Raw genomic sequence first — 57,671 nt, 5'->3', positions numbered from 1 at the left:
GGTAAGCGCCGAAAAAGTTGCGGAAACGTATAAAGGCGACGGCGCGGCCAACGGCGGCACGGCCGGAACGGGAAGCAATGACACCGCGAACTATGCCGAGACAAACGGCGGTTCAAACAGCGGGGACTACGAAAAAAGCAGCAATAAAATCAACTATGAAGTCAACCGCATTCATAAAGAAATCGCTGAAAGCCCGTATAAAGTGCGTGATTTAGGCATTCAGGTCATGGTGGAGCCGCCTAATCCGAAAAATGCCGCTTCCTTATCAGCACAGAGACAGGCTGATATACAGAAGATTTTAGGAACGGTCGTCAGAACGTCTCTTGATAAAAACGAAACGCAAAATCAAAACCTGACAGACAATGATATCAATAATAAAATCGTTGTATCCGTTCAGCCGTTTGACGGAAAAACAAGCCTGAACACAGATTCGGCACAATCTTCAGGTCTTCCGATCTGGGTATACATTACAGGCGGCGTACTGCTTGCGGCCATTATTCTGCTTATTATTCTCCTCATCAGAAAGAAACGCTCACAAGAGGATGAATACGAAGAATATGAATATGAAACACCACTGGAGCCGGTTCGATTGCCTGATATCAACGAAGAGAAAATTGAAACGGAAGAAACAGTCAGACGAAAACAGCTTGAAAAAATGGCTAAAGAAAAACCGGAAGACTTTGCCAAATTGCTTCGAAGCTGGCTGGACGAGGATTAGGGGGAGTGGAAAATGGCGAAACGTGATCAGAACAAGCTTACAGGAAAACAAAAAGCAGCCATCCTCATGATTTCCTTAGGCCTTGATGTATCAGCTTCTGTGTACAAGCATTTGTCTGAAGAAGAAATTGAAAGATTGACACTCGAGATTTCGGGGGTCAGAAGCGTCGATCATCAAAGAAAAGATGAAATCATTGAAGAATTTCATAATATCGCAATCGCTCAGGACTATATTTCACAAGGCGGTTTAAATTACGCCCGCCAAGTGCTTGAAAAAGCGCTCGGAGAAGACAAAGCGGTAAGCATTTTAAACAGGCTCACCTCTTCTTTGCAGGTAAAGCCGTTTGATTTCGCGAGAAAAGCGGAGCCCGAACAGATTTTAAATTTCATTCAGCAGGAACATCCGCAAACGATGGCGCTGATTTTATCCTACCTTGACCCGGTGCAGGCCGGACAGATTTTGTCTGAGCTGAACCCGGACGTTCAGGCTGAGGTGGCAAGAAGGATTGCGGTTATGGACAGAACGTCTCCTGAAATCATAAATGAAGTGGAGCGGGTCCTTGAACAAAAGCTGTCCTCCTCCTTTACGCAGGATTATACGCAGACCGGCGGCATAGAAGCCGTTGTTGAAGTGTTAAACGGCGTAGACAGAGGAACGGAAAAAACGATCCTTGATTCATTGGAAATCCAAGATCCTGAATTGGCGGATGAAATCAAAAAACGGATGTTTGTCTTTGAAGATATTGTCACCCTTGATAACCGTGCGATTCAGCGCGTGATCAGAGATGTTGAAAACGACGACCTCCTGCTTTCATTGAAGGTTGCGAGCGAGGAAGTCAAAGAGATCGTCTTCAGCAATATGTCACAGCGTATGGTTGAAACGTTTAAAGAGGAAATGGAAATTATGGGGCCTGTGCGTTTGCGTGATGTAGAAGAGGCGCAATCAAGAATCGTGGGCGTCGTCCGCAAGCTGGAAGAAGCCGGAGAAATTGTAATCGCGCGAGGCGGAGGAGATGATATTATTGTCTAATATCATTAAACAGCAATCACCATTTTCTCCTGAACAAAAACGGCGCAAGCTTTCCTTGCAGGAAGTCAGGAAATCACATTCCCATCCAGACCGGGAGGAACCCGAAAATCCGGAGGCTCTCATGGCCTTTGCCAAGGCCGAAGCCGACAGGGTGTCTGAAGAAGCGAAAAATCAATTAGAGCACACTCTTCTGCAGATTGAAGAAGAGAAAAACCGCTGGGCGGAAGAAAAACAAAGATTGATAGAAGAAGCAAAGGCAGAAGGATATAAAGAAGGCATGGCATTGGGAAAAGCCGAGGCTCAAGCTGAATACGCCAATCTCATCAGCCGGGCCAATGCCGTTATGGAAATGGCGAGACAGTCAGTCGAGGAAAAACTGGAAAGCGCTGAGGAAGAGATTATTGAGCTTTCCGTTGCGCTCGCTAAAAAAGTATGGCGGCAAAAAAGTGATGATAAAGAGGCTTTCCTTCTGCTGGTCAAACAGGTAGTAGCCGAAGTAAAAGATTATGATGACATCTCCATCTATGTGGACCCTGAATATTATGAGACGGTTCATCAGCATATGGACGAAATTCAGCAGCTGTTATACAAAGAATGCAGATTAAGCTTATATGCCGATGAAAAAGCCGCGAAGGGAACGTGCTCGATAGAAACTCCGTTCGGACGTGTTGATGCAGGCATAGACACCCAGCTGATGCAATTAAAGCAAAAGCTTTTAACGGCGCTTGAGGCGGGAGCGGAGCAATGAAGACACAGTATTTAATAGACTCAATTGAAACAGCGGATCCGTACAAACGCTACGGCAAGGTTAAACGGGTCATCGGGCTGATGATTGAATCAAAAGGGCCCGAAAGCTCAATCGGAGATGTTTGTCTCATTTATCCGAAAGGCCATGCGAAAAAAGCGATTAAAGCTGAGGTTGTAGGCTTCCAGGATGAAAACATTCTGCTAATGCCTTATCTGGAAGCGGCCAGCATCGCGCCGGGCAGCATTGTGGAGGCCACTGGCGAGTCGCTCCGCATCAAAGTAGGCGCGGGTTTAATCGGACAAGTTGTCGACGCGTTCGGCGAACCTCTTGACGGCCGGGCGCTTCCGAAAGGTTTGTCCCCCGTTTCGACGGAACAGCCGCCGCCAAACCCGATGAAACGCCCGCCGATACGGGAAAAGATGGGTGTCGGCGTCAGATCGATTGACAGTCTGCTGACGGTAGGAAAAGGGCAGAGAATCGGGATTTTTGCCGGAAGCGGAGTCGGAAAAAGCACCCTGATGGGAATGATCGCGAAGCAGACTGAAGCTGATTTAAACATTATCGCACTCGTCGGTGAACGGGGGCGCGAGGTGCGTGAATTCATCGAGAAGGATTTAGGCGAAGAAGGCCTGAAACGCTCGATAGTCGTAGTCGCGACCTCTGATCAGCCTGCCTTAATGCGTTTGAAAGCGGCGTATACGGCCACCGCCATTGCGGAGTACTTCCGCGATAAAGGCCGGAATGTGATGTTCATGATGGACTCCGTCACGAGGGTCGCGATGGCTCAGCGGGAAATCGGCCTGGCAGCGGGAGAACCGCCGACAACAAAAGGATATACACCTTCTGTGTTCGCTATTTTGCCCCGTTTGCTGGAAAGAACGGGCGCGAATGAACAAGGAACGATAACCGCTTTTTATACGGTTCTCGTAGACGGAGATGACATGAACGAACCGATTGCCGATACGGTGCGCGGAATATTAGACGGGCATATCGTTCTCGATCGGGCGCTTGCCAACAAAGGGCAGTTCCCGGCCGTGAACATCCTGAAAAGCATCAGCAGGGTCATGTCTAATATTTCAGACACAGCGCATATAGAGGCGGCCAACAAATTCCGCGATCTTCTGTCAACTTATCAAAACTCTGAAGATCTCATTAATATCGGAGCTTACAAAAGAGGGTCATCTAGAGAAATTGATGAAGCGATTCAGTTTTATCCGCAGCTTATTCAATTTTTAAAACAAGGAACGGAAGAACCTGCTCAATTGGAAGACAGCATTGCGGCATTGACGAGTCTGACAGGAAAAGAGGAATAAACATCGTGGCATACCAATTCAGATTTCAAAAGCTGCTGGAATTAAAAGAAAATGAAAAAGACCAAACATTGACTGAATACAGACAATCGGTTTCTGAATTTGAGACAGTGGCTGAAAAACTATATGAAAATATGAGCAAAAAAGAATTGCTCGAAAAAGACAAAGAATCAAAGCTGAAATGCGGGATGAGCGTTCAGGAAATGAGACATTATCAGCAATTCGTTTCCAATCTTGAGAACACCATCTATCATTATCAAAAGCTTGTCATCATGAAACGAAATGAAATGAATGAGAAGCAGGAACAGCTCACCGAAAAAAACATTGAAGTAAAGAAATTTGAAAAAATGCGGGAAAAACAATTTAATATGTTCGCACTTGAAGACAAAGCTGCAGAGATGAGGGAAATGGACGACATTTCAATCAAGCAGTTTATGATTCAGGGGCATTAGGAGCGAATGAAATGGCCGATAAAGAAAAGAGATCTGGAAAGTTCGGTTCAATCCTGCTTTTTATCATGATCCCGCTGATTTTTCTGATCATCGTCGCAAGCATCATCCTTTGGGCTGCCGGCGTTGATGTGATGAAGCCGATTCAGGAAACAGCCGCTAAAACGCCTGTTTTAAAAGAATTGGTTCCCGAAACGAAAGAAATGAAAAGCGCGGCGGAAAAGCAGAAGGAAGACAGAACGGCTTCTCTTGAAAAGACCATAAAGGAACAAAAAAGTGAAATTAACATTTTGAATAAAGATTTAGACACAAGCAAGTCCGAAATCGATAATCTGAATCAGAAAATCCGTTCACTGAAACAGGAAGCTGAACAGCAGCAGAAAACGAAGACGGATGAAACGAAAAAAGACGCTGCGGATTCAGCCGGAAAAGATAAAATGATCAACATCTATAAAAGTATGGACAGCGGTAAAGCGGCAAGCATTATCGTAAAGCTGAAAGAAAAAGAAGCCCTCGATATTTTAAACGGATTAAGTAAAAAGCAGCTTGCTGAAATCTTGACGAAAATGACTCCTGAACAAGCGGCTAAATATACAGAAAAACTATCCGCTGACGGAAATAAGGAGTGATGTAAGTTGAAGCTGCTTGAATTAACGGGTAATCGTACGCAGACTGTGCAAAACAGCAATGTGAAGATGAATGTAAACAGCTTAGGTCTATTTCAGAACTGGCTCCTGTCGGAAATCACTTCTCCCCGGCAGCCCGGAGATGAAACAAAAACAAGTGACGCAGAGCTGAATGATGCCCTATCGAAAATCGGTGATTGGCTGAAAGCCGGCCCGGAAGATAAAGAATTGCAGCTAAAACAGCTGCTTGAGGCGGTAAAAGCTCTTGAAGGAAAGCAGACGGCTGAAACAGCTCTTCCTTTATTGAAACAGCTTGCCGAATCTGTTGAAGACATGTTAGCGGGGAAAAAGCATGGGGCGAAGCCTGAAACGGATGAGCCGGATTCTTTCGCAAAAGACGGGGATTCCGTCAAGGATGCGCTTGAGAAGGGTCTGCTTTTCATTCAAGAAGCCGTATCCCAGCTCTTCACATCTCAGCAGGAACTGCCGGACAGCGCGCAGGCAAAGGCGGTTTACCAGGAAGGCGCCCGTTTATTAGAGGCATTGAAAAAACAAGGTGTCCCAGACCGCGTGATTCAAGACCTGCGGCAGACATTTTTTCCGAAAAACGAATCTGCATCTAAACTTTACTCCATGACAGCCGCTGAGCTGAAGAGCTTTCAAAGCGTCGCGGAGCAGCTTGCGGGCCTTTCTCAAAAGGGAACAAAGGAATGGGATATGGCTGAAACTGAGCTGAAAGCTTTTGTGTTATCTCAATCATCTGAATCATCCCAAGAGTCAGCCGGAAAAACAGAACAGCAAAACGGCGGCACGGTTTCTCACGCAAAGGCGCCTGACAGCAAATTGTCTGCACATATACTGTTTTCGGGAACGAGAAGCCTTGCCGGCATTCAGCAAACGTCCGCAGGAGCTGAACAGCAGCCGGCAGAAAATAAACCGTTAACGGATCAGGTCATCAGCGGCTGGAAACAGATGAAATACACGCCTTTCGGGAAAACAACCGGAAGCTTTACGATTCGTCTTAATCCCGAGAACCTCGGATTTGTCACAATTAAGGTGACAAACGAAAACGGGATGTTTCAAAGCAAAATAATCGCATCCAGCCAGTCCGCGAAAGAGCTGCTGGAACAGCATCTTCCTCAGCTGAAACAGTCGCTTCCGAATATGTCGGTCCAGGTCGACCGTTTTACAGTCCCGCTTCAAAGCGGGGATCAGCAGCCTGTTTACGGGCAGACGGCCGATCACAATAAACAGCAGCATCAGGGACAGAGAGAGCAGAAGAACCAGCAGCAGTCAGGCGATTTCGGAGATATGCTGGAGGAGCTTTCTCTCAATGAAATGGAGGAAGAATAGTTGACATCAGTAAACTCAGATTATGCCGCGGCGGGCGCTTCAACCACTTCAAGCGCGAAGAGCACCTCCGCAGTAAACAGCAGCACGAATTTAGGGAAAGACGAATTTCTGAAGATCTTAATGACGCAGGTTCAAAACCAGGACCCGCTCAATCCGGTTGATGACAAAGAATTTATCAGCCAGATGGCGACATTTTCTTCATTGGAGCAAATGATGAATATGAATACGACGATGACTAAATTTGTAGAAAATCAAGATCCGTTTACGATGTATGTGAACTGGATCGGCAAAAATGTCACATTCAGCGACAGCGACGGGAAGGATCAGACAAGCCCAGTCAATTCAGTCAAGCATTCAAACGGCAATTACGTGCTCGTGCTTGAAAATGGCAAAGAGGTCAGTCCGTGGAATGTCACGGCCGTCAGCGAAACATCTAAATAATAAGAAACTCAGGGGGAATTTAACATGTTACGTTCATTATATTCCGGTATCAGCGGCATGAAAAACTTTCAGACAAAACTAGATGTAATCGGCAATAACATCGCCAACGTCAACACAGTGGGATTTAAGAAAAGCCGCGTTACATTTAAAGATATGATCAGCCAGACAGTCGCCGGCGGTTCAAACGTGACCAATTCAAAACAAATCGGCTTAGGTGCCGCGACTTCTTCCATTGATGTCGTTCATTCAACCGGCGCCCCGCAGGCTACACAGAATAAAACCGACCTAGCCATTGACGGAGACGGCTACTTTCAGATTAATACAGGTGCGGGAATTGTTTACACACGTGCGGGGAATTTCGGAAAGGACAATCAAGGGAACCTTGTTACGACTGACGGATACTATCTTGAAAAAATCGGCGGCGGCAAAATCAATATTCCGACTGATGCGAAAGATTACAGCATCGGTGCAGACGGAACCGTTACATACACTGATGCAGGGGATGAGGTTCATGATGCCGGACAAATCGGTCTGGTCACGTTCCCTAACAGCGCCGGTCTGGAAAAAATCGGAGGAAACCTTTACAGAGAATCATTAAGTTCAGGAGCTGCAAGCGCAGTCACCACTCCGGGCGAAAACGGAACGGGTAAGCTTTTGGCAGGCTATCTTGAAATGTCAAATGTAGATCTGACAGATGAATTTACCGAAATGATCGTTGCTCAGCGCGGTTTCCAATCAAACTCAAAAATCATTACGACTTCAGATGAAATCCTTCAGGAGCTGGTTAATCTGAAACGGTAAGGAGGGAGGAGAGGCGGTTAGGCCGCTTCTCCGGATTGCATGATTCAAGTCACCCGTTTAAACGGCCAGCCTTTTACGCTGAACGCGCTGTTTATCGAACAGATTGAGTGCTTCCCCGACACGACGATTACACTGTCCAACGGCAAAAAGTTCGTAGTGAAAGAACCGGAAGAAGCAGTTCTCAAAAAAGTCATATCGTTTTACCATAGCATACAAATATTTTCACTGGATCAGGGAATAGAGGAAGAAGAATGAAGAAAAAATTAGTCATCATTTTGCTGATTATTTTAATTGTCATCGCCGGCCTCGGAACGGCAGCATATTTTGTCGTCAGCGGACATTCCGGCAAAGACAAAAAGCCGACAATTGACGAAGTCGTTGCAGCCACTGTGTCTGTCGACGATATTACGACAAACTTAAAGTCTGACAGCATCATCCGTATCGGCATCAAGCTTGAAACCGACTCGGCTAAAGCGAAGGAAGAACTTGAAAAACGCGATTTTCAGGTGAAAGACAACATCATTTCCATTTTAGCCGGCACAAGCGCCGGAGAGATTGAGGGAGATAAAGGAAGAGAAGCGTTTAAACAATCATTAAAAGAGAAAGTAAACAGCTATCTCCAGGAAGGAAAAGTTCAGAAAGTGTACATTACCTCCTTTAATCTGCAATAAAAACAAATTTGACAGAATACGGAGGTGAAGAAAATGTCAGGAGAAGTTCTCTCCCAAAATGAAATAGACGCACTGCTTTCCGCCATTTCCACGGGTGAGGCGGATGCGGAAGAGCTGAAAAAGGAAGTTAAAGAGAAAAAAGTAAAGGTATATGATTTTAAACGGGCTCTCAGATTCTCGAAAGATCAGATACGCAGTTTAACCCGGATACATGATAACTTTGCGAGGCTTCTCACAACACACTTTTCCGCCAAGCTCAGAACGTATATTCATATATCCGTCAGCTCAGTTGACCAGGTGCCGTATGAAGAATTTATCCGTTCCATACCGAACATGACGATTTTAAATTTATTCGATGTTCATCCGATGGAAGGCAGAATCATGATGGAGGTTAATCCCACCATCGCATACGCAATGCTTGACCGCGTCATGGGAGGCATCGGCATCACTCATAACAAAGCTGACAGCCTTACGGAAATTGAAACGAATATTATTTCTAACTTATTTGAAAATGCACTGGGCAACTACAAAGAAGCGTGGCAATCGATTGCTGATATTGACCCTGAAATGACTGAATTTGAAGTGAATCCTCAGTTTGTACAGATGGTTTCCCCAAATGAAACAGTCGTTGTCATTTCTCTCAATACGCAGATAGGTGAAATCAGCGGTGTCATTAATCTTTGTATTCCCCATGTCGTACTTGAGCCGATTATCCCTAAGCTTTCCGTACATTATTGGATGCAATCAGACCGGAATGAAGCGAAGCCCGAAGAAACGAAGTTGCTTGAAAAGCGCATCATGACGGCTCAAATTCCCGTTGTGGCTCTCTTGGGCGCTTCTGAACTGACAATAGAAGAATTTTTAAGTTTGGAAGTCGGGGACTGTATAACTCTGGACAAATCAGTGACTGATCCTCTTACTGTATTGGTCGGAAACAAACCGAAGTTTTTAGGGCAGGCCGGCCGGGTGAATCGAAGACAGGCAGTGCAAATTTTAGATCACGACATAAGAGGTGAACAAGATGAACAATAGATTATCTCAAGATGAAATCGATGCTCTTCTTAACGGCACAAACAGTCAATCAGAGGATACAGAACAGCCTCAAGGGGCGAACTTGTCTGAACTTGAGCGCGATGCCATCGGAGAAATCGGGAATATTTCGTTCGGCAGCTCGGCTACGGCGCTGTCCACTCTTTTAAATCAAAAAGTGGACATTACGACGCCGAGTGTGACCGTCATTTCAAAAAGCAAAATCAGTGATGAATTTCCTCATCCGTATGTGGCCATTGAAGTGAACTACACAGAAGGCTTTGACGGCAGCAATTTGCTCGTCGTCGAACAAAGCGACGCGGCTATCATCGCGGATTTGATGATCGGCGGGGACGGCCGGGGCGCCGATCCGTCACTCGGTGAAATCCACCTGAGCGCCGTGCAGGAAGCAATGAATCAAATGATGGGCTCGGCTGCTACGTCAATGTCGACCGTGTTCAGTAAAAAGATTGACATTTCTCCGCCAAGGGTTGAACTTCTGGATGTGACGGAAGAAAAAGGGACCGACAGAATACCTGAGGATGACCTGCTCGTAAAAGTGTCATTCCGTCTGAAAGTCGGCGAATTAATCGATTCGAGCATCATGCAGCTTTATCCGATTACGTTTGCGAAAGATCTGATCGCAGACCTGATGACTGCAGACCAGCATGAGTCAGAGGCCGCAGAAACCGTATCAGAACCACAGGAAACATACGAAACGCCGCAGCCGGAACCTGCCATGCAGCCGGAGCCGCAGGCAAAACCCGAGCTTCCGAAGAGACAGGGAACCGCAAAAAAAGCTGCTCCTGTTCAAGTCGCTCCGGTAGAATTCCAGGCATTTGATCATAACGAAGCGGCGCAAGGATCAAGGAATAACCTTGATATGCTGATGGATATTCCGCTTTCCGTTACGGTTGAGCTCGGCAGAACGAAGAGAAGCGTCAAAGAAATCCTTGAACTTTCTGCGGGAAGCATTATTGAGCTTGACAAGCTGGCTGGTGAACCTGTTGACATTCTGGTCAACCAGCGGATCGTGGCAAAGGGCGAGGTCGTTGTCATAGAAGAAAACTTCGGCGTGAGAGTCACTGATATTTTAAGTCAGGCAGACCGCCTTAACAATTTAAAATAAGCGAACATAGAGGAGAGAAACAGATTATGGCACACAGAATTTTAATTGTAGACGATGCAGCATTTATGAGAATGATGATCAAAGATATTTTAGTGAAGAACGGTTTTGACGTTGTAGCTGAAGCTTCAGACGGAGCGCAGGCAGTCGAAAAATTCAAAGAGCATTCCCCCGACCTTGTGACAATGGATATTACAATGCCTGAAATGGACGGGATTACAGCTTTAAAGGAAATTAAACAAATCGATCCGCAGGCGAAAATCATCATGTGTTCGGCTATGGGCCAGCAGTCAATGGTTATTGACGCGATTCAAGCTGGCGCAAAAGACTTTATCGTGAAACCGTTCCAAGCGGACCGCGTGCTTGAAGCTATTAATAAAACATTAAGCTAAAGGGTGTACGACTGTTGAAAAAGAGTCATGGTTTACTAGCTTTGATTTGTTGTTTCGTTTTACTCAATGTACATCCGTTCCCTGCTTTTGCGGCGGAGTCTGACAATTCCACCGTCAACGAATGGTTTGACAAACAATCAACAAACAAAACAGAGAAAAAAAGCGATACATCGAAACAAACGGCTGATCAAGAGATAGGGGATGCTTCTGCATCTTCTGTCTCCGCTTTTGATTTTGTAAAGATGATTGGGGCGTTATTATTCGTCATTCTGCTGATCTATGGATTTGTCAAACTGATGAATAGAAGAAACCGTCTGCTGAAGCCGTTTCAATATGTAGAAAATATCGGCGGAACGTCAGTCGGCCAAAACCGTTCCGTGCAGCTGATTAAAGTGGGAAACAGCGTTCTCGTAGTCGGTGTGGGCGAAACGATACAGCTTTTAAAAGAAATTGAAGATGAAAAAGAGCGCGAGGCGATTCTGAGCCAATACGAAGAGTCGATGTCTTCAAAAGTGGAATGGACCAAGCTCGTAAATCCGCGTAAGGATGGAGAAAAAAAGCCGCAAACGATGCTTCCGTCGTTTTCAAAAGCGCTGAAAGAACAGCTGAACGAGCTGAAACAAAGCCGTTCTGAAGGAAAGAAGAAAGGCCCTTATCATCATGAATGAATTTATTAATCTTTTTAATTCAAGCAGTCCGACCGAAGTCAGCTCCACTGTTAAATTACTGCTGCTTTTGACTGTCTTTTCAGTAGCGCCGGGGATTCTGATTTTGATGACCTGCTTTACGAGAATCGTCATCGTCCTGTCTTTTGTAAGAACCTCACTGGCGACGCAGAACATGCCTCCCAACCAGGTTTTAATCGGCCTTGCGCTGTTTTTGACGTTTTTTATTATGGCGCCGACTTTTTCAGAGATTAATAAGGAAGCCTTAACGCCGCTGATGGACAATAAAATCAGTCTCGATGAAGCATATACAAAAGCCGAGAAGCCGATTAAAGAGTATATGAGCAAGCATACAAGGCAGAAGGATCTGGCGCTGTTTATGAACTATGCCAAAATGAAAAAACCTGAATCGATTCAGGATATTCCTTTGACGACGATGGTGCCCGCTTATGCGATATCAGAACTCAAAACCGCTTTTCAAATGGGCTTTATGATTTTTATTCCGTTTTTAATTATCGATATGGTCGTGGCGAGCGTCTTAATGTCAATGGGAATGATGATGCTACCGCCGGTTATGATCTCTCTGCCCTTTAAAATATTGCTTTTCGTTTTGGTCGATGGATGGTATTTAATCGTGAAATCTTTGCTTGACAGCTTTTAGGGTAGGTGCTAATTGTGAGTTCAGAATTTGTAATTTCCATGGCGGAAAAAGCCGTATATGTAACACTAATGATCAGCGGGCCGCTGCTTGCGATCGCGCTGATTGTCGGTTTGCTCGTCAGTATCTTTCAAGCGACAACTCAAATCCAGGAACAGACGCTTGCGTTCATTCCGAAAATCGTGGCAGTGATGCTTGGACTGATCTTTTTCGGTCCTTGGATGCTGTCGACGATTCTTTCGTTCACAACTGATCTGTTTTCTCATCTGAACCGATTTGCAGGGTAGAATCAAATGAATTCCATCATTGATTTATTTCCCGCTTTTTTATTGGTCTTTATCAGAATCTCTGCTTTTTTTGTAACGGTGCCGGTGTTCGGACATCGGAATCTGCCGGCGGTTCACCGAATCGGCTTTGCTTTTTTTCTTTCGGTGATCTGCTTCAGCACGCTGAAACATGCGCCGGAAATAGAAATAGGGGAACAGTATATGCTGCTTGTCATAAAAGAGGCCGTTGTGGGCTTGAGCCTCGGGCTGATCGCTTTCATGATGATGACAGCCATTCAGATAGCAGGTTCCTTTATTGATTTTCAGATGGGCTTTTCCATCGCCAATGTCATTGATCCGCAATCAGGAACGCAAAGCCCGCTGATCGGACAATTCGTTTATACGCTGGCGCTGTTATTTATGCTCAGCGTAAACGCCCATTATCTTTTATTGGACGGGATTTATTACAGCTTTCAGTATATCCCGCTTGATCAGGCATTTCCGTCGTTTGGAAATGATCACTTTGGACTTTTTATCGCAAAAAGCTTCAATGCCATGTTTATTATCGCTTTTCAAATGTCTGCGCCGGTTGTGGCCAGTCTGTTTTTAGTTGATTTGGCGCTCGGTATCGTGGCGAGAACGGTGCCGCAGCTGAATGTTTTCGTTGTCGGGCTTCCTCTGAAAATAGCCGTGAGCTTTATTATGCTGATCGTTTGTATGGCGGTGATGTTTGTCGTTGTCCGCAACATCTTCAGCCTTACCGTTGAAACCATGCGGAATCTATTGGCATTGGTCGGTGTGACATGATGAGGCTCAGACTGAATCTGCAATTCTTTGCCGGTGAAAAAACGGAGAAAGCCACGCCGAAAAAACGGAAGGATACAAGAAAGAAAGGACAGGTCGCGAAAAGTACGGATGTGAATACAGCCGTTTCTTTACTGATTATCTTTCTTTCGCTGATCGCGCTCGGTCCTTATATGCGGGACAGGCTGCTGTCCTTTATTAAAACGTTTTATACGAAATCGATATCTTTACATCTGTCAGCATCTGCCGTGCATGAACTGTTCGTGGATACGGTGAAAGATATCAGCCTCATTCTCGCGCCGATTATGCTGGTCGCGCTTGTGGCAGGTGTCGTGAGCAATTACATGCAGGTGGGTTTTCTGTTTTCTGCGGAAGTCCTCAAGCCTGACTTGAATAAGCTCAGCCCGCTGAAAGGATTTAAGCGGATTTACAGCATGAGGGCCATTGTTGAACTGGTCAAATCCATTTTGAAGATTACTGTGGTCGGTTTTGCCGCCTTTATGGTGCTCTGGCTGCATTATGGCGATATTCTCCGCCTTCCGCTTTTAACGCCTGCGGAAGTGCTCACTTTCGTTTCCAAGCTCACTCTTTGGATGGGGCTTGCGGGATCAGGGGCTTTAATGCTGCTGGCCGGGCTTGATTACTTATATCAGCGTTTTGATTATGAGAAAAATATCAGAATGTCAAAGCAGGATATAAAAGATGAATACAAAAAATCGGAGGGTGATCCGATAATCAAGTCCAAAATTAAGCAGAAGCAGCGGGAAATGGCGATGAGGCGGATGATGCAGGAAGTGCCGAAAGCGGATGTCATCATTACCAACCCGACCCATTATGCGATAGCTTTAAAATATGATGAAAAGAAAATGGACGCCCCTTACATTGTTGCCAAAGGGGTGGACCATCTCGCATTAAAAATCAGGCAGATCGCCAAAGAACACGATGTCATGACGATTGAAAACAGGCCGCTCGCGCGTGCGTTATATGATCAGGTTGACATTGACCAGGCCGTGCCGGAAGAGTTTTTCAAAGTCATTGCGGAAATTTTGGCTTATGTATATAAAACGAAACAAAAAGTATAGTGAATTTCAGATTCAAAAGGAGAGAAAAACAGCATGTCAACAAGAGATTTATCGGTTTTAATAAGTGTTGTCCTCATTGTGGCAATGCTGGTGATTCCATTCCCTCCATGGTTGTTAAGTATTTTGATCATCATTAATATCTCTCTTGCGTTGATCGTGCTTCTCACCACAATGAATATGCAAGAACCGCTGCAATTCTCGATATTCCCGTCATTGCTGCTGTTATTGACGCTGTTTCGGCTTTCGCTCAATGTGTCGACGACACGTTCGATTCTTTCTCACGGAGAAGGGGGAAAGGTTGTTGAGACATTCGGGAATTTCGTTGTCGGCGGAAATGTGCTGGTAGGGCTTGTTGTCTTCATTATCTTGATTATTATTCAGTTTATCGTCATTACAAAAGGCGCCGAGCGGGTATCGGAAGTGGCGGCGAGATTTACGCTCGATGCGATGCCCGGAAAGCAAATGAGTATTGACGCGGATTTAAATGCCGGCATGATTACGGAGCAGGATGCAAAGCACAGACGTGAAAAAGTCGCCCGGGAAGCGGATTTTTACGGCGCCATGGACGGTGCGAGCAAATTCGTCAAAGGGGATGCCATCGCGGGTATCATCATCGTGATGATCAATATTATTTTCGGAATCGTAATCGGCATGCTGCAGCAGGGGATGAGCATACAAGAAGCTGCGTCTCACTTTACAATGCTGACGGTCGGTGACGGTATCGTTTCTCAAATGCCGGCCTTACTCATTTCAACGGCTACGGGGATTGTCGTGACGAGAGCGGCATCTGAAGGAAACCTCGGTCATGATATTACAGGCCAGCTGTTTGCTTATCCGAAGCTCTTGTATGTAGCCGCGGGAACTGTACTCTTGCTCGGTCTTCTTACACCGATCGGCATTCTGCTGACGGGGCCGATCGCCGGTCTGCTTGCATTCGGCGCTTACATGCTGTCCAAAGCGGATAAGCCGAGCGAAGAAGAGGAAGAAATTCTTGAAGAAGAGGCTCAGGCGGATGAACTGAAAAGCCCGGAAAGCGTTGTGCAGCTTTTACATATTGATCCGATTGAATTTGAGTTCGGATACGGACTCGTGCCGCTTGCAGACGCGGGGCAGGGCGGTGATCTTCTTGACCGCATCGTCATGATCAGACGTCAGCTTGCGCTTGAATTGGGACTTGTTATTCCGGTTGTGCGCATCAGAGATAACATCGCGCTCCAGCCGAATGAATACAGATTGAAAATTAAAGGCAATGAAGTCGCTAAAGGAGAGCTCCTGCTGGATCATTACTTAGCGATGTCACCGACGCCTGAAGATGACGTCATTGAAGGAATTGAAACGATAGAGCCGTCGTTCGGACTTCCCGCAAAATGGATCAGCGAAGCTGCAAAAGATGAAGCGGACATGCTGGGGTATACAGTTGTTGATCCGGCGTCAGTCGTATCTACGCATATTACAGAAAAAATTAAGCAGCATGCCCATGAACTGGTCGGCAGACAGGAAACCAAGCAGCTGATCGATCATCTGAAGGAAAATTATCCTGTGCTTGTTGAGGAAGTCACGCCAAACCCTCTTTCTGTCGGCGATATTCAAAAGGTGCTTGCCAAATTGCTGAGAGAAAAAGTTTCAATCAGAAACTTGGTGACCATTTTTGAAACTCTTGCCGATTACGGAAGATTAACGACAGATTCAGACCTTTTGACAGAATACGCGAGACAGTCGCTTGCCAAACAAATCACGGCACAATATGCGAGAGAGCATGAAACGCTGAAGGTCATCACATGCTCAGGCCGGGTGGAAAAAGCGATTGCAGACGGGGTACAGCAGACTGAACAGGGCAATTACCTGTCACTCGACCCTGAGGTTTCAGACAGCATCATCCGTTCTGTCGCTAAAGAGGCCGAGCAGCTTTCCATCCGCCAGGAGTCGGCGATTCTTCTTTGTTCGCCTGCTGTCAGAATGTATGTAAAACAGCTGTTAGAACGGTATTTCCCTGATCTTCCGGTTCTTTCTTATAATGAGCTGGAAGCAAATGTTGAAGTACAGAGCATTGGAGTGGTGGATATTTAATGAAAATAAAAAAATTTACAGCCGCTTCAATGCAGGATGCCGCGAAGCAAATCAAAAAGGAACTCGGCAATGATGCCGTTATTTTACATTCCAAACAAGTAAAGAAACGAAAATGGCTGGGGCTGCGGTCGCAGCAGGCCGTCGAAGTGATAGCGGTTTTAGATCGTGACGTCAGGGAAGCGAGAAAAACGCCGCCGGCTGCCGCTGAAGAAATGAAAAAGACGAAAACGGCGGAGAAAGCTGAGCCTGTTCAGCCGCCGCGCCTTCCGGATCAAAGTATTTCCGGCGAACTGGCGCATTTTAAAGAAGTGTTCCCTGAACCATTAAAAAAAGCCGAGAGACTATTGAAGCAAGCCGGGCTTCCTGATCATACGCAAAACGCCGTACTCAGTGAATTGCTCCGTTCTTCAATTGTTTCCGGAGATTTAACTGAAGATAATGTCAGCTCCAAACTGCAGGATTTGTTAGTGAAAAAACTCCCTTCGGCAGACAGGTGGCAGGAAGGGATTCAATCAAAATACGTCGTGCTTTTCGGTTCAACCGGGGCCGGCAAAACGACTACACTTGCGAAACTCGCGGCCTCATCAATGCTGACAGAGCATAAAAAAATTGCCTTTATGACGACGGATACTTACCGGATTGCCGCAGTCGAGCAGCTGAAGACATATGCGGAGCTGCTTCAGGCTCCTCTTGAAGTATGCTATTCAAAGGAAGAATGTCTGAAGGCACTGGAAAAATTCGCTGAATATGACCATGTTTTCATTGATACAGCCGGTAGAAACTTTAAAGAAGAGCAGTATATTACGGAATTACAAGAGATGATTCCGTTTGAATCAGGCTTACAATCCTTTCTCGTATTATCGGCATCTGCAAAATATGACGATATGAAACAGGTGCTGAAACAGTTTTCAGGTGTGCCGGTCAATCAATTCATTTTCACGAAAACGGATGAAACCGCCTCACTCGGCTCCGTGTTTCAAGTGCTGTCGGAATCAAGAATCGGCGCCGCCTATTTGACAAATGGACAGGATGTGCCTGAAGACATCCTATCGGCTTCACCAAAAGAGTTTGTAAGGATGCTTTTGACATGAAACCCGATCAGGCAGAGTCATTAAGAAGGAAAATGAGAGAGCGGCAAATGATCAAGCCGGAGCTTTATGAGAAAAAAGCGAAGACATTAGCCGTCATCAGCGGTAAAGGCGGCGTCGGAAAATCTAATTTAACATTAAACATGGCAGTTGCCCTGCAGGAAAAAGGAAAAAAAGCACTCATCATTGATCTTGACATCGGAATGGGCAACATTGATGTGCTGATCGGCGCTGCTTCTTCCCGCACCATTATTGATGTGATGGAGAATCGGCACGCGTTGGCTCAATCACTTTCCTCCGGTCCGAAAGGCCTTCGCTACATATCCGGAGGAACGGGGCTTGAGGCGATCTATCAAGCAGATGGAGAGAAGTGGTCGGCTTTTATGAATGGTCTTTCCGCTGTATTAGGCGATTTTGATTACGTTCTGTTTGATATGGGAGCGGGACTTTCAAAAGAACAGCTGCCGTTTATTTTATCGGCGGAAGACATTCTCGCCGTGACAACGCCTGAGCCGACGGCCATTATGGATGCCTACAGCGCGATCAAACATCTCTTGCTCGCGGATGAACGGCTGACCGTAAACATTGCCGTCAATCGCGCCCGCGCCCAAAAACAGGCGCTGGACACGTACAACCGCCTTTCTCATGCGATTCACACGTTTTTAGGCGCGGAGGTGCGTTTCGCCGGCTCCATACCCGATGACCCGTTAGTAAGTCAAGCCGTCATTGACCAGGTGCCTTTTTTAATAAAAAGTCCTCAAGCAAAAGCCAGCAGGTCCGTCCGTCTTCTGACGGATGTCTTGTTTCAAACGGAAGAAAACAAACCAAGAGAAGAGAAACCGGCATTTATTGAGAGATTATCTTCTTTTTTATTGAGGAGGACTTTACAGTGATTCGTGTGCTTGTCGTTGATGACTCAGCTTTTATGAGAAAGATGATTACCGATTTTCTGGCTGCGGAAGTGCAGATAGAAGTCATCGGGACAGCCAGAAACGGGGAAGAGGCGCTGAAGAAAATAGAGCTTCTCAAACCGGATGTTGTCACGCTTGATATTGAAATGCCGGTCATGAACGGAACGGATACATTGCGGAAGATCATCAGCATATATAAACTTCCCGTCATCATGGTATCGAGCCAGACACAGCAAGGGAAGGACCGAACGATCAACTGCCTGGAAATGGGCGCTTTTGATTTTATCACCAAGCCTTCCGGAGCGATTTCACTTGATCTTTATAAAATTAAAGAGCAGCTGATTGAGAGGGTGATTGCAGCCGGGCTGTCCCGCGCACAAAAACCTGAGGCGGCAGTGAAAGAGTCTTCTATCCCGGAACGTCCGGCTTTGGCGGGATTTGAAAGACCGAAAGCAAAATCCGCCAAGCAGGCCGTATTCATCGCGACCTCTACAGGCGGACCGCGGGCTCTGCAAAAGGTGATTCCGAAACTGCCGAAGGATTTAAAGGCGCCTGTATTTGTCGTTCAGCACATGCCTGAAGGCTTCACCGCTTCACTTGCAGACAGACTCAACCATTTGTCAGATATTCAGGTCAAAGAAGCGGAAAACGGTGAAGAAGCGAAAGACGGATGGGTGTACATCGCGCCCGGCGGAAAAAATATGACGGTTGCAGAGGAAGGCGGAAGGCTCCGCATCATTCTTGACGTTCATGATACGGAAAGCCGGCATAAACCCTCGGCCGATTATTTGTTTCGGTCGGCAAGCCGCTTATCCGATTACGAAAAGGTAGCCGTCATTATGACCGGCATGGGCAGCGACGGAACCGAGGGCGTAAAAGAAATGCTCAGAACAGGCGGCGTTAAAACGATTGCGGAATCGGACGAATCCTGTGTTGTGTTCGGAATGCCGAAGTCAGCGATAAAGGCGGGCCTCATTCATGAGATTAAACATGTGGAAGATATCGCGGCATCCATCACCGGATGTGTGAAAAAAGAGAGGGTGTGAATCAATTGGATATGAATCAATATTTAGATGTCTTTATTGATGAAAGTAAAGAGCACTTACAGACATGTAACGAAAAGCTGCTGCTGTTGGAAAAAGATCCGGCAGACCTTCAGCTTGTGCATGACATCTTCAGAGCTGCCCATACGCTGAAAGGCATGAGCGCAACGATGGGATATACAGATCTGGCGCATTTAACCCACCTGATGGAAAATGTGCTGGACGCCATCCGCAACGGAGAAATGCCCGTTACATCAGATTGGCTGGATGTGCTGTTTGAAGCGCTTGATCATCTTGAAGAGATGGTGCAGTCCATTATTGACGGAGGAGACGGCAAACGTGATATTTCTGAAGTGAGTGCGAAGCTCGACGTAAATGCGGTGCATGAGACTGCGGCTTCAGCCGAAACAGCAGAACCGCCGGCTTCAAAACAACAGGCTTCAACTGAATGGAATTATGATGAGTTCGAACGGACTGTTATTGAAGAGGCGGAAGAGCAAGGATTCAGCCGCTATGAAATAACGGTTTCCCTGAATGAAAGCTGCATGCTCAAAGCCGTGCGCGTGTACATGATATTTGAAAAGCTGAATGAAGCCGGGGAAGTCGCAAAAACAATACCCGCCGCGGAAGTGCTTGAGACGGAAGATTTCGGAACGGATTTTCAGGTGTGTTTCTTGACAAAGCAGCCTGCTGAAGAAATTAAAGAACTCATCAGCGGCATTTCAGAAGTGGAGAATGTCGAAATTTCTGCCGGTGCGCCGTTAAAAACGGCCGAAAAACCGCAAGCGGCTGAACCGGTGAAGGAAGCTCCGGTTAAAAAGGCTGAGAAACAGCCTAAGCCGCAAGCGAAAACGGAAGAACAGCCGAAGCATCACAGCGGCTCGAAAACGATTCGCGTCAACATTGAAAGACTGGATTCTTCAATGAACCTTTTTGAAGAACTTGTCATTGACCGCGGACGTCTTGAGCAGATCGCCAAAGAGCTTGACCACAATGAGCTGACTGAAACTGTTGAACGCCTGACCAGAATCTCGGGCGACCTTCAGTCTATTATTCTTAATATGCGGATGGTGCCGGTAGAAACCGTCTTTAACCGTTTCCCGAGAATGATCCGCCAGCTTCAAAAGGAATTAAACAAGAAAATCGAATTGTCCATCATCGGAGCTGAAACGGAGCTGGACCGCACGGTGATTGATGAAATCGGCGATCCGCTTGTCCATTTAATCAGAAACAGCATCGATCACGGCATTGAATCGCCTGAAGTGCGGGTGAATAAAGGAAAACCGGAATCAGGTCATGTCGTGCTTAAGGCATATCACAGCGGCAACCACGTCTTTATTGAGGTTGAAGATGACGGGGCCGGCCTGAACAGAAAGAAAATTCTTGAAAAAGCGCTCGAGCGGAGTGTAATCACCGAACGTGATGCTGAAACGCTTGAAGATAATGAGATTTACGAGCTTATTTTTGCTCCGGGCTTCTCGACTGCCGATCAAATTTCTGACATTTCAGGGCGGGGCGTCGGCCTGGATGTCGTAAAAAATAAACTCGAATCACTCGGCGGCTCTGTCAGTGTCAAATCCGCGGAAGGTCAAGGTTCTCTTTTCAGTATCCAGCTTCCGCTGACACTTTCAATTATATCCGTTCTTCTCATTAAACTGGAAGAAGAGACGTTTGCGATACCGATTTCTTCTATTATAGAGACGGCTGTTATTGATAAGAAAGATATCCTGCAGACGCATGACAGAGAAGTGATTGATTTCAGAGGCCAAATCGTTCCGATCGTCTATCTGAAAAAAGAATTCGGCATTACGGATTCAAAACAGGATGCCGATCAGTTCCATGTAATCGTCGTGAAAAAGGGCGATAAATCCACTGCTTTTGTCGTGGACTCTTTTATCGGACAGCAGGAAGTCGTACTGAAATCACTCGGCGACTATTTGACGAACGTCTTTGCGATTTCCGGCGCTACGATTCTCGGAAACGGAGAAGTGGCGCTGATTATTGATTGCAATGCGCTGATCTACTAAAACGACACGAGGAGGTGCCCGAATGACTGCTGAAATCAAGACAGGTGAAAAAATGATTGTGTTTATGATAAACGGGAAAGAATACGCTATCTCAGTTTCCCAGGTGAAATCAATTGAAAAGTGGCAAAAACCGACGAGGGTCCCGGGTGTGGAATCTTATATCCGCGGCGTTATCAATCTGCGCGGAGTGATTACCCCGGTTCTTGATTTAAGAAAACGTCTGAATCAGCCTGAACAGGACATCACAGAAGAGACTCGGATTATCATCATTTCTTATCGTGACGCCGATGTCGGATGGGTCGTGGATGAGGCCAATGACGTCATCACCGTACATGAAAATGAAATCGAATCCGCGCCTGAAAGCCAGACAAAGGAAACGGATGTGTGGATTAAACAGATCGTCAAGCAAGATAACAGGCTCCTCAATATTATCGATGCGCATGCGGTGCTGGATAAAGGTGCTTCGGCATCTGCGTCCGGAGAGCCTAATGCTTAAAGGGGAAAAGACAACATGAGTAAGTTTGAAGCGATCAAAGAAGAGCAGATGGATATTTTGCGGGAAGTCGGAAATATCGGGGCGGGTCACTCGGCTTCTGCAATGGCTCAGCTGCTGAACAGAAAGATAGACATGGAAGTGCCGTTTGCGACTTTATTGACATTTGATGAGCTCGCTGATTTTTTCGGCGGGGCTGAAACGCCGGTCGCCAGTATCTTTTTAAGAATGGAAGGCGACATGACCGGCTCTATCTTTCTCATCATGCCTTTTCATCAGGCGGAACAGTTTATCAGAGAGCTGATCGGAAATCCGGATTTTGATATTGACCAGTTGGGCGAAGATCATTTGAGTTCTTCTGCTTTACATGAGTTCGGCAATATTTTAGCAGGTTCCTATTTAACGGCATTGGCTGATTTGACAAAGCTTGAGATTTACCCGAGCGTGCCGGAAATCTCACTTGATATGTTCGGCGCGGTTATCAGTGAAGGGCTGATGGAACTCAGCCAAGTCGGAGAGCATGCCATTGTCGTGGATACTTCTATTTTTGACCAGGGCAGCCGGCAGGAGCTCAAAGCCCACATGTTTATGCTCCCGGACTATGATTCTTTTGAAAAGCTCTTCGTCTCATTGGGTGCGGCTTTATGAGCCGTGCGGAAGCCGCAGTCGTTAAAGTGGGGATTGCGGATGTTCAAGTCGCGCGTTACCCGGATAAAATCCGGACCTCGGGACTCGGTTCATGCGTAGGGCTGGTTTTATACGATAAAGACAAACAAACGGCAGGACTCGTTCACGTCATGCTGCCGGACTCCGGTTTATCAAAAACGGCGGAGCTCAACCGTGCAAAATACGCGGACACCGCCGTTAAGATGACGATTGATATGCTTTTGAAAGCCGGCTGCCGCAAGTTTGCCCTGAAGGCAAAACTCGCCGGGGGAGCGGAGATGTTTAAGTTTAAAATGACGAACGACCTGATGAAAATCGGTCCGAGGAATGTAGCGGCCATCAAAGAGCAGCTTTCATTGTATAACATTCCGGTCATCAGTGAAGATACGGGCGGCTCAAGCGGCCGGACGATTGAATTTGAGCCAAAGTCCTGCATGCTGCACATTCGAACTGTTAAACAAGGTGAAACAACGATTTAATAAAGGTATGAGGTAGGGGGATAACAATGCAATCCTTGAATTATGAAGATCAGGTGCTTTGGTCGCGCTGGAAAGAGTGGAAAGATCCTAAAGCCGGTGATGATTTAATGCGCCGTTACATGCCGCTGGTCACATATCATGTCGGCAGAATTTCCGTCGGACTGCCGAAATCGGTGCATAAAGACGATCTAATGAGCCTTGGTATGCTTGGTTTATATGATGCCCTGGAAAAATTTGACCCCGGCCGGGATTTAAAATTTGATACCTATGCCTCGTTTAGAATTCGCGGTGCAATCATCGACGGGCTGCGTAAAGAAGATTGGCTGCCCAGAACTTCACGGGAGAAGACAAAAAAAGTCGAAGCGGCGATCGAAAAACTTGAACAGCGCTACCTTCGGAATGTGACGCTTTCAGAGATCGCAGAAGAGCTGGGGATGACGGAGCAGGACGTAGTATCAACGATGAATGAAGGGTTTTTTGCCAATCTCTTATCAATTGATGAAAAGCTTCACGACCAGGATGACGGTGAGAATATTCAAGTGATGATCAGAGATGACAAAAATGTGCCGCCGGAAGAAAAAATCATGAAGGACGAGCTGATCGCTCAGCTTGCGGGCAAAATTCACGAGCTCTCTGAAAAAGAGCAGCTTGTCGTCAGTTTATTCTATAAAGAAGAACTGACTTTGACCGAGATCGGACAAGTCCTGAACCTTTCGACGTCGCGGATTTCACAGATTCATTCAAAGGCGCTGTTTAAATTAAAGCATCTGCTTGAAAAAGTAATTCAATAATGAACTCATGGTTAGCGAGTGAAAAACATGTCAACACTATTATGGCTTTTAAGCTTTGTGCTTCACGGCGTACTGCTTTATGCCGTCATTATTCTGTACACGAGGTTTTCAGCCCTCAAGGAGACGGAGCGCCAGCAGAAGAAGATTCTTGAAGAGACGGAAAACACCCTTGCAGCGTTTCTGCTTGAGCTGAAAGAAGAAAATGAAAGACTCGAAGACGCAAAAAGCCGGAATGATCAAGCGCCTGACGCAGAAGACGCCGAACCCCGGCCGGAACCGAAAAAAGAGCCTGATATTCCTGACCACATGGAAAAGCTCATCAGTGCAACGGAACGGGCTGAAAGTGATGAAAACAACGGCGCGCATTCGTTTGAAGAACGTGTTTCAGAATTATATGAACAAGGGCTCACCCCCGCGGAAATCGCCAAACGGATGCAGAGCGGAAAGACAGAAATCGAGCTGTTTTTAAAATTTCGCGGCAAAGCTGTAAAGGATTCTTGATTGTCGCATAAAGCTGTGTTATATTATGTCTTGGTGTTAAATACACACGCTTAACGATTTATGCAGAGGGTGCTGCAAACGGCAGTTCTGCACAAAAATGACCTAAGCGGAGGAAAAAAACCATTTTATTAGGAGGAAATCACATGTCAGTTATTTCTATGAAACAATTGCTTGAAGCTGGTGTTCACTTCGGCCACCAAACACGCCGCTGGAACCCAAAAATGAAGCGTTACATTTTCACGGAGCGTAACGGAATCTACATCATTGACCTTCAAAAAACAGTGAAAAAAGTAGAGGAAGCTTACAACTTCACGAAAAACCTTGCTGCTGAAGGCGGAAAAATCCTTTTCGTCGGCACAAAAAAACAAGCCCAGGATTCTGTTAAAGAAGAAGCTGTACGCTCTGGCATGTACTATGTCAACCAACGCTGGTTGGGCGGTACACTGACAAACTTCGAAACAATCCAAAAACGCATTAAGCGTCTGAAAGACATCGAGAAAATGCAAGAAAACGGTACATTTGAAGTACTTCCGAAAAAAGAAGTTGTTCAATTGAAAAAAGAATTAGAGCGTCTTGAAAAATTCCTCGGCGGAATTAAAGACATGAAGGATCTTCCTGATGCATTATTCATCATCGATCCTCGCAAAGAGCGCATCGCTGTTGCGGAAGCTCGCAAATTGAACATTCCTATCATCGGAATCGTAGATACAAACTGTGATCCTGATGAAATTGATGTCGTAATCCCTGCAAACGATGACGCAATCCGCGCTGTCAAACTTCTTACTTCTAAAATGGCAGATGCTATCTTAGAAGCGAAGCAAGGCGAAGAAGAAGCGGAAGCTGCTGAAGAGACTGCACCTGAAACAGAAACGACAACTGCGTAACCTAATCAAAAGGTGATAAGAGGGACTGCCTTTTATCACCTTTTTTCAAGAAAAATGTATCTATACATATCTTGTTTACACATATAAGGAGGAATTCAAATGGCTATTACTGCACAGCAGGTAAAAGAACTGCGTCAAAAAACAGGCGCTGGTATGATGGACTGTAAAAAAGCATTGACTGAAACTGACGGAGATATGGACAAAGCAATCGACCTTCTGAGAGAAAAAGGAATTGCGAAAGCAGCTAAAAAAGCTGACCGTATCGCTGCTGAAGGTTCTACTCTTATTAAAACTGACGGCAACAAAGGCGTTATCTTAGAAGTAAACTCTGAAACTGATTTCGTTGCGAAAAACGAAGGCTTCAAAGAGCTTCTGAACACGCTTGCTGACCACCTTCTTGCAAACGCTCCTGCTGATCTTGAAGAAGCAATGGGTCAAAAGATGGAAAACGGTTCTACTGTTGAAGAATACATCACAAGCAACGTTGCTAAAATCGGAGAGAAAATCACTCTTCGCCGTTTTGCTGTTATTACAAAAGAAGACAGCGAAGCGTTCGGTGCTTACCTTCACATGGGAGGCCGCATCGGCGTATTATCCGTTCTTAGCGGAACAACTGACGAAGATCTTGCAAAAGACATCGCGATGCATGTTGCAGCGGTAAATCCTCGTTACATTTCCCGCGACCAAGTGTCTGAAGAAGAAGCGAACCATGAGCGTCAGATTCTGACTCAGCAAGCTCTTCAAGAAGGCAAACCGGAAAACATCGTAGCTAAAATGGTTGAAGGCCGTCTGAACAAATTCTTCGAAGAAATTTGCTTATTAGACCAAGCTTTCGTTAAAAACCCAGACGAAAAAGTGAAACAAGTTGTGGCTGCGAAAAACGCATCTGTTAAAACTTACGTCCGCTACGAAGTTGGAGAAGGTATTGAAAAACGCCAAGAAAACTTTGCTGAAGAAGTTATGAACCAAGTGAAAAAATAATGGCGGAAAGCCTTGGCGAATCTTTCGCGGCTTTTCAGGCAGTATAGGGGACACTACTTGTGTTCCCTATTTTTAAAACTATATTTACAAACCTTTTTTTCTCTTGCATAATAGGAAACGGCAATGTTTACACTTGGAGGTTATTATGGAAAAACCAAAATACAATCGTATCGTTTTAAAGCTTAGCGGAGAAGCATTGGCAGGAGAGCAGGGAAACGGCATTAATCCGACTGTCATCCAATCCATCGCTAAACAGGTAAAAGAAATCGCTGAGCTTGACGTCGAAGTGGCCGTAGTCGTAGGCGGCGGCAACTTATGGCGCGGAAAAACGGGCAGTGACTTAGGAATGGACCGTGCGACGGCCGATTATATGGGCATGCTTGCTACTGTCATGAACTCACTTGCCCTGCAGGACAGCCTGGAAACGCTCGGAATTCAGTCCAGAGTGCAGACATCAATTGAAATGCGTCAGGTCGCTGAGCCTTACATCAGAAGAAAAGCCATCCGCCACCTGGAGAAAAAACGCGTTGTTATTTTTGCCGCGGGAACAGGAAACCCTTATTTCTCTACGGACACAACCGCAGCGCTGCGTGCCGCTGAAATCGAAGCGGACGTGATCTTAATGGCGAAAAATAATGTCGACGGTGTGTATAATGCTGATCCGAGAAAAGATGAGTCAGCCGTTAAATACGAAAAATTATCTTATCTCGATGTGTTAAAAGACGGGCTGGAAGTCATGGATTCTACGGCTTCTTCACTATGTATGGATAATGATATTCCGCTGATCGTCTTTTCTATTATGGAAGAAGGAAATATTAAGCGTGCCGTAATCGGCGAATCAATCGGAACGATCGTAAGGGGGAAATAACGTTGTCAAACGAAGTATTAACACAAACAAAAGAACGCATGGAAAAAGCGGTTGCCGCTTATTCACGTGAATTGGCGTCAGTCCGCGCAGGACGTGCCAACCCATCTCTATTGGATAAAGTGACAGTAGAATACTACGGTGCCCAAACACCTTTAAACCAGCTGTCTTCCATCAATGTGCCTGAGGCGCGTATGCTTGTTGTCACACCGTATGACAAAACGGCAATCGGCGATATTGAAAAAGCGATTTTGAAAGCTGATCTTGGCGTAACGCCGACAAGTGACGGCACAATTATCCGCATCGCGATCCCGGCTCTGACGGAAGAAAGACGTAAAGAACTTGTCAAAGTCGTGAAAAAATACGCGGAAGAAGCGAAAGTAGCAGTCCGTAATGTCCGCCGTGACAGCAACGATGACCTCAAAAAACTTGAGAAAAACGGAGACATTACAGAAGACGAGCTTCGTGCTTCCAGTGAAGACGTTCAAAAGCTGACAGATGAATATGTGTCAAAAATTGACAGTGTCACGAAGGACAAAGAAAAAGAAATCATGGAAGTTTAATGAAAAACTATGTACAATAGATAATGTGAAAAGACCCTCTCATGTTTACAGGGGGTTTTTTTGTTAATACTGTTGATTACATTGATCATCAGCAACGCAACCTTTTTGGGTGACGGAGGAATCTCATGCTCAACATACTCAAAAATTGGAAGAATCAGCAGAATGCGGCTTCCAACTTAGAACGGTATACAAAAGAAGACATACTGAAGGGTGAAATTCCCGCACACATTGCCATTATTATGGACGGAAACGGACGCTGGGCGAAGAAGCGCTCACTCCCTCGGATTGCAGGACATCATGAAGGAATGAAAGTGGTAAAAAGGGTGACAAAGCTCGCAAGTCAGCTCGGCGTTAAAGTTCTGACTCTTTATGCGTTTTCAACGGAGAACTGGAAGCGCCCGAAGATGGAAGTCGACTTTTTGATGAAGCTTCCGGAAGAGTTCCTGAATACGTATCTTCCTGAATTAATAGAGGAAAATGTACAGGTGAAAATTATCGGAGATGAATCCGCGCTCCCTTCTCATACGTACAGGGCGATTGAGAAGGCCGTAAAAGATACAGAACAAAATGACGGGCTGATTCTCAATTTCGCTTTGAACTACGGCGGACGCACGGAAATCGTCAATGCGGCAAAAGCACTGGCTGAACAGGTGAAAAGCGGCACGCTGAATATCGAAGACATTGATGAAGCGCTCTTTTCCGGGCATTTAATGACAGAATCACTCCAGGACCCGGAGCTGCTCATCAGAACGAGCGGAGAAATCAGATTGAGCAACTTTATGCTTTGGCAGGTGGCTTACAGTGAATTTGTTTTTACAGATGTCCTGTGGCCCGATTTTAAAGAAGATCACTTTCTGCAGGCAGTGGGAGAATTTCAGCAGCGGGGCCGGAGGTTTGGCGGAATTTAGAGGATGGTGGAAATGAAACAAAGATTGTTAACAGGTGTTCTGGCAGCGGCATTATTTTTATTTTTGGTTATTTTCGGAGGATTGCCGTTCACCGTATTTGTTTACGTGATGGGAAGTATAGCGCTTTTTGAGCTTTTGCGGATGAAAAAGCTCAGATTTTTTTCTTTTCCGGGTCTGATCAGCCTCTTGTTGTTATGGCTGTATATGATGCCGGACAAGTATCATTTTTTCGATGCGAAAATGGAAGTAACGATTTTCGCCGTATTGATTCTGCTCAGCTATACGGTGCTCGTGAAAAACACCTTTACGTTTGACGAAGTCGGGTTTATCGTTCTCGCGACGGTATATATCGGACTGTGTTTTCATTATTTTATTGAAATCAGAAACATTGAAACAAACGGGCTTTTGTATATCTTTTATGCCTGCGTTGTCATATGGTCAACGGACTCAGGCGCATATTTCGTCGGAAAGTCGCTCGGGAAGCGGAAGCTGTGGCCCGAAATCAGTCCCAACAAAACGGTGGAAGGGTTTCTCGGCGGTATTGTCATCGCCCTTATTTTTACGGCTGTTTTTCAGCTGTTTGCGCACCTTCCGATTTCATACCCGGTTCTTTTGGTCATCACGCTTGTTTTGTCTGTGTTCGGACAGATCGGGGATTTGGTTGAATCAGCGCTTAAGCGACACTATGATGTGAAGGATTCGGGAAAAATCCTTCCCGGGCACGGCGGCATTTTAGATCGATTTGACAGCTTTTTGTTTGTCATGCCGTTCTTATACTTTCTGCTTGCGCTTTTTTCATGAGAAAGGCTAATATGAAAATAAGACCGATCTGGACGCATAGAATGGGAGTGGCATTTTGAAGAATATTTGTCTTTTAGGAGCAACAGGATCAATAGGGGAGCAGACGTTAGACGTATTGCGCATGCATCAAGATCAGTTCCGTCTCGTCTCGATGACTTTCGGTAAAAACGCCGAGAAAGCGATCCCGTTGATCAGAACGTTTCAGCCGAAATATGTAGCAGTCGGCGACATGGATACATATCAAAAAGTGAAAGAAGCGTCTTTTTCTCATGAATGTCAAATCGGCATCGGAGAAGAAGGCCTGATTGAAGCGGCAGTCATGGACGAAGTCGATATCGTGGTCAATGCGCTGCTTGGAAGCGTCGGTTTAATCCCGACTTTGAAAGCGATTGAACAGAAAAAAACAATTGCGCTTGCAAATAAGGAAACTCTCGTCACTGCCGGGCATATAGTGAAAGGACACGCAAAACGATACGGTGTTCCTCTTCTTCCGGTCGACAGCGAACATTCCGCTATTTTCCAGGCGCTGCAAGGCGAACAGAGCAAAAATATCGAGCGCCTGGTCATTACGGCATCCGGCGGCAGTTTCAGAGATAAAACGCGGCAGGAGCTTGAGTCTGTAACGATTGCCGACGCCCTTAACCACCCGAACTGGTCGATGGGCGCAAAAATTACGATTGACTCGGCTACAATGATGAATAAAGGACTTGAAGTCATTGAGGCGCATTGGCTGTTTGACATTCCGTATGAACAGATTGACGTTGTATTACATAAGGAGAGCATCATTCATTCGATGGTTGAATTTCACGACAGAAGCGTCATCGCCCAGCTCGGAAATCCGGACATGAGGGTGCCGATTCAATATGCGCTGACATATCCGGACCGGCTGCCTCTGCCTGAAACAAAAAGGCTTGAATTATGGGAGATCGGAAGCCTCCATTTTGCGAAAGCTGACTTTGAAAGGTTCCGCTGCTTACAATTTGCCTTTGAATCAGGTAAAATAGGGGGAACGATGCCGACGGTTTTAAATGCGGCCAACGAAGAAGCCGTTGCCGCTTTTCTTGCCGGACGGATTTCATTCTTATCGATTGAGGACCTGATTGAAAAAGCATTGGACCGCCACAGCGTAATTCAGGATCCGAGTCTTGCGGATATCCAAGAAGTGGACAAAGACACCCGGGGATACGTTAATTCAATACTCACATAAGGTGGTATGTTCGTGAATACAGTTATCGCGTTTATTATTATTTTCGGAACGCTCGTTTTTTTCCATGAGCTGGGGCATTTATTGCTCGCCCAAAGAGCGGGAATCCTTTGCCGTGAATTTGCGATCGGCTTCGGCCCTAAAATCTTTTCATTTAAAAAGAATGAAACCGTGTATACGATCAGACTCCTTCCGGTCGGCGGGTTCGTCCGCATGGCCGGTGAAGACCCGGAGATGATCGAAGTCAAACCCGGTTATACCGTCGGGCTTCTTTTTAATAAAGATGACGAAGTGGAAAAAGTCATCATTAATCAAAAGGAAAAATATCCCGACGCTTTAATTATCGAGGTGGAGACGGCTGATCTTGAGCACGAAATGAAGATTACCGGGTACGAGCAGGGGAAAGAAGATGAACTGGCGGGCTTTACTGTCAGTCAGACCTCCTTTTTTATCGTAGACGGAGAAGAAGTGCAGATTGCGCCTTACAATCGACAATTCGGGTCTAAACCCGTATGGAAGCGGATTAAGGCGATTGCTGCCGGTCCGATAATGAACTTCATCTTAGCGTATGTCATTCTCGTCATGCTTGGATTCATTCAAGGCGTGCCTTCGAATCAGCCTGAGCTCGGGAAGCTGACAGACAATGGACGCGCAGCGGCTGCCGGTTTAAAAGAAGGCGACTATATCCAGAGCATTAACGGGGAAAAAATGAGGTCATGGACAGACATCGTGACAGCGGTAAAAGAAAATCCCGGAAAAAAAATCGATGTCGCCGTCAAACGGGACGGCAAATCGTTTCATATCTCGGTTACACCTGAAGCTGTAAAAGATGAAAATAAAAAAACAATCGGCCGCTTCGGCTCTTATGCGCCGACTGAAAAAGGCGCGCTTGCAGCGATTGCCTATGGCGCGACATCTACCGTTGATGTCACAAAAGCGATCCTGACCAATCTGAGCAAACTTGTGACAGGCCAGTTTAAGCTTGATATGCTTTCGGGTCCTGTCGGCATTTATGATATGACGGATCAAGTTGCAAAAACCGGTATTATCAACCTATTCCAGTTTGCAGCGTTTTTAAGCATCAACCTGGGAATTGTCAACCTGCTGCCGATCCCGGCGCTTGACGGCGGGCGGCTGCTGTTTTTATTCATTGAAGCAATCCGCGGCAAGCCGATAAACCGTGACAAGGAAGCATTTGTCGTATTTATCGGCGTAGCTTTCTTAATGCTTCTTATGCTGGTTGTCACATGGAACGATATCCAGCGTTTATTCTTATAATTGACTAGTAAAAAATCAGAGGTGCGAAGACATGAGACAAAGTTTGACGCTTATTCCGACCCTGAGAGAAGTGCCGGCTGATGCTGAAGCAAAAAGCCATAAGCTTCTGCTGAGAGCGGGATTTATCAGACAAAATACGAGCGGGGTTTACAGTTACATGCCCCTGGCTTACAGGGTCATTCAAAACATTCAGAAGATCGTGCGTGAAGAAATGGAAAAAATCAACGCGGTGGAAATGCTGATGCCGGCCCTTCAGCAGGCTGAAACATGGCAGGAATCAGGCAGGTGGTATACGTACGGGCCTGAATTAATGCGTCTGAAAGACCGCCACGGCCGTGAATTTGCTTTAGGCGCGACACATGAAGAAGTCATTACTTCTCTCGTGCGCGATGAGGTGAAATCTTATAAGCGTCTGCCGCTCACTCTTTACCAGATCCAGTCTAAATTCAGAGATGAAAAACGCCCGCGTTTCGGGTTATTGCGCGGACGCGAATTCATCATGAAAGATGCGTATTCTTTCCATGCTTCTGAAGAAAGTCTGGAGGAAACATACCAAAACATGTACGGCGCATACAGCAGCATTTTCGCACGCTGTGAATTAAACGTCCGTCCCGTTATTGCCGACTCGGGCGCGATGGGCGGAAAAGACACGCATGAATTTATGGCTCTTTCTGAAATAGGGGAAGATACCATCGCTTATTCCGATGGATCCTCTTACGCAGCCAATACGGAAATGGCGGAAGTTGTCATGAACAGCGAGCCGTCAGATGAAACACCCGAGGCATTGGAGAAAATTGATACGCCGAATGTCAAAAGCATTGAAGAGCTCGCTTCGTTCTTGCAGATCGAGCCGAGCGCCTGCATCAAATCCATGCTGTTTAAAGCTGATGACCGATTTGTTCTCGTGTTAGTAAGAGGCGATCATGAGGTCAATGACGTGAAAGTGAAAAACCTTCTGAACGCGGAAGTGGTTGAGCTTGCGTCTCATGAAGAAGTAGCAGAGAAACTTGGCACGGAGCCGGGATTTGCGGGGCCGATCGGCGCTGCCGGCGACATTGAGATTTATGCCGACCAAGCCGTGAAAGTAATGGTAAACGCCGTTAGCGGCGCGAATGAAAAAGACCGTCATTACCGAAACGTAAACATCGAGCGTGACGCGTCTGTAAAAGCGTATGCCGATCTTCGAATCATTCAGGAAGGCGATCCGTCACCTGACGGAATAGGCACGATCCGTTTCGCTGAAGGGATTGAGGTCGGACAAGTCTTTAAACTCGGCACGCGTTACTCTGAAGCGATGAATGCGACATACCTTGATGAAAACGGGCGTGCGCAGCCGATGCTGATGGGATGTTACGGAATCGGCGTGTCCAGAACGCTTTCAGCCATCGCTGAACAGCATCACGACGAAAAAGGCTTGATCTGGCCGAAAAGCGTTGCTCCGTATGATCTTCATATTTTGGCGCTGAATATGAAAAACGAAGCGCAAAAAGAGCTTGCTGAACAGCTTTACGGCAAATTCCAGGCGGAAGGTTATGAGGTATTATACGATGACCGCGCTGAACGCGCAGGCGTGAAATTTGCTGATTCTGATCTGATCGGCCTTCCGATCCGCATCACTGTCGGAAAACGTGCCGACGAAGGCATCGTAGAAGTGAAAATCCGCAAAACCGGTGAATCTGCCGAAGTTTCAGTGGATGAGCTTTCTGAATTTATCAAGACGAAGTAATCACCATAACGAATCATACAAAATCATGTTAAAATAGAGAAAAAAGAAGGTACCTCATCACCTGCGGAGGTACCTTCACTTATGATGTTTTAAGGGAGGGATACTGTCTGAATGGAACAGTTATCAGTAAACAGAAGACAGTTTCAGATTCTTCTGCAGCAGCTTAATATGACAGATGATACCTTCATGACATACTTTGAAGACGGAGAGATTGATAAACTGACAATCCATAAAGCAGAAAAAGCCTGGCATTTCCAATTTCGCTTTAAGGCTCTTTTGCCGTATCAAATATATGATTCATTCATGATGAGGTTAACACAATCGTTTGCTCACATCGCCCGTGTCACATCGTCTGTTCAGGTCATTGATCCTACAGTGACAGAGGAGCTTGTACAGGATTATTGGACACGCTGTATTGAAGAGCTTGAAGGAACCTCGCCGCCGATGGTGGCTCTTTTGAATCAGCAGAAGCCGAAGCTCAAAGGAAACAAACTGATCGTGAAAACAAAAACAGATACAGAAGCATCTGCGCTCAAAAACAAATACTTCGCGCTGATTCAGCACAGCTATCGCCAATTCGGCTTTCCGGAACTGCAGCTGGATACCGAAATTTTCGTATCTGACCAAGAAGTCCAGAAATTCCGCGAGCAAAAGCTTGCTGAAGATCAGGAGCGGGCGATGCAGGCGCTTATCGAGATGGAGAAGAAGGAAAAAGAGGGCGATGAGGATCAGGCACCGTCCGGACCGCTTGTCATCGGCTATCAAATTAAAGAGAACGAAGAAATCCGGACGCTTGACAGCATCATGGATGAAGAAAGAAGAATTACGGTGCAGGGGTTTGTGTTTGATGCTGAAACACGCGAGCTGAAAAGCGGACGCACGCTCTGCATTTTCAAAATCACGGACTATACAAACAGCATTTTAGTAAAAATGTTCGCCAGAGAAAAAGAAGACGCCGCTTTGATGAAAACGCTGAAAAAAGGCATGTGGGTGAAGGCGCGGGGAAGCATTCAAAACGATACATTCGTCAGAGACCTCGTCATGATTGCAAATGACGTGAATGAAATAAAAGCCAAAACCCGTGAAGACACCGCTCCTGAAGGCGAAAAACGGGTTGAGCTTCATCTGCATTCTCCGATGAGCCAAATGGATGCTGTAACGGGCATCGGAAAGCTTGTCGAACAGGCGAAAAAATGGGGACATGAAGCGATTGCGTTAACTGATCATGCCGTTGTGCAGTCTTTCCCGGATGCCTATTCCGCCGCGAAAAAACACGGCATTAAAATGATTTACGGAATGGAAGCCAATATCGTAGATGACGGCGTTCCGATCGCATACAATCCAGCTCACCGTCTCCTGGAAGAAGACACATACGTCGTCTTTGACGTTGAAACGACAGGTCTGTCCGCAGTGTATGACACCATCATTGAGCTTGCCGCAGTCAAAATAAGAGGCGGAGAAATCATCGATAAATTCGAAGCGTTCGCCAATCCGCACCATCCGCTGTCAGCAACGACGATAGAGCTTACCGGGATTACGGATGACATGGTCCGCGACGCTCCCGATGTCGTTGACGTCGTACGGGATTTTAAAGAATGGATCGGCGATGACGTGCTTGTGGCTCATAACGCCAGCTTTGATATGGGATTTTTAAATGTGGCGTACAAGCGTCTTTTGAAAACGGAAAAAGCAAAAAATCCGGTCATTGATACGCTGGAACTCGCGCGTTTCCTGTATCCTGAGTTTAAAAATCACCGCTTAAATACGTTATGTAAGAAGTTTGATATCGAATTAACCCAGCATCACCGAGCGGTCTTTGACGCTGAAGCAACGGGCTACCTGCTGTTGAAAATGCTCAAAGATGCCGCTGAAAAAGACATTTTTTATCATGATCAGCTGAATGAGAATATGGGACAATCCAATGCTTATCAGAGATCAAGGCCTTATCACGCTACATTGCTTGCCGTAAATGAGACCGGCCTTAAAAATCTGTTTAAGCTCGTGTCCATTTCTCATATTCAATATTTCTACCGAGTGCCGCGCATTCCGAGGTCGCAGCTTAATAAATACAGAGAAGGTCTGTTAATCGGCTCTGCCTGTGACAGGGGTGAGGTCTTTGAAGGCATGATGCAAAAATCTCCTGAAGAGGTTGAAGATATCGCATCCTTCTATGATTATCTTGAAGTGCAGCCGCCGGAAGTATACAGACACCTTCTGCAGCTTGAGCTCGTCCGGGATGAAAAAGCGCTGAAAGAAATCATCGCCAACATTACGAAGCTCGGAGAAAAATTGAATAAGCCGGTCGTGGCTACGGGAAATGTCCACTATTTAAACGATGAGGATAAAATTTACCGGAAGATCTTAATATCTTCCCAAGGCGGCGCCAACCCGTTAAACAGACACGAACTGCCTAAAGTGCACTTCAGAACGACAGATGAAATGCTGGAGGCTTTCTCCTTCCTCGGTGCGGAAAAAGCGAAAGAAATCGTGGTTGACAATACGCAGAAAGTCGCTTCGATGATCGATGAGATCAAACCGATCAAAGACGATCTGTACACGCCGAAAATTGACGGGGCCGATGAAGAAATCCGTGAAATGAGCTATCAGCGCGCCAGAAGCATTTACGGTGAAGAGCTTCCCGAAATTGTGGAAGCGAGAATAGAAAAAGAATTAAAAAGTATCATCGGCCATGGGTTCGCCGTTATTTATCTCATCTCTCATAAGCTTGTAAAACGGTCTCTGGATGACGGTTATCTCGTCGGCTCCCGGGGGTCCGTCGGTTCATCGCTTGTGGCGACCTTAACGGAAATCACTGAAGTGAACCCGCTCGCTCCGCACTACGTGTGCCCGAGCTGCCGATATTCCGAATTCTTTAATGACGGATCAGTCGGTTCCGGTTTTGACCTGCCGGATAAAAGCTGCCCGTCTTGCGGCACCCCTTTGAAAAAGGACGGACATGATATCCCGTTTGAAACGTTCTTAGGCTTTAAAGGTGACAAAGTACCCGATATCGATTTGAACTTCTCAGGTGAGTATCAGCCGCATGCCCATAACTACACGAAAGTATTGTTCGGTGAAGATAACGTGTATCGCGCGGGAACGATCGGCACCGTCGCGGAAAAGACGGCTTACGGATATGTGAAAGGCTATGCGGGCGATCACAACCTACACATGCGCGGCGCGGAGATCGACCGTCTGGTGCAAGGCTGCACCGGCGTTAAGAGAACGACCGGCCAGCACCCGGGGGGGATTATCGTTGTCCCGGATTACATGGATATTTACGATTTTTCACCGATACAATTCCCGGCAGATGCGACGGGGTCTGAATGGAAAACGACTCATTTTGACTTCCACTCCATTCATGACAACCTGCTGAAGCTTGATATATTGGGGCACGATGATCCGACCGTCATCCGGATGCTCCAGGATTTAAGCGGAATTGATCCGAAGACGATTCCGACAGATGATCCGGAAGTTATGAAGATTTTCCAAGGCACAGAATCGCTCGGCGTTACTGAAGAGCAGATCGGCTGTAAAACGGGGACGCTCGGCATTCCTGAATTCGGGACGCGATTTGTGCGGCAGATGCTTGAGGATACGAAGCCGACGACGTTCTCCGAGCTTGTCCAGATTTCCGGGCTTTCTCACGGAACGGACGTATGGCTCGGCAATGCGCAGGAACTGATACACAACAATACGTGTGAACTGAGCGAAGTGATCGGCTGCCGTGATGACATTATGGTTTACTTGATCTATCAGGGCCTTGAGCCTTCACTGGCCTTTAAAATCATGGAATTCGTCCGTAAAGGCAAAGGCCTGACGCCGGAATGGGAAGAAGAAATGAAAAAGAACAATGTGCCGAACTGGTATATTGATTCATGCAAAAAAATCAAATACATGTTCCCGAAAGCCCACGCCGCCGCATACGTGCTGATGGCGGTGCGGATTGCATACTTTAAAGTGCATCACGCGCTTTTATATTATGCTGCGTATTTTACCGTCCGCGCAGATGACTTTGACATTGATACAATGATTAAAGGCTCGACTGCCATCAGAGCGGTGATGGATGATATCAGCTCTAAAGGGCTTGATGCTTCGCCGAAGGAGAAAAACCTCCTTACCGTGTTAGAGCTTGCGCTTGAAATGTGTGAGCGCGGCTATTCCTTCCAGAAGGTCGATCTATACCGTTCGAGCGCTTCGGAATTTATCATTGACGGCAACAGTCTCATCCCGCCGTTCAACTCAATTCCGGGACTCGGAACCAACGCCGCTCTCAATATTGTGAAAGCGCGGAAGGAAGGGGAGTTCCTTTCAAAAGAGGATCTTCAAAAACGCGGAAAAGTGTCAAAAACCATTTTAGAGTATTTAGACCGTCACGGCTGTCTTGAGTCGCTTCCGGACCAAAATCAGCTGTCTCTGTTTTAAGCTTTGTGCACAGCCTCCGAGCGGAGTTTGATTTGCATTAAATATATGGTTATGGTATAGTTTTATTGGAAATGCTAACGATTACCGAGGCAAAGAGTGGGGAAACCCGCTCTTTTGTATTGAACAGGCAATTTTGCCTCGACATGTCCATCGTTTTCTCAATGCCCCTGCTCTTTTGAAGCAGGGTTTTTATGCAGAGGAACGGCTGATATGATATCGACAGCACAAGGAGGAAAAACATGAGCAAAAAAGTGACTGATACCGTTCAAGAAATGGCTCAGCCCATACTGGATGACCTTCAGCTTGAACTCGTAGACATTGAATTTGTCAAAGAGGGTCAAAACTGGTTCCTTCGCGTGTTTATTGATTCCGAGAACGGTGTTGATATTGAGGAGTGCGCCAAAGTCAGCGAAGCGTTAAGCGAAAAGCTGGATGAGGCCGATCCGATCACCCAGAACTACTTTCTTGAAGTATCTTCTCCTGGAGCCGAGCGTCCATTAAAGAAAAAAGCCGACTTCGAAAAATCACTGGGCAAAAATGTGTACATGAAAACGTACGAACCGATTGACGGTTTAAAAGTGTTTGAAGGCAAATTGGCTGAATTCGATGGACAAACTGTTACAATAGAGATGACGGTCAAAACAAGAAAGAAACGGGTCAATATTCCGTATGAAAAAATAGCTAACGCAAGATTAGCTGTAACATTTTAATGAATGAAGTATTAGTGTTTAAGGGGGGAGACCGCTAACATGAGCAGTGAACTATTAGATGCTCTCACTATTCTTGAAAAAGAAAAAGGCATCAGTAAAGACATTATCATCGAAGCAATTGAAGCTGCCTTAATTTCCGCGTATAAGCGAAATTTTAACCAGGCGCAAAACGTACGGGTCGATCTGAACCGTGAGACGGGCACGATCCGCGTGTTCGCAAGAAAGGATGTCGTAGACGAGGTATACGATTCAAGACTTGAAATCTCGCTTGACGACGCCCAGCACATCCATCCGAACTACCTTGTCGGAGATGTCGTTGAAATAGAAGTAACGCCGAAAGACTTCGGCCGCATTGCTGCGCAGACGGCGAAACAAGTGGTGACGCAGCGTGTCCGTGAAGCTGAGCGCGGCGTGATTTACTCAGAATTTATCGATCGTGAAGAAGACATCATGACGGGAATTGTACAGCGCTTAGACAGCAAGTTTATTTACGTGTCTCTCGGCAAGATTGAAGCGCTGCTGCCCGTCAATGAACAAATGCCGAATGAGAGCTATAAACCGCACGATCGGATTAAAGTATTTATCACAAAGGTCGAAAAAACGACAAAAGGGCCTCAGATCTATGTATCAAGAACGCATCCTGGTCTGTTGAAGCGTCTTTTTGAAATCGAAGTGCCGGAAATTTATGACGGAACGGTCGAACTGAAATCCGTTGCCAGAGAAGCGGGCGACCGCTCTAAAATCTCCGTCCGCACTGATGATCCTGACGTTGATCCGGTCGGTTCATGCGTCGGTCCTAAAGGCCAGCGCGTGCAGGCGATCGTCAATGAACTGAAGGGCGAAAAAATTGATATCGTCAACTGGTCTGATGATCCGGTTGAATTTGTTGCCAATGCGCTCAGCCCGTCTAAAGTGCTGGATGTCATCGTCAGCGAAGAAGAAAAAGCCACGACTGTCATCGTTCCTGATTACCAGCTTTCTCTGGCAATCGGAAAAAGAGGGCAAAACGCCCGCTTAGCTGCGAAACTGACAGGCTGGAAAATCGATATCAAAAGTGAAACGGATGCAAGAGACCTTGGCATCTATCCGAGAGAGCATGAAGAAGATGACGATTTAGAGCCGCTCTTTATGGAGCCTGAAACAGCCGAATCGGATGAATAAGAGGTGACTTTAGGTGAATAAGCGAAAAAAAATTCCTCTGCGCAAATGCGTGGTAACGGGGGAAATGAAGCCTAAAAAGGAACTGATCCGAATTGTCCGTTCTAAAGAAGGAGAGATTTCAGTCGATCCGACCGGAAAGAAGAACGGGCGGGGTGCCTATATCACCCTTGAGAAAGAATGCATCTTAGCTGCGAAAAAGAAAAACACATTGCAAAATCAATTTCAATCACAAATCGATGACCAGATTTTCGAAGAATTGCTGGAACTGGCGGAAAAGGTGAAAAAATAACATGTCTGGAATGGAATGGTTTCCCTTGCTGGGTCTGGCCAATCGAGCTCGTAAGGTCGTGTCGGGCGAGGACTTGGTTATAAAAGAAATTAGAAATGCGCGTGCAAAACTTGTTCTGCTGACAGAAGATGCATCTGCGAATACTGCAAAAAAAGTATCCGATAAATGCAATTATTATAAAGTGCCTTATAAAAAAGTCGAAAGCCGCGCGGATCTCGGCCGCTCTATCGGCAAGGAATCACGTGTCGTTGTCGCCGTCACTGACCAAGGTTTTGCGAATAAGCTGATCAGCTTGCTCGATTAATATTTTTGGGGGTGAACGAATGGCTAAAATGAGAGTTTACGAATATGCAAAAGCCATCAATGTTTCAAGCAAGGAAATTTTGACTGCGCTGAAAAACATGGATATAGTAGTAAATAACCATATGGCAATGCTTGAAGAAAAGACCATTAAGCAGCTTGATGCGAAATTTAAAAAAGGCGGCGCCGGCGTTACATCTCAGAAGCCTGCGGAAACGAACAAAAACAAGCCGCAAGGGATTAATCAGCAGCCTGCTGGGAATCAACCAAACAAAATTCGAGACGGAAAGAAGAATGACGTGCAGAATAATCAATTTAACAAAAACAAGAAGAATAACAACAACAACAAAAACAAAAACAAACGCAATCATAACAACAAAAATCAGTATCAGCAAAAACCGCTGAAGCCGAAAAAAGAGCTTCCTGAGAAAATTACGTTTTCCGGTTCTTTAACAGTCGGAGCTTTAGCCGAGGAACTGGGCAAAGAGCCGTCTGAACTCATTAAAAAACTGATGCTTCTGGGCGTAATGGCTACGATTAACCAGGAGCTTGACAAAGACACAATCGAACTGATCGCATCTGAATACGGTGTGGAAACAGAAGAAGTGATTGTGCTTGAAGAAACTGAGCTTGAAAAATATGAAGAGGCTGACAAAGAAGAAGATTTTCAAATCCGTCCGCCTGTCGTGACGATCATGGGCCACGTTGACCACGGGAAAACGACCCTCCTTGACAGCATCAGAAAAACAAAAGTTGTTGAAGGTGAAGCCGGCGGAATCACCCAGCATATCGGGGCTTACCAGATCGAAGAAAACGGCAAAAAAATCACGTTCTTAGATACTCCGGGACACGCGGCGTTCACAACAATGCGTGCGCGCGGTGCGGAAGTAACTGATATTACCATTTTAGTCGTAGCGGCTGATGACGGCGTTATGCCGCAGACAGTCGAAGCCATCAACCATGCGAAAGCGGCTGAGGTTCCGATTATCGTTGCCGTGAATAAAGTGGATAAAGAAAGCGCGAACCCTGACCGTGTCATGCAGGAGCTGACTGAATACGGACTCGTTCCTGAAGCATGGGGAGGAGAAACGATTTTCGTTCCTCTGTCCGCTCTTACAGGCAAGGGAATTGACGAGCTTGTCGAAATGATTCTGCTTGTCAGTGAAGTGGAAGAGCTGAAAGCCAATCCGAACCGTCAGGCAAAAGGAACGGTTATTGAAGCTGAGCTCGATAAAGGAAGAGGATCTGTCGCGACACTTCTCGTTCAAACGGGAACATTGAATGTCGGAGATCCGATCGTTGTCGGAAATACATTCGGCCGCGTGCGGGCCATGGTCAATGATCTCGGCCGCCGCGTGAAAACAGCCGGACCGTCCACACCTGTAGAAATTACTGGCTTAAACGACGTACCGCAGGCTGGCGATCAATTCCTCGTCTTTAAAGACGAAAAAACAGCCCGTTCTGTCGGTGAAGCACGCGCTTCCAAGCAACTGGAAGAACAGCGCAGCGACAAAGCGAAGCTGAGCCTCGATGATCTGTTTGAACAAATTAAACAAGGCGATGTCAAAGACATCAATTTAATCGTAAAAGCTGACGTTCAAGGTTCAGCCGAAGCGTTAACAGCCGCTCTCCAAAAAATTGAAGTAGAAGGCGTAAAAGTGAAAATCATTCACACAGGCGTCGGTGCGATTACGGAATCAGACATCATTCTCGCATCTGCTTCAAATGCAATCGTTATCGGGTTTAATGTGCGCCCAGACGGAAATGCTAAGAGCACGGCTGAAGCTGAAAATGTAGATATCCGTCTTCACCGTATCATTTACAAAGTCATCGAAGAAATTGAAGCGGCGATGAAAGGAATGCTTGATCCTGAATACGAAGAAAAAGTCATCGGCCAGGTTGAAGTGCGCCAAACATTCAAAGTGTCGAAAATCGGCACGATTGCCGGCGGATATGTAACAGACGGCCACATTACACGTGACAGCGGACTCCGCCTGATCCGTGACGGCGTGGTCATCTTCGAAGGGGAAGTAGACGTTCTGAAACGCTTCAAAGATGATGTGAAAGAAGTTTCGCAAGGATATGAATGTGGTATTACAATTAAGAAATACAATGACATTCGCGAAGGCGACATCCTTGAAGCGTATGTCATGCAGGAAATCGAAAGAAAGTGATCGGATTTGCGGAATGTGAATGCATCATTTATGATGCGGGATCATTAAAGGAGAAACGAGCCGTTCTGAAGCGGATTATAACGAGGGTTCAGAATAAGTTCAACGTGTCGGCCGCAGAAATCGGCTATCAGGACACTTGGCAGCGGACCAGCTTCGGAATCGCCGTCGTCTCCTCCTCTCACGTTCAGGCGGAAAAGGAGATCCAGCGTGTACTCGCGTTTATTGACTCCTTTCCCGAAATAGAACGGACGATCACTAGAACAGAGTGGTTTTAACTTAGAGGTGATTGAATTGAGTATGAGAGCAAACCGTGTCGGCGAGCAGATGAAAAAAGAGCTCGGGGATATTATCAGCCGAAAGCTGAAAGACCCGAGAATCGGATTTCTCACTGTAACAGACGTACGTGTTTCAGGTGATTTACAAATAGCGAAGGTGTATATCTCCGTTCTCGGCGGAGAGAAAAAGAAAGAGGAGGCGCTGAAAGGGCTTGAGAAAGCGAAAGGATTTATCCGTTCCGAAATCGGCAGCCGAATCAGACTCCGCAAAACGCCTGAGCTTGAATTTGAATTTGATGAATCAATTGAGTACGGCAACCGTATTGAAACATTGATTCACGAACTGCATTCAGATAAACCGTCTGAATAACAAGGAAAGAGGATGGGCGAGTGTCGTCTGTCCTCTTTTCTGCGTTTTACGGGATACAATTGATAACAAAGGAGCGAAAGACATATGGTTAACGGAGTTCTCCTTTTACATAAACCGGTCGGCATGACTTCTCACGACTGTGTAATGAAAATAAGAAAACTGTTAAAAACAAAGAAAGTCGGACATACGGGAACGCTTGATCCGGAAGTGTCAGGCGTACTGCCGATCTGTGTCGGACGGGCCACAAAGATTGTTGAGTACGTCACCGACAAGTCAAAAACGTACGATGCTGAGATCACTCTCGGCTTCTCCACATCGACCGAAGACCAGACTGGAGAAACGGTCAGCGTAAAACCTGTCAAGGAGCCGCTGAAAGAAGCGGATATCAAAGCCGTTTTAGACGAACTGAAGGGACCGCAGGAGCAAGTGCCGCCGATGTATTCCGCTGTAAAGGTCAAAGGGAAAAAGCTCTATGAATACGCCAGAGCCGGTATTGAGGTGGAGCGGCCGAAGCGGAATATCACGATTGAAGATATCGCGCTCACTTCCCCTGTCACTTATAAAGAAGACACAGCATCATTCCGCTTTACAGTCACGTGCTCAAAGGGCACTTACGTGAGAACATTGGCGGTGACAATCGGTGAAAAACTCGGCTATCCCGCGCATATGTCGCATCTCATCCGCACCGCTTCCGGCGATTTCAGCCTTGATGAGTGTTTCACGTTTGAGGAACTTGAACAGCAGGTTTCAGACGGAACGGTTGCAGAGCATGCCGTGCCGATCGATAGAGCGCTCAATCATTTGCCGAAATGGGTCATAAGTGATACATTAGCTAAGAAAGCTGAAAACGGGTCAGTGTTTGACATCCCGGCGGAATTTTCTGCAATGACAGCTGACGCCCGTATAGCGGTCTGTACTGAAGACGGAGAATGTGTGGCCATTTATATGCCGCATCCTTCAAAAAAAGGACTGCTGAAACCGGCTAAAGTGCTCATGCAAAAAAGCGAACAATAAGAAAAAAGGTGACCGTTCTGTGAAGACGATACATATTTCTCATCCGCATCATTTACAAAAAGAAGAGCAGCCGGCGTCTGTCATGGCGCTCGGCTACTTTGACGGCGTTCATTTGGGACACCGGAAAGTAATCGGAACAGCCAGACAAATTGCCGAAGAAAAAGGCCTGTCGCTGGCCGTTATGACGTTTCATCCCCACCCTTCCCATGTGTTGGGCAGGGACAAAGAGCCAAAGGATCTGATTACGCCGCTTGAAGATAAAATCAGCCAGATCGGGCGTTTAGGCGCTGATGTGCTGTATGTCGTAAAGTTTGATGAAGCGTTTGCGTCTCTGTCTCCAAAACAGTTTGCCGAGGAGTATATTTTAGGGTTAAACGCGCGGCACGCTGTGGGAGGCTTCGATTTTACGTACGGAAAATACGGAAAAGGCACGATGGAGACGCTGCCGGACGATTTAAACGGCAAGGCCGGATGCACGACTGTCGAGAAACAGACCGAGCAGGACAGAAAGATCAGCTCCACTTATATCCGGTCAGCGCTGCAGGATGGTGACGTTGAACTTGCACACACTCTTCTCGGCCAGCCGTATTTTGTCCGGGGCACTGTGATTCACGGAGACAAAAGAGGTCGCACCATCGGTTTTCCGACCGCGAATGTCGGCCTGCACAACAGTTATATCGTGCCGCCGACAGGCGTGTATGCAGTGAAAGCCGAAATAAAAGGCGAGGTGTATGAAGGCGTCTGCAACATCGGCTACAAACCGACCTTTTATGAAAAGCGTCCCGATCAGCCGTCAATTGAAGTACATTTGTTTAATTTTCAGCAGGATGTATACGGAGAAGACGTTAAAATCGAGTGGTACAAACGAATCCGAAGCGAACGGAAGTTTAACGGCATCGATGAACTGACGGCTCAGATCGGGAAAGACAAACAAGAAGCGATCCGTTTTTTCAGCAAATAACGGAAAAAACATCAAAAGTACACAAATTTTCTTCTAAAAGATTTGCATATGGGCGCGATTTTTAGTATCATATGTTTCGTAGTCTTAAAACCATTGCTTGGCAATCCGAAGTCACCGACGGTTGCTAGGTAACTGGGGCTAATTATGATATGGAGGTGAAACAGGATGGCAATTACTCAAGAGCGTAAAAATCAACTCATCAGTGAGTTCAAAACACACGAATCTGATACTGGATCTCCAGAAGTTCAGATCGCTATCCTAACAGACTCAATTAACAACTTGAACGAGCATTTGCGTACTCACAAGAAAGATCACCACTCACGTCGCGGTCTTCTTAAAATGGTAGGTAAACGTCGTAATCTTCTTACGTATCTGCGTAATAAAGACGTAACTCGTTACCGTGAGTTAATTAACAAACTAGGCTTACGTCGATAATCGTAAAAAGCGGGAGGATTCCCGCTTTTTTATCGTATTAAAGCGAAAAAAATAATAATAAAAAAACAATGAAATCCTTTTACATACTACTTTGACATTGATATGTTCAATTCATTTCGTTCATAATAGGAGTAATTGATTATTTCACACATTAAGAGAGGAGCTCGTAATCGAATGGGACAAGAGAAACATGTCTTTACCATAGATTGGGCCGGCAGACAGCTTACAGTAGAAGCCGGCCAGCTTGCCAAACAGGCAAACGGCGCTGTCATGGTCCGCTACGGCGATACTGCAGTGCTCAGCACAGCAACCGCATCAAAAGAACCGAAACCGCTAGATTTTTTCCCGCTTACCGTTAACTATGAAGAAAGATTATACGCAGTAGGTAAAATTCCGGGCGGTTTTATTAAAAGAGAAGGCCGTCCAAGTGAAAAGGCTGTTTTAGCCAGCCGTCTGATCGACCGTCCGATCCGCCCGCTTTTCGCAGACGGATTCCGTAACGAAGTACAGGTCATCAGCATTGTCATGAGTGTTGATCAGGACTGCTCATCTGAAATGGCTGCAATGTTCGGTTCATCACTCGCTCTTTGCGTTTCCGATATCCCGTTTGAAGGCCCGATCGCGGGTGTGACGGTAGGCCGCATTGACGGAAAATTCGTCATCAATCCGACGGTTGACCAGCTTGAAAAAAGTGATATCAACCTCATCGTTGCAGGCACAAAAGACGCCATCAACATGGTGGAAGCCGGAGCGGATGAAGTTCCTGAAGAAATCATGCTTGAGGCGATTATGTTCGGTCACGAAGAAATTAAGCGCCTGATCGCATTCCAAGAAGAAATCGTCGCAGCAGTCGGCAAAGAGAAAACAGAAATCGAACTGTATGAAATTGACGAAGAGCTCAGCGAAAAAGTAAAAAGCCTTGCGGAGCCGGATCTTCTCAGCGCCATTCAGGTTCACGAAAAACATGCTCGCGAAGACGCGATCAATGAAGTGAAAAATGCAGTTGTCGCGAAATTCGAAGAAGAAGAGCATGATGAAGATACGATTAAAAAAGTGAAACAGACACTGTCTAAACTCGTGAAAAACGAAGTGCGCCGTTTGATCACAGAAGAAAAAGTCCGTCCGGACGGCCGCGGCGTTGATCAGATCCGCCCGCTTTCTTCAGAAGTCGGCCTTCTGCCGAGAACGCACGGCTCCGGGCTGTTTACGAGAGGACAGACGCAGGCGCTCAGCGTATGTACATTAGGCGCCCTTGGGGACGTTCAGATTCTTGACGGTTTAGGCGTGGAAGAATCAAAACGCTTTATGCATCATTATAACTTCCCGCAGTTCAGCGTAGGGGAGACAGGCCCGATGCGCGGACCGGGACGCCGTGAGATCGGTCACGGTGCTCTTGGAGAGCGTGCGCTTGAGCCGGTCATTCCGAATGAAAAAGACTTCCCGTATACGGTCCGCCTCGTATCCGAAGTGCTTGAATCAAACGGTTCCACTTCACAGGCCAGCATTTGCGCGAGTACGCTTGCCATGATGGACGCAGGTGTTCCGATTAAAGCCCCTGTTGCGGGTATCGCGATGGGACTTGTGAAATCAGGCGAGTACTATACGGTATTAACGGATATTCAAGGGATGGAAGACGCCCTCGGTGACATGGACTTTAAAGTAGCCGGCACGGAAAAAGGCGTGACAGCGCTGCAAATGGACATTAAAATTGAAGGCCTTTCAAGAGAAATTCTTGAAGAAGCGCTTCAGCAGGCGAAAAAAGGAAGAATGGAAATCTTAAACAGCATGCTCAGCACGCTTGGTGAATCAAGAAAAGAACTTTCTCAATATGCGCCGAAAATTTTAACGATGAACATTAATCCGGATAAAATCCGTGACGTTATCGGACCGAGCGGTAAACAAATCAACAAAATCATTGAAGATACCGGTGTTAAAATTGACATTGAACAAGACGGCACCATCTTTATTTCTTCTACTGATGAAAGCAGCAACCAAAAAGCGAAAAAAATCATCGAAGATCTTGTCAGAGAAGTCGAAGTCGGCCAGCTTTACCTCGGTAAAGTCAAACGGATTGAGAAATTCGGCGCTTTCGTTGAAATCTTCAGCGGAAAAGACGGTCTCGTTCACATCTCTGAACTAGCGCTCGAACGGGTCGGCAAGGTTGAGGATATTGTGAAAATCGGTGACGAAATCCTTGTGAAGGTAACTGAAATTGACAAACAGGGACGAGTGAATCTGTCGCGTAAAGCAGTGCTGCGCGAAGAGAAAGAAAAAGAACAGGAACAACAACAATCTTAAATGAAAACCTAACAAGGAGCCTGGGAGACCCGGCTTCTTTATTTTGAGAAAGACAACAGACGGGTTCTACCTTGTCCTCCTCATACATAATGTGTGGTGAGGGGGGAAGGACATGTTGAAAAAATTCGTGCCGTTTGCCGTTTTTTTATTTCTTTTTTTTGTTTCGTTTGAAATGTTAAAAAATCCGTATACAGTTGATTACATAGACGCAATGAAAAAAGACGCTGTAACTGTGTCAGCATCAAAAGATCCGCTCTATGAAGAATTACTGCAAAAAGCGTCAGAGTATGAAGTGAAGCCGCAAGACGCGCGGATTGATAAAATATGGAAGAGTATACCGGGATATAACGGTTTAAAAGTCAATGTGGAAAAATCCTATAAACAAATGAAAAAGGACGGAGAATTTCACGAAGGCGGCCTTGTCTATGAGCAGGTAAAACCGAAAGTCCATCTTGATTCTCTCGCGCCCGAACCCATTTATAAAGGAAATCCCGACAAACCGATGGTCGCTTTCCTGATAAATGTCGCGTGGGGAAATGAATACGTGGAGCAAATGCTGCCTATTCTGAAGCAGCACCAGGTCAAAGCAACTTTCTTTCTTGAAGGGAAATGGCTGAAAAACAATCAGGAACTGGGGAAAAAAATAGCGGCAGACGGACATGAAATCGGAAATCATTCATACAATCACCCTGATATGAGCAAACTGACTTCAGGAAGCATTTCCGAACAGCTTGACAAAACCAATGCACAAATCAGCGAGACGCTGGGCATAAAGCCGAAATGGTTTGCGCCGCCAAGCGGCAGCTTCAGAAAAGCCGTGGTCGATCTTGCGGCGGAAAAAGGAATGGGCACCATCATGTGGACCGTGGACACCATTGACTGGCAAAAACCGTCTCCGGCTGTTTTACAAACAAGGGTGTTGAGCAAAATACATAATGGAGCCATGATTTTAATGCATCCGACTGATCCGACTGCGAAAAGCCTGGATACACTGATTGCAAAAATCAAAGAAAAAGGCTACGCGCTCGGCTCAGTGTCTGACTTAATGGATGAAAACAGGCTGATGAAGTAGCAGGCGGCAGTTTGCCTGTCTTTTGAATAGGAGGAACAGACTTGATAAAACGCTATACATGCCAAAACGGTGTAAGAGTTGTGCTTGAAAATAATCCAACGGTGCGGTCTGTGGCAATCGGTGTCTGGATCGGGACGGGGTCACGTCATGAAACGCCGGATACAAACGGTATTTCGCACTTTCTTGAGCATATGTTTTTTAAAGGAACAAATACCAGGTCCGCACGGGAAATCGCAGAATCCTTCGATCGGATAGGCGGCCAAGTGAATGCCTTCACTTCAAAAGAATATACGTGCTATTACGCCAAAGTGCTGGATGAGCATGCAAACTACGCACTTGATGTGCTGGCTGATATGTTCTTTCATTCTGCTTTTGACGAAGATGAGCTCAAAAAAGAAAAGAACGTCGTATATGAAGAAATCAAAATGTATGAAGACGCGCCGGATGATATTGTCCACGATCTGCTGAGCAAAGCGACATACGGCAATCATTCGCTCGGCTACCCGATTCTCGGGACGGAGGAAACGCTTTCGTCGTTTAACGGTGATTCTCTCAGACAGCATATGGATGACTTTTACACGCCGGACCGCGTCGTCATTTCTGTCGCCGGAAATGTAACGGAACAATTCATTAAAGACGTGGAGAAATGGTTCGGTACATACGAAGCGAAGGGCAAAGCAAGCGGCATCAGCGAGCCTGAGTTTCATTATGAAAAGCTGACCAGAAAAAAAGACACCGAACAGGCGCATCTCTGTCTCGGTTTCAAAGGCCTGAAAGTCGGAGACCCGGACATTTACGATTTGATCGTCTTAAACAACGTGCTGGGCGGAAGCATGAGCAGCCGTCTTTTCCAGGATGTGCGCGAAGATAAAGGACTGGCCTATTCTGTATACAGCTATCACAGTTCCTATGAAGACAGCGGTATGCTGACGATTTACGGAGGCACCGGCGCGAATCAGCTCGGACTTCTGTCTGAAACCATTCAGGAAACGTTATCGGTTCTAAAACGTGAGGGTATCACCCCGAAAGAGCTGGAAAACAGCAAAGAGCAAATGAAGGGGAGCTTAATGCTCAGCTTAGAGAGCACAAACAGCAAAATGAGCCGGAACGGGAAAAACGAACTCCTGCTCGGAAAGCATAAGACCATGGATGAAATTATCACTGAATTAAATGCGGTCAGCCTGGAAAGCGTCAACGGCCTCAGCCGCCGCTTATTTACGGATGATTACGCACTATCGCTCATCAGCCCGACCGGCAATATGCCGGCCTCGTCTTAAGCGGAAAAGCAGTCTGCCTCTATACGGGGCAGGCATTTTTTTTTGCTCCGGGTCATATAGTACAAGGGGGTGGCTATCATGAGGCTCAGTGAACTTTCAGGTAAAGAAATTGTGGACATTAAACGGGCAGAGCGGCTCGGCGTGCTCGGCCAGACCGATTTGGAAATTAATGAACAGGACGGACAAATTACCGCGCTGTTGATACCGACGGTAAAATGGTTCGGATTGCGAAAACAAGGCCACGACATCCGCGTCCCCTGGAACCATATCCAAAAAATCGGGTCAGACATGATCATTTTAGACGTTCCGGGGGAGATCACGCCTCCCGAAGAGTAGATCTTATTCAATTGTTGCAAGCACCGGCTCATACAGCCGGTGCTTTTTTCATGAAAAAGACGCTGTACATTCACCGCCCTTTCTCTTTGCACATACGATGAAGAGGAGGATGACACTTAAAAGATCCAGTAACTGTAAAGAAGGTGAACGTTTCAGATGTTAACCGGATTGACAATTGCGATCATTGGCGGTGACGCAAGACAGCTTGAGATTATAAGAAAGCTGACAGAACAGCATGCCGATATTTATCTTGCAGGGTTTGACCAATTGGATGACGGTTTTACAGGAACCGTCAAATGCAAAATCGATGAGATTCCCTTTCAAAAAATAGACAGTATCATCCTGCCCGTATCGGCAACGACCGGAGAAGGCGTTGTTTCCACGGTTTTTTCAAATGAAGAAGTGGTATTAAAGCAGAGCTATCTTGAGCGGACACCGGAGCATTGCGTCATTTATTCAGGCATCTCCAACGCGTATCTTGAGGGGATCGCCAGCGAAGCCGGCCGCAAACTTGTGAAATTATTTGAACGGGACGATATCGCGATATTCAACTCGATTCCCACTGTTGAAGGAACAATCATGATGGCGATTCAGCATACGGATTATACCATTCACGGATCAAATGTCGCCGTTCTCGGCATGGGGCGCACCGGTATGACGATCGCCCGGACGTTTGCGGCGTTAGGGGCGAAGGTAAAAGTGGGCGCGCGGAGTTCGGCTCATTTGGCCCGTATAACGGAAATGGGGCTTTCTCCTTTTCAACTTGAAGAGCTTACTGAACATGTAAATGATATTGATATCTGCATTAACACCGTACCGAGCTTGATTCTGAATCAAAGCGTTTTATCGCGCATGACGCCGAAGACCTTGATTTTGGATTTAGCATCCCGTCCGGGCGGAACGGATTTCAAATATGCTGAAAAACAAGGCATTAAAGCGCTGCTTGCTCCGGGTCTTCCGGGAATTGTGGCCCCGAAAACAGCCGGACAGATTATTGCGAACGTATTGAGCAAGCTTTTGGCAGACTTAAAGAAAGAGGGGAAATAACCATGTCTCTGAAAGGGAAAAGAATCGGATTCGGATTAACCGGCTCGCATTGCACATATGAGGAAGTTTTTCCGCAAATAGAGGCGCTTATCAGTCAAGGAGCTGAAGTCCGGCCGGTCGTGACATCAACCGTTCAATCGACCGATACCCGCTTTGGGGAGGGGGGAGATTGGGTCAGAAAAATTGAAGAAGCAACAGGCTTTGAGGCGATTGATTCCATCGTAAAAGCGGAGCCTCTCGGGCCGAAACTTCCGCTCGACTGCATGGTCATCGCCCCTTTAACCGGAAATTCAATGAGCAAACTCGCAAATGCGATGACTGACAGCCCCGTCCTTATGGCTGCGAAAGCCACGATCCGCAACGGCCGCCCGGTCGTGCTCGGAATTTCGACAAACGACGGACTCGGTTTAAACGGAACGAACTTAATGAGGCTGATGTCCGCAAAAAACATATATTTCATCCCGTTCGGCCAGGACGACCACGTGAAAAAACCGACATCGCTCGTCGCCAGAATGGATCTCCTTCCGATTACGGTAGAAAAAGCTCTTTTGCACCAGCAGGTTCAGCCGGTGCTCGTACACCACCATGAATAAAAAATCATGATGACAGAAAATCATTCCGGAATAAAAAAATTCGATCAATCCGTGACTATTCTATGGTAAAATAAAACGTAAAATGCAAAGTCAATTCAACAAATGATGCTTAATTGGCGGAAGGAGTTTTACAGATGGGAAGAGGATTACACGTAGCAGTTGTCGGAGCGACGGGAGCCGTAGGACAGCAAATGCTGAAAACACTGGAAGACAGAAACTTTGAAATCGAAACACTCACACTACTATCCTCAAAGCGTTCTGCTGGTACGAAAGTAACGTTTAAAGGCGAAGAATATACAGTGCAGGAAGCTGTTCCTGAAAGCTTCGAAGGCGTTCATATCGCGTTATTCAGCGCCGGCGGAAGCGTATCACAAAGCTTGGCGCCTGAGGCTGTAAAACGGGGAGCCATTGTGATTGACAATACCAGCGCATTCCGTATGGACGAAAATACACCGCTCGTGGTGCCTGAGGTGAACGAAGGTGATCTGCACAAACATAACGGCATTATCGCCAACCCTAACTGTTCAACGATTCAGATGGTGGCTGCGCTTGAACCGATCCGCAAAGCGTACGGATTGAAAAAAGTCATTGTATCTACTTACCAAGCTGTGTCCGGGGCCGGCAATGAAGCGGCGAAGGAATTGTACAGCCAGACAAAGGCGATTTTAAACAATGAACCCGCAGAACCGTCCATTATGCCGGTTAAAGGCGACAAAAAGCATTATCAAATCGCATTTAACGCCATTCCGCAAATTGATAAATTCCAAGATAACGGCTATACGTTTGAGGAAATGAAAATGATTAATGAAACGAAAAAAATCATGCATATGCCGAATCTGGAAGTGGCTGCGACATGTGTCAGACTGCCGATTGAAACAGGGCACTCAGAATCTGTTTACATTGAGCTTGACCGTGATGACGCAACCGTTGAAGATATTAAACAGCTTTTAAAAGAAGCTCCGGGTGTTACGCTTCAGGATGATCCGGCGGAGCAGCTTTACCCGATGCCTGCTGATTGCGTCGGCAAACGCGATGTATTTGTAGGAAGAATCCGTAAAGATTTGGACAGAGCAAACGGTTTTCATTTGTGGGTTGTTTCTGATAACCTGTTAAAAGGCGCCGCTTGGAACTCAGTTCAAATCGCGGAAAGCCTGCAAAAACTGAACCTCGTATAAAACAAACGTATTTTCTATAGGCGAACAGAAGAGAGTAAGGCTCTGCCTGCTCTCTTCTGTTACGTCAGACTAATTTGGAGTGAAAATAGTGAAGATCATTGTTCAAAAATTCGGCGGAACATCCGTAAAAGATGACAAAGGCCGCAAGCTTGCGCTAGCACACATTAAAGATGCCATCAGTGAAGGTTATAAAGTTGTTGTTGTCGTATCGGCGATGGGAAGAAAAGGAGACCCGTACGCGACAGATTCTTTAATCGGGCTCCTTTACGGCAGCCAGTCCGACATTTCTCCGAGAGAGCAGGATATGCTTCTGTCTTGCGGAGAAACGATTTCGTCCGTTGTTTTTTCCAGCATGCTGAAGGAAAACGGCATAAAAGCCGCAGCTTTAACAGGAGCCCAGGCCGGCTTTTTAACCAATGCCCAGCATACTGACGCCAAAATTATAGAAATGAAAACAGAGCGGCTTTTCGCTGCACTCGCCAGCCATGACGCTGTCGTTGTCGCGGGATTTCAGGGAGCGACTGAAAAAGGCGACACGACGACGATCGGCAGAGGAGGAAGCGATACTTCAGCAGCGGCGCTCGGCGCGGCGGTAGATGCTGAGTTTATCGACATTTTTACGGACGTGGAAGGCGTTATGACAGCCGATCCGAGAATCGTGGAAAATGCTAAGCCGCTTCCGAACGTCACATATACGGAAATCTGCAACCTTGCCTATCAAGGCGCGAAAGTCATTCATCCGCGCGCGGTGGAAATCGCCATGCAGGCAAAGGTGCCGATCCGCGTGCGCTCCACTTATTCAAAAGACAAAGGCACTTTGGTGACGTCCCATCATTCGTCTAACATCGGCAGCGATGTATTCGAACGGCTGATCACGGGGATCGCCCATGTGAAAGATGTGACGCAATTTAAGGTTCCCGCCAAAATGGGGCAATACAACGTTCAGACTGAAGTCTTTAAAGCAATGGCAAATGCCGGAATCAGCGTAGATTTCTTTAACATTACGCCGAGTGAAATCGTATATACCGTAGCCGGCAGTAAAACGGAAGCCGCGCGCAGCATTTTGGCTGAATTAGGATATGAGCCGACAGTGACGGAAAGCTGTGCGAAAGTGTCAGCGGTCGGCGCCGGAATAATGGGTGTTCCGGGTGTCACGTCTAAAATCGTCTCCGCACTTTCTGATAAAGGCATTCCGATTCTGCAATCTGCCGACAGCCATACGACGATCTGGGTGCTCGTTCATGAAAAAGATATGGTAACGGCCGTAAATGCGCTGCATGAAGTGTTTGAACTTTCAAAGTAAATGTGATTGAATCATGATGAGGTGAAAAAAATGAATGTCGGAAATATATCTACAGCGATGATTACCCCCTTTGACAGTAAAGGGAATGTAGACTTTCAAAAACTGTCTACATTAATCGACTATTTGTTGAAAAACGGCACGGATTCTTTAGTCGTCGCAGGCACGACCGGCGAATCTCCGACACTTTCAACGGAAGAAAAAATTGCACTCTTTGAATTTACAGTCAAAGAAGTGAACGGACGCGTGCCTGTTATTGCGGGTACGGGAAGCAACAATACGAAAGACTCCATTAAACTGACAAAAAAAGCTGAAGAAGCCGGCGTCGATTGCGTTATGCTTGTCACGCCGTATTATAATAAGCCTTCCCAAGAGGGGATGTACCGTCATTTTAAAGCCATTGCGGAAGAAACGTCTCTTCCTGTGATGCTTTACAACGTGCCGGGCAGAACGGTCGCTTCGCTTGCGCCGGAAACGGCCATCAGACTTGCGGAGATACCGAATATCTCTGCGATTAAAGAAGCGAGCGGCGATCTTGATGCCATTACGAAAATCATTGCCGAAACACCGGAAGATTTTTACGTCTATTCAGGTGATGACGGGTTAACGCTTCCTATTCTCGCAGTCGGCGGAAGAGGAGTCGTGTCAGTGGCCAGCCATATCGTAGGTTCTGACATGCAGCAGATGATTAAAAACTATACGAACGGGCAGACGGCAACCGCGGCACTGATTCATCAGAAGCTTCTGCCGATCATGAAGGAGCTCTTTAAAGCGCCTAATCCGGCTCCGGTCAAAACGGCGCTACAGCTGAAAGGCCTTGATGTCGGATCTGTGCGTCTTCCTCTTATCCCGCTGAATGAAGATGAACGTCTGAGCCTGAGCAGCGTCATCAGCGAACTGTAAGAAAAAATTTATACAGTTAAAATACGCGGTCATTCTCATTTTTATCGTGAGTTTGACCGTTTTGTATACATATTGGTTTTCCCTAAACCTTCCGCTTCTTCTTGTTTTCTAAAATTGATATCAGTTATAATAGGAACAAGTGATGATGGACGGGTATGAGACTAGGAGGATACAGATTTTGAAAAAGAAAAATACAGAAAACGTCAGAATTATCGCCCTTGGCGGCGTCGGAGAAATTGGGAAGAACCTATATGTCATTGAAATTGACTCAGACATATTTGTAGTGGATGCAGGGCTGATGCACCCTGAAAATGAAATGCTCGGTATTGATGTCGTCATTCCGGATATTTCCTACTTAGTAGAACGGGCTGACCGCGTGAAGGCCATCTTTCTGACACACGGGCACGATGAAAACATCGGAGGCGTCTTTTATTTATTGAACAAGCTGTCGGTGCCGGTATACGGAACGAAGCTTACGCTTGCATTACTGAGAGAAAAACTCAAGCAGTACGGGCATAATCGAAAAGCTGATTTGCGTGAAGTTCACTCTAAATCAGTCATTACATTTGAATCAACGAAAGTATCGTTCTTTAAAACGATTCACAGTATTCCGGATTCAGTGGGAGTCAGCTTCAAAACATCACTTGGCTCTATTGTATGCACGGGAGACTTTAAATTTGACCAGACGCCTGCTTATCACCAATCATGTGATATTGGCGAAATTGCCAAAATCGGAAACAGCGGCGTGCTCGCCCTGCTTTCTGACAGCGCCAATGCGGAGCGCCCGGGGTATACTCCGTCAGAAGCATATGTAAGCGGTGAAATTTCCGATGCGATGAACAATTCAGAAAACCGTGTCATCATTGCTGTATTCGCGTCTAATATCAACCGGATCCAGCAAGTGATACAGGCTGCCGTCCAGAACGGCCGCAAACTTGCAATCGCCGGAAAAAATCTGCAAAACGTGCTTCAGCTTGGGCGCAAGCTCGGCTATATTGAAGCCGAAGATGAAATGTTTATTCCTGTGCAGGATGTGAAAAAATATCCGAAGCGGGAAGTGGCAATTGTTACAGCCGGAAGCCATGGTGAGCCGCTGGCCGCTCTTACGCGGATGGCCAAGCAGGCGCACAAGCAGCTTAACATTGAAGAAGGAGACACCGTTGTCATTGCATCAACACCGATTCCGGGGCATGAATTGATATATTCCAAAACCGTCAACCTGCTTGCCCGAGCCGGCGCTCAAGTCATTTTCGCCCAAAAACGCGTGCATGTGTCCGGTCACGGTTCGCAGGAAGAATTGAAACTCATGCTTAATTTGCTGAAACCGAAATATTTAATTCCGGTTAACGGTGAATTCAGAATGCAAAAAGCGCATTCCAAAATCGCAGAAGAGATCGGCATGAAACGCAGCGACATTTTCTTGATTGAAAAAGGTGACGTCGTTGAATTCCGCGGCCAGAATGTGAAAATCGGGGATAAAGTCACGTACGGAAACGTGTTGATTGACGGCCTCGGAGTCGGCGACATCGGCAACATCGTGCTGAGAGACCGCCGCTTATTATCACAAGACGGCATTCTCATCGTCGTGATCTCACTCGATAAGCAGAAAAAGAACCTCGTATCAGGTCCTGAGATCATTACGCGCGGTTTCGTATATGTCAGAGAATCAGAAGGTTTAATTGTACAAGCTACTGAGCTCGTCCGCTCTATCGTGACTGAAGCGACGGAAACATCTGCCGTAGAATGGTCCACGCTGAAACAAGCCATGCGTGATGCGCTGAATCAATTCCTTTATGAAAAAACAAAACGCAAGCCGATGATCATTCCGATCATTATGGAAGTATAATGTATACACAGCCGGAGCGCATGATGCTCCGGCTGTGTTTTTGTTCATGTCCCGGATGGAAATCATCATCTTTGTTCATAATACAAAGAGACATTCGGAAAGGGTGAAAGATAAAATGGATCATCGTATGGAAAACACCGAAGAACAGCAGCCCGAAAAATCAGATGCGAAAGACAGCATTATGAGCAAAATTCAGCAGCTGGGAGAGACATCTCTGCCGCAAATGTCCCAAGATACCAATATTCACTGCCTGACGATCATCGGCC

General features: G+C 46.4%; 60 protein-coding genes (2 of these 60 running past the window's edge). All 60 read left to right on the top strand.

The genetic code is table 11. From position 1 onward, the window contains the following. A protein-coding gene (gene fliF / locus BGM27_RS01345) for a flagellar basal-body MS-ring/collar protein FliF (protein WP_007409778.1) crosses the window boundary here: on the top strand, nucleotides 1–718 show its end. It extends 893 nt beyond the left edge of the window; 718 of the gene's 1,611 nt are visible here — the last part of the coding sequence; its start codon lies beyond the left edge, outside the window; its stop codon occupies nucleotides 716–718. Nucleotides 719–730: 12 nt separating this feature from the next. Further along, nucleotides 731–1,747 (top strand): flagellar motor switch protein FliG, encoded by a 1,017-nt coding sequence (gene fliG / locus BGM27_RS01340; protein ID WP_003154256.1) that lies wholly within the window; start codon nucleotides 731–733, stop codon nucleotides 1,745–1,747. Then, nucleotides 1,740–2,495 (top strand): flagellar assembly protein FliH, encoded by a 756-nt coding sequence (gene fliH, locus BGM27_RS01335; RefSeq protein ID WP_007409779.1) that lies wholly within the window; start codon nucleotides 1,740–1,742, stop codon nucleotides 2,493–2,495. Before fliG ends, fliH begins: the two co-directional genes overlap by 8 nt. Next, complete coding sequence (gene fliI / locus BGM27_RS01330) at nucleotides 2,492–3,808, top strand: flagellar protein export ATPase FliI (protein ID WP_003154254.1); 1,317 nt, start codon at nucleotides 2,492–2,494, stop codon at nucleotides 3,806–3,808. The genes fliH and fliI overlap by 4 nt, the downstream gene beginning before the upstream one ends. 5 nt (nucleotides 3,809–3,813) lie before the next feature. Then, a complete protein-coding gene (gene fliJ, locus BGM27_RS01325) occupies nucleotides 3,814–4,257 on the top strand; it encodes a flagellar export protein FliJ (protein ID WP_003154253.1) in 444 nt (147 codons plus the stop codon). 11 nt (nucleotides 4,258–4,268) lie between these two features. Beyond that, entirely contained in the window at nucleotides 4,269–4,883 is a 615-nt protein-coding gene (locus tag BGM27_RS01320; RefSeq protein ID WP_007409780.1) for a MotE family protein, read from the top strand. Between the two features lie 6 nt (nucleotides 4,884–4,889). Continuing rightward, nucleotides 4,890–6,233 carry a flagellar hook-length control protein FliK gene (locus BGM27_RS01315; protein WP_007409781.1) on the top strand — a complete coding sequence of 448 codons (1,344 nt, stop codon included), beginning with the start codon at nucleotides 4,890–4,892 and terminating at the stop codon, nucleotides 6,231–6,233. Next, the gene (flgD, locus tag BGM27_RS01310; RefSeq protein WP_007409782.1) at nucleotides 6,234–6,674 is read left to right on the top strand and encodes a flagellar hook assembly protein FlgD; all 441 of its coding nucleotides are present in this window, start codon (nucleotides 6,234–6,236) and stop codon (nucleotides 6,672–6,674) included. A 24-nt stretch (nucleotides 6,675–6,698) separates the two neighbouring features. Next, the gene (gene flgG / locus BGM27_RS01305) at nucleotides 6,699–7,475 is read left to right on the top strand and encodes a flagellar basal body rod protein FlgG (protein WP_007409783.1); all 777 of its coding nucleotides are present in this window, start codon (nucleotides 6,699–6,701) and stop codon (nucleotides 7,473–7,475) included. Nucleotides 7,476–7,514: 39 nt separating this feature from the next. Further along, nucleotides 7,515–7,730, top strand: coding sequence for a swarming motility protein SwrD (swrD, locus tag BGM27_RS01300; RefSeq protein WP_003154243.1), 216 nt, complete (start codon nucleotides 7,515–7,517; stop codon nucleotides 7,728–7,730). Then, nucleotides 7,727–8,146, top strand: a complete 420-nt coding sequence (gene fliL / locus BGM27_RS01295; RefSeq protein ID WP_007409784.1) for a flagellar basal body-associated protein FliL — start codon at nucleotides 7,727–7,729, stop codon at nucleotides 8,144–8,146. The genes swrD and fliL overlap by 4 nt, the downstream gene beginning before the upstream one ends. Nucleotides 8,147–8,179: 33 nt before the next feature. Further along, the gene (fliM, locus tag BGM27_RS01290) at nucleotides 8,180–9,178 is read left to right on the top strand and encodes a flagellar motor switch protein FliM (RefSeq protein ID WP_003154240.1); all 999 of its coding nucleotides are present in this window, start codon (nucleotides 8,180–8,182) and stop codon (nucleotides 9,176–9,178) included. Beyond that, nucleotides 9,168–10,304 (top strand): flagellar motor switch phosphatase FliY, encoded by a 1,137-nt coding sequence (gene fliY, locus BGM27_RS01285; protein WP_007409785.1) that lies wholly within the window; start codon nucleotides 9,168–9,170, stop codon nucleotides 10,302–10,304. The genes fliM and fliY overlap by 11 nt, the downstream gene beginning before the upstream one ends. A 26-nt stretch (nucleotides 10,305–10,330) precedes the next feature. Continuing rightward, nucleotides 10,331–10,693 carry a chemotaxis protein CheY gene (cheY, locus tag BGM27_RS01280; protein ID WP_003154238.1) on the top strand — a complete coding sequence of 121 codons (363 nt, stop codon included), beginning with the start codon at nucleotides 10,331–10,333 and terminating at the stop codon, nucleotides 10,691–10,693. Between the two features lie 14 nt (nucleotides 10,694–10,707). Continuing rightward, on the top strand, nucleotides 10,708–11,361 hold the full coding sequence (fliZ, locus tag BGM27_RS01275; protein ID WP_003154237.1) for a flagella biosynthesis regulatory protein FliZ: 654 nt from the start codon (nucleotides 10,708–10,710) through the stop codon (nucleotides 11,359–11,361). Beyond that, entirely contained in the window at nucleotides 11,354–12,019 is a 666-nt protein-coding gene (gene fliP / locus BGM27_RS01270) for a flagellar type III secretion system pore protein FliP (RefSeq protein ID WP_007409786.1), read from the top strand. The genes fliZ and fliP overlap by 8 nt, the downstream gene beginning before the upstream one ends. Nucleotides 12,020–12,033: 14 nt before the next feature. Then, nucleotides 12,034–12,303: a flagellar biosynthesis protein FliQ gene (gene fliQ / locus BGM27_RS01265; protein WP_003154234.1), complete on the top strand. Its 270-nt coding sequence runs from the start codon at nucleotides 12,034–12,036 to the stop codon at nucleotides 12,301–12,303. Nucleotides 12,304–12,309: 6 nt separating this feature from the next. After that, nucleotides 12,310–13,089: a flagellar biosynthetic protein FliR gene (gene fliR, locus BGM27_RS01260; RefSeq protein ID WP_003154233.1), complete on the top strand. Its 780-nt coding sequence runs from the start codon at nucleotides 12,310–12,312 to the stop codon at nucleotides 13,087–13,089. Then, the gene (gene flhB, locus BGM27_RS01255; RefSeq protein WP_007409787.1) at nucleotides 13,089–14,168 is read left to right on the top strand and encodes a flagellar biosynthesis protein FlhB; all 1,080 of its coding nucleotides are present in this window, start codon (nucleotides 13,089–13,091) and stop codon (nucleotides 14,166–14,168) included. The genes fliR and flhB overlap by 1 nt, the downstream gene beginning before the upstream one ends. A gap of 33 nt (nucleotides 14,169–14,201) precedes the next feature. Then, the gene (flhA, locus tag BGM27_RS01250; protein WP_007409788.1) at nucleotides 14,202–16,235 is read left to right on the top strand and encodes a flagellar biosynthesis protein FlhA; all 2,034 of its coding nucleotides are present in this window, start codon (nucleotides 14,202–14,204) and stop codon (nucleotides 16,233–16,235) included. Further along, nucleotides 16,235–17,326, top strand: coding sequence for a flagellar biosynthesis GTPase FlhF (gene flhF, locus BGM27_RS01245; protein WP_007409789.1), 1,092 nt, complete (start codon nucleotides 16,235–16,237; stop codon nucleotides 17,324–17,326). Before flhA ends, flhF begins: the two co-directional genes overlap by 1 nt. Next, on the top strand, nucleotides 17,323–18,216 hold the full coding sequence (locus BGM27_RS01240) for a MinD/ParA family protein (protein ID WP_007409790.1): 894 nt from the start codon (nucleotides 17,323–17,325) through the stop codon (nucleotides 18,214–18,216). The genes flhF and BGM27_RS01240 overlap by 4 nt, the downstream gene beginning before the upstream one ends. Beyond that, on the top strand, nucleotides 18,213–19,280 hold the full coding sequence (locus BGM27_RS01235; RefSeq protein ID WP_007409791.1) for a protein-glutamate methylesterase/protein-glutamine glutaminase: 1,068 nt from the start codon (nucleotides 18,213–18,215) through the stop codon (nucleotides 19,278–19,280). The genes BGM27_RS01240 and BGM27_RS01235 overlap by 4 nt, the downstream gene beginning before the upstream one ends. A 5-nt stretch (nucleotides 19,281–19,285) precedes the next feature. Beyond that, entirely contained in the window at nucleotides 19,286–21,304 is a 2,019-nt protein-coding gene (cheA, locus tag BGM27_RS01230; RefSeq protein WP_007409792.1) for a chemotaxis protein CheA, read from the top strand. A gap of 22 nt (nucleotides 21,305–21,326) precedes the next feature. Beyond that, a complete protein-coding gene (cheW, locus tag BGM27_RS01225; protein WP_003154225.1) occupies nucleotides 21,327–21,800 on the top strand; it encodes a chemotaxis protein CheW in 474 nt (157 codons plus the stop codon). Nucleotides 21,801–21,815: 15 nt separating this feature from the next. Then, the gene (cheC, locus tag BGM27_RS01220) at nucleotides 21,816–22,445 is read left to right on the top strand and encodes a CheY-P phosphatase CheC (RefSeq protein WP_003154222.1); all 630 of its coding nucleotides are present in this window, start codon (nucleotides 21,816–21,818) and stop codon (nucleotides 22,443–22,445) included. Next, complete coding sequence (cheD, locus tag BGM27_RS01215) at nucleotides 22,442–22,942, top strand: chemoreceptor glutamine deamidase CheD (RefSeq protein ID WP_003154219.1); 501 nt, start codon at nucleotides 22,442–22,444, stop codon at nucleotides 22,940–22,942. Before cheC ends, cheD begins: the two co-directional genes overlap by 4 nt. 26 nt (nucleotides 22,943–22,968) lie before the next feature. Continuing rightward, complete coding sequence (sigD, locus tag BGM27_RS01210) at nucleotides 22,969–23,733, top strand: RNA polymerase sigma-28 factor SigD (protein WP_217031186.1); 765 nt, start codon at nucleotides 22,969–22,971, stop codon at nucleotides 23,731–23,733. A 27-nt stretch (nucleotides 23,734–23,760) separates the two neighbouring features. Next, on the top strand, nucleotides 23,761–24,234 hold the full coding sequence (locus BGM27_RS01205) for a DUF6115 domain-containing protein (RefSeq protein WP_007409793.1): 474 nt from the start codon (nucleotides 23,761–23,763) through the stop codon (nucleotides 24,232–24,234). Nucleotides 24,235–24,377: 143 nt separating this feature from the next. Continuing rightward, on the top strand, nucleotides 24,378–25,118 hold the full coding sequence (rpsB, locus tag BGM27_RS01200) for a 30S ribosomal protein S2 (RefSeq protein WP_003154215.1): 741 nt from the start codon (nucleotides 24,378–24,380) through the stop codon (nucleotides 25,116–25,118). Nucleotides 25,119–25,217: 99 nt separating this feature from the next. Continuing rightward, nucleotides 25,218–26,099, top strand: coding sequence for a translation elongation factor Ts (tsf, locus tag BGM27_RS01195; protein ID WP_007409794.1), 882 nt, complete (start codon nucleotides 25,218–25,220; stop codon nucleotides 26,097–26,099). 145 nt (nucleotides 26,100–26,244) lie between these two features. Beyond that, the gene (gene pyrH, locus BGM27_RS01190; protein WP_003154213.1) at nucleotides 26,245–26,967 is read left to right on the top strand and encodes a UMP kinase; all 723 of its coding nucleotides are present in this window, start codon (nucleotides 26,245–26,247) and stop codon (nucleotides 26,965–26,967) included. A 2-nt stretch (nucleotides 26,968–26,969) separates the two neighbouring features. Further along, nucleotides 26,970–27,527 carry a ribosome recycling factor gene (gene frr, locus BGM27_RS01185; RefSeq protein WP_003154212.1) on the top strand — a complete coding sequence of 186 codons (558 nt, stop codon included), beginning with the start codon at nucleotides 26,970–26,972 and terminating at the stop codon, nucleotides 27,525–27,527. A gap of 125 nt (nucleotides 27,528–27,652) precedes the next feature. Beyond that, a complete protein-coding gene (locus BGM27_RS01180; protein ID WP_007409795.1) occupies nucleotides 27,653–28,435 on the top strand; it encodes an undecaprenyl pyrophosphate synthase in 783 nt (260 codons plus the stop codon). Nucleotides 28,436–28,438: 3 nt separating this feature from the next. Beyond that, nucleotides 28,439–29,236 (top strand): phosphatidate cytidylyltransferase, encoded by a 798-nt coding sequence (locus BGM27_RS01175; protein ID WP_007409796.1) that lies wholly within the window; start codon nucleotides 28,439–28,441, stop codon nucleotides 29,234–29,236. Nucleotides 29,237–29,291: 55 nt separating this feature from the next. Beyond that, complete coding sequence (dxr, locus tag BGM27_RS01170) at nucleotides 29,292–30,443, top strand: 1-deoxy-D-xylulose-5-phosphate reductoisomerase (RefSeq protein ID WP_007409797.1); 1,152 nt, start codon at nucleotides 29,292–29,294, stop codon at nucleotides 30,441–30,443. Nucleotides 30,444–30,449: 6 nt separating this feature from the next. Then, on the top strand, nucleotides 30,450–31,718 hold the full coding sequence (gene rseP / locus BGM27_RS01165) for an RIP metalloprotease RseP (protein ID WP_007611459.1): 1,269 nt from the start codon (nucleotides 30,450–30,452) through the stop codon (nucleotides 31,716–31,718). Between the two features lie 31 nt (nucleotides 31,719–31,749). Beyond that, nucleotides 31,750–33,444 (top strand): proline--tRNA ligase, encoded by a 1,695-nt coding sequence (gene proS / locus BGM27_RS01160; protein ID WP_020954007.1) that lies wholly within the window; start codon nucleotides 31,750–31,752, stop codon nucleotides 33,442–33,444. A gap of 111 nt (nucleotides 33,445–33,555) precedes the next feature. Further along, nucleotides 33,556–37,869, top strand: coding sequence for a PolC-type DNA polymerase III (locus tag BGM27_RS01155; RefSeq protein WP_007409800.1), 4,314 nt, complete (start codon nucleotides 33,556–33,558; stop codon nucleotides 37,867–37,869). Nucleotides 37,870–38,108: 239 nt separating this feature from the next. After that, nucleotides 38,109–38,579 (top strand): ribosome maturation factor RimP, encoded by a 471-nt coding sequence (rimP, locus tag BGM27_RS01150; protein ID WP_007409801.1) that lies wholly within the window; start codon nucleotides 38,109–38,111, stop codon nucleotides 38,577–38,579. A 39-nt stretch (nucleotides 38,580–38,618) separates the two neighbouring features. Next, on the top strand, nucleotides 38,619–39,740 hold the full coding sequence (nusA, locus tag BGM27_RS01145) for a transcription termination factor NusA (protein ID WP_003154195.1): 1,122 nt from the start codon (nucleotides 38,619–38,621) through the stop codon (nucleotides 39,738–39,740). Nucleotides 39,741–39,753: 13 nt separating this feature from the next. Continuing rightward, entirely contained in the window at nucleotides 39,754–40,029 is a 276-nt protein-coding gene (gene rulR / locus BGM27_RS01140; protein WP_003154193.1) for a glucose-induced regulator RulR, read from the top strand. Between the two features lies 1 nt (nucleotide 40,030). After that, a complete protein-coding gene (locus tag BGM27_RS01135; RefSeq protein ID WP_003154192.1) occupies nucleotides 40,031–40,333 on the top strand; it encodes a YlxQ family RNA-binding protein in 303 nt (100 codons plus the stop codon). 19 nt (nucleotides 40,334–40,352) lie between these two features. Further along, a complete protein-coding gene (gene infB / locus BGM27_RS01130) occupies nucleotides 40,353–42,503 on the top strand; it encodes a translation initiation factor IF-2 (protein ID WP_007409802.1) in 2,151 nt (716 codons plus the stop codon). Further along, nucleotides 42,500–42,778: a DUF503 domain-containing protein gene (locus BGM27_RS01125; RefSeq protein ID WP_003154188.1), complete on the top strand. Its 279-nt coding sequence runs from the start codon at nucleotides 42,500–42,502 to the stop codon at nucleotides 42,776–42,778. The genes infB and BGM27_RS01125 overlap by 4 nt, the downstream gene beginning before the upstream one ends. 16 nt (nucleotides 42,779–42,794) lie before the next feature. After that, the gene (gene rbfA, locus BGM27_RS01120; protein ID WP_003154185.1) at nucleotides 42,795–43,148 is read left to right on the top strand and encodes a 30S ribosome-binding factor RbfA; all 354 of its coding nucleotides are present in this window, start codon (nucleotides 42,795–42,797) and stop codon (nucleotides 43,146–43,148) included. Between the two features lie 84 nt (nucleotides 43,149–43,232). Then, on the top strand, nucleotides 43,233–44,162 hold the full coding sequence (gene truB, locus BGM27_RS01115; RefSeq protein WP_007409803.1) for a tRNA pseudouridine(55) synthase TruB: 930 nt from the start codon (nucleotides 43,233–43,235) through the stop codon (nucleotides 44,160–44,162). Between the two features lie 19 nt (nucleotides 44,163–44,181). Beyond that, nucleotides 44,182–45,123 (top strand): bifunctional riboflavin kinase/FAD synthetase, encoded by a 942-nt coding sequence (gene ribF / locus BGM27_RS01110; protein WP_007409804.1) that lies wholly within the window; start codon nucleotides 44,182–44,184, stop codon nucleotides 45,121–45,123. A 165-nt stretch (nucleotides 45,124–45,288) separates the two neighbouring features. Further along, nucleotides 45,289–45,558, top strand: coding sequence for a 30S ribosomal protein S15 (gene rpsO, locus BGM27_RS01105; RefSeq protein ID WP_003154182.1), 270 nt, complete (start codon nucleotides 45,289–45,291; stop codon nucleotides 45,556–45,558). 174 nt (nucleotides 45,559–45,732) lie between these two features. Beyond that, a complete protein-coding gene (pnp, locus tag BGM27_RS01100; protein ID WP_007409805.1) occupies nucleotides 45,733–47,856 on the top strand; it encodes a polyribonucleotide nucleotidyltransferase in 2,124 nt (707 codons plus the stop codon). 112 nt (nucleotides 47,857–47,968) lie between these two features. Continuing rightward, a complete protein-coding gene (locus tag BGM27_RS01095; protein WP_007409806.1) occupies nucleotides 47,969–48,928 on the top strand; it encodes a polysaccharide deacetylase family protein in 960 nt (319 codons plus the stop codon). A 41-nt stretch (nucleotides 48,929–48,969) separates the two neighbouring features. Beyond that, nucleotides 48,970–50,205 carry a M16 family metallopeptidase gene (locus BGM27_RS01090; RefSeq protein WP_007409807.1) on the top strand — a complete coding sequence of 412 codons (1,236 nt, stop codon included), beginning with the start codon at nucleotides 48,970–48,972 and terminating at the stop codon, nucleotides 50,203–50,205. A gap of 78 nt (nucleotides 50,206–50,283) precedes the next feature. Beyond that, nucleotides 50,284–50,541, top strand: coding sequence for a YlmC/YmxH family sporulation protein (locus tag BGM27_RS01085; protein ID WP_003154176.1), 258 nt, complete (start codon nucleotides 50,284–50,286; stop codon nucleotides 50,539–50,541). Between the two features lie 156 nt (nucleotides 50,542–50,697). Continuing rightward, the gene (gene dpaA / locus BGM27_RS01080; RefSeq protein WP_007409808.1) at nucleotides 50,698–51,588 is read left to right on the top strand and encodes a dipicolinic acid synthetase subunit A; all 891 of its coding nucleotides are present in this window, start codon (nucleotides 50,698–50,700) and stop codon (nucleotides 51,586–51,588) included. A 2-nt stretch (nucleotides 51,589–51,590) separates the two neighbouring features. Continuing rightward, nucleotides 51,591–52,181: a dipicolinate synthase subunit B gene (dpaB, locus tag BGM27_RS01075; protein WP_007409809.1), complete on the top strand. Its 591-nt coding sequence runs from the start codon at nucleotides 51,591–51,593 to the stop codon at nucleotides 52,179–52,181. Nucleotides 52,182–52,315: 134 nt separating this feature from the next. After that, nucleotides 52,316–53,356 (top strand): aspartate-semialdehyde dehydrogenase, encoded by a 1,041-nt coding sequence (gene asd / locus BGM27_RS01070; RefSeq protein ID WP_007409810.1) that lies wholly within the window; start codon nucleotides 52,316–52,318, stop codon nucleotides 53,354–53,356. 88 nt (nucleotides 53,357–53,444) lie between these two features. Further along, a complete protein-coding gene (gene dapG / locus BGM27_RS01065; RefSeq protein ID WP_003154168.1) occupies nucleotides 53,445–54,659 on the top strand; it encodes an aspartate kinase in 1,215 nt (404 codons plus the stop codon). Between the two features lie 30 nt (nucleotides 54,660–54,689). Further along, the gene (gene dapA / locus BGM27_RS01060; protein WP_003154166.1) at nucleotides 54,690–55,559 is read left to right on the top strand and encodes a 4-hydroxy-tetrahydrodipicolinate synthase; all 870 of its coding nucleotides are present in this window, start codon (nucleotides 54,690–54,692) and stop codon (nucleotides 55,557–55,559) included. Nucleotides 55,560–55,737: 178 nt separating this feature from the next. After that, nucleotides 55,738–57,405: a ribonuclease J2 gene (rnjB, locus tag BGM27_RS01055; RefSeq protein ID WP_007409811.1), complete on the top strand. Its 1,668-nt coding sequence runs from the start codon at nucleotides 55,738–55,740 to the stop codon at nucleotides 57,403–57,405. A gap of 115 nt (nucleotides 57,406–57,520) precedes the next feature. Further along, nucleotides 57,521–57,671, top strand: partial view of a ClpP family protease gene (locus BGM27_RS01050; RefSeq protein ID WP_003154162.1) — the 5' portion only. Its footprint extends 587 nt past the window's final position; the window shows 151 of its 738 coding nt (coding positions 1–151); the start codon lies at nucleotides 57,521–57,523; its stop codon lies off the right edge, out of view.

It is taken from the genome of Bacillus sp. FJAT-27001, from assembly GCF_019039175.1.
Classification (GTDB): Bacteria; Bacillota; Bacilli; order Bacillales; family Bacillaceae; genus Bacillus; species Bacillus velezensis.
Note: the sequence above shows the minus strand (reverse complement) of the source record. Positions and strands in the feature narration are given on the sequence as shown.

Coding starts and splice junctions, on each gene's coding strand:
- fliR (WP_003154233.1), top strand. CDS start 12,310: ATGAATTCCATCATTGATTTATTTCCCGCTTTTTTATTGGTCTTTATC.
- rimP (WP_007409801.1), top strand. CDS start 38,109: ATGAGCAAAAAAGTGACTGATACCGTTCAAGAAATGGCTCAGCCCATA.
- rpsB (WP_003154215.1), top strand. CDS start 24,378: ATGTCAGTTATTTCTATGAAACAATTGCTTGAAGCTGGTGTTCACTTC.
- cheD (WP_003154219.1), top strand. CDS start 22,442: ATGAGCCGTGCGGAAGCCGCAGTCGTTAAAGTGGGGATTGCGGATGTT.
- BGM27_RS01175 (WP_007409796.1), top strand. CDS start 28,439: ATGGTGGAAATGAAACAAAGATTGTTAACAGGTGTTCTGGCAGCGGCA.
- infB (WP_007409802.1), top strand. CDS start 40,353: ATGGCTAAAATGAGAGTTTACGAATATGCAAAAGCCATCAATGTTTCA.
- cheC (WP_003154222.1), top strand. CDS start 21,816: ATGAGTAAGTTTGAAGCGATCAAAGAAGAGCAGATGGATATTTTGCGG.
- BGM27_RS01180 (WP_007409795.1), top strand. CDS start 27,653: ATGCTCAACATACTCAAAAATTGGAAGAATCAGCAGAATGCGGCTTCC.
- flgG (WP_007409783.1), top strand. CDS start 6,699: ATGTTACGTTCATTATATTCCGGTATCAGCGGCATGAAAAACTTTCAG.
- BGM27_RS01240 (WP_007409790.1), top strand. CDS start 17,323: ATGAAACCCGATCAGGCAGAGTCATTAAGAAGGAAAATGAGAGAGCGG.
- fliG (WP_003154256.1), top strand. CDS start 731: ATGGCGAAACGTGATCAGAACAAGCTTACAGGAAAACAAAAAGCAGCC.
- nusA (WP_003154195.1), top strand. CDS start 38,619: ATGAGCAGTGAACTATTAGATGCTCTCACTATTCTTGAAAAAGAAAAA.
- BGM27_RS01135 (WP_003154192.1), top strand. CDS start 40,031: ATGTCTGGAATGGAATGGTTTCCCTTGCTGGGTCTGGCCAATCGAGCT.
- truB (WP_007409803.1), top strand. CDS start 43,233: ATGGTTAACGGAGTTCTCCTTTTACATAAACCGGTCGGCATGACTTCT.
- BGM27_RS01095 (WP_007409806.1), top strand. CDS start 47,969: ATGTTGAAAAAATTCGTGCCGTTTGCCGTTTTTTTATTTCTTTTTTTT.
- cheY (WP_003154238.1), top strand. CDS start 10,331: ATGGCACACAGAATTTTAATTGTAGACGATGCAGCATTTATGAGAATG.
- rpsO (WP_003154182.1), top strand. CDS start 45,289: ATGGCAATTACTCAAGAGCGTAAAAATCAACTCATCAGTGAGTTCAAA.
- BGM27_RS01205 (WP_007409793.1), top strand. CDS start 23,761: ATGTCAACACTATTATGGCTTTTAAGCTTTGTGCTTCACGGCGTACTG.
- fliI (WP_003154254.1), top strand. CDS start 2,492: ATGAAGACACAGTATTTAATAGACTCAATTGAAACAGCGGATCCGTAC.
- dpaB (WP_007409809.1), top strand. CDS start 51,591: ATGTCTCTGAAAGGGAAAAGAATCGGATTCGGATTAACCGGCTCGCAT.
- dpaA (WP_007409808.1), top strand. CDS start 50,698: ATGTTAACCGGATTGACAATTGCGATCATTGGCGGTGACGCAAGACAG.
- flhF (WP_007409789.1), top strand. CDS start 16,235: ATGAAAATAAAAAAATTTACAGCCGCTTCAATGCAGGATGCCGCGAAG.
- asd (WP_007409810.1), top strand. CDS start 52,316: ATGGGAAGAGGATTACACGTAGCAGTTGTCGGAGCGACGGGAGCCGTA.
- cheW (WP_003154225.1), top strand. CDS start 21,327: ATGACTGCTGAAATCAAGACAGGTGAAAAAATGATTGTGTTTATGATA.
- pnp (WP_007409805.1), top strand. CDS start 45,733: ATGGGACAAGAGAAACATGTCTTTACCATAGATTGGGCCGGCAGACAG.
- rseP (WP_007611459.1), top strand. CDS start 30,450: ATGTTCGTGAATACAGTTATCGCGTTTATTATTATTTTCGGAACGCTC.
- proS (WP_020954007.1), top strand. CDS start 31,750: ATGAGACAAAGTTTGACGCTTATTCCGACCCTGAGAGAAGTGCCGGCT.
- fliL (WP_007409784.1), top strand. CDS start 7,727: ATGAAGAAAAAATTAGTCATCATTTTGCTGATTATTTTAATTGTCATC.
- fliP (WP_007409786.1), top strand. CDS start 11,354: ATGAATGAATTTATTAATCTTTTTAATTCAAGCAGTCCGACCGAAGTC.
- fliY (WP_007409785.1), top strand. CDS start 9,168: ATGAACAATAGATTATCTCAAGATGAAATCGATGCTCTTCTTAACGGC.
- flhA (WP_007409788.1), top strand. CDS start 14,202: ATGTCAACAAGAGATTTATCGGTTTTAATAAGTGTTGTCCTCATTGTG.
- flhB (WP_007409787.1), top strand. CDS start 13,089: ATGAGGCTCAGACTGAATCTGCAATTCTTTGCCGGTGAAAAAACGGAG.
- swrD (WP_003154243.1), top strand. CDS start 7,515: ATGATTCAAGTCACCCGTTTAAACGGCCAGCCTTTTACGCTGAACGCG.
- BGM27_RS01320 (WP_007409780.1), top strand. CDS start 4,269: ATGGCCGATAAAGAAAAGAGATCTGGAAAGTTCGGTTCAATCCTGCTT.
- dapA (WP_003154166.1), top strand. CDS start 54,690: ATGAATGTCGGAAATATATCTACAGCGATGATTACCCCCTTTGACAGT.
- BGM27_RS01085 (WP_003154176.1), top strand. CDS start 50,284: ATGAGGCTCAGTGAACTTTCAGGTAAAGAAATTGTGGACATTAAACGG.
- BGM27_RS01155 (WP_007409800.1), top strand. CDS start 33,556: ATGGAACAGTTATCAGTAAACAGAAGACAGTTTCAGATTCTTCTGCAG.
- pyrH (WP_003154213.1), top strand. CDS start 26,245: ATGGAAAAACCAAAATACAATCGTATCGTTTTAAAGCTTAGCGGAGAA.
- tsf (WP_007409794.1), top strand. CDS start 25,218: ATGGCTATTACTGCACAGCAGGTAAAAGAACTGCGTCAAAAAACAGGC.
- sigD (WP_217031186.1), top strand. CDS start 22,969: ATGCAATCCTTGAATTATGAAGATCAGGTGCTTTGGTCGCGCTGGAAA.
- fliM (WP_003154240.1), top strand. CDS start 8,180: ATGTCAGGAGAAGTTCTCTCCCAAAATGAAATAGACGCACTGCTTTCC.